Annotated in this window: 49 protein-coding genes and 1 riboswitch; of the genes, 21 read left to right on the forward strand and 28 right to left on the reverse strand. The window is 43.3% G+C overall.

All coding sequences use genetic code 11. The annotated features are described in order from the left end of the window. Nucleotides 1–211: 211 nt before the first annotated feature. The 4 genes from AC4OGX_RS01770 to AC4OGX_RS01785 all read right to left on the reverse strand — a co-directional run bounded on the left by AC4OGX_RS01770 (nucleotide 212) and on the right by AC4OGX_RS01785 (nucleotide 3,545). Nucleotides 212–1,171, reverse strand: a complete 960-nt coding sequence (locus AC4OGX_RS01770) for a sensor histidine kinase (RefSeq protein WP_493328104.1) — start codon at nucleotides 1,169–1,171, stop codon at nucleotides 212–214. Nucleotides 1,172–1,574: 403 nt separating this feature from the next. Continuing rightward, the gene (locus tag AC4OGX_RS01775; RefSeq protein ID WP_493328105.1) at nucleotides 1,575–2,234 is read right to left on the reverse strand and encodes a response regulator transcription factor; all 660 of its coding nucleotides are present in this window, start codon (nucleotides 2,232–2,234) and stop codon (nucleotides 1,575–1,577) included. Nucleotides 2,235–2,247: 13 nt separating this feature from the next. After that, entirely contained in the window at nucleotides 2,248–3,090 is an 843-nt protein-coding gene (locus AC4OGX_RS01780; RefSeq protein WP_493328106.1) for a metallophosphoesterase, read from the reverse strand. A gap of 308 nt (nucleotides 3,091–3,398) precedes the next feature. Next, entirely contained in the window at nucleotides 3,399–3,545 is a 147-nt protein-coding gene (locus tag AC4OGX_RS01785) for a hypothetical protein (RefSeq protein ID WP_493328107.1), read from the reverse strand. Between the two features lie 126 nt (nucleotides 3,546–3,671). Between AC4OGX_RS01785 and AC4OGX_RS01790 the strand changes: the two genes are divergently transcribed. Next, entirely contained in the window at nucleotides 3,672–4,373 is a 702-nt protein-coding gene (locus tag AC4OGX_RS01790; protein WP_493328108.1) for a hypothetical protein, read from the forward strand. Further along, complete coding sequence (locus AC4OGX_RS01795; RefSeq protein ID WP_493328109.1) at nucleotides 4,366–4,647, forward strand: hypothetical protein; 282 nt, start codon at nucleotides 4,366–4,368, stop codon at nucleotides 4,645–4,647. Before AC4OGX_RS01790 ends, AC4OGX_RS01795 begins: the two co-directional genes overlap by 8 nt. Here AC4OGX_RS01795 and AC4OGX_RS01800 read toward each other — a convergent pair. After that, nucleotides 4,644–5,117 (reverse strand): acyl-CoA thioesterase, encoded by a 474-nt coding sequence (locus AC4OGX_RS01800; protein ID WP_493328110.1) that lies wholly within the window; start codon nucleotides 5,115–5,117, stop codon nucleotides 4,644–4,646. The two genes, AC4OGX_RS01795 and AC4OGX_RS01800, sit on opposite strands and share 4 nt — an antisense overlap. Beyond that, nucleotides 5,114–5,632, reverse strand: coding sequence for a hypothetical protein (locus AC4OGX_RS01805; RefSeq protein ID WP_493328111.1), 519 nt, complete (start codon nucleotides 5,630–5,632; stop codon nucleotides 5,114–5,116). The genes AC4OGX_RS01800 and AC4OGX_RS01805 overlap by 4 nt, the downstream gene beginning before the upstream one ends. Nucleotides 5,633–5,893: 261 nt before the next feature. Between AC4OGX_RS01805 and truA the strand changes: the two genes are divergently transcribed. Next, complete coding sequence (truA, locus tag AC4OGX_RS01810; protein WP_493328112.1) at nucleotides 5,894–6,628, forward strand: tRNA pseudouridine(38-40) synthase TruA; 735 nt, start codon at nucleotides 5,894–5,896, stop codon at nucleotides 6,626–6,628. A gap of 15 nt (nucleotides 6,629–6,643) precedes the next feature. Here truA and feoB read toward each other — a convergent pair whose 3' ends face one another. Next, complete coding sequence (feoB, locus tag AC4OGX_RS01815) at nucleotides 6,644–8,689, reverse strand: ferrous iron transport protein B (RefSeq protein ID WP_493328113.1); 2,046 nt, start codon at nucleotides 8,687–8,689, stop codon at nucleotides 6,644–6,646. Continuing rightward, nucleotides 8,686–8,913, reverse strand: a complete 228-nt coding sequence (locus tag AC4OGX_RS01820) for a FeoA family protein (protein WP_493328114.1) — start codon at nucleotides 8,911–8,913, stop codon at nucleotides 8,686–8,688. Before AC4OGX_RS01820 ends, feoB begins: the two co-directional genes overlap by 4 nt. Before the next feature lie 157 nt (nucleotides 8,914–9,070). Here AC4OGX_RS01820 and AC4OGX_RS01825 point away from each other — a divergent pair, with 157 nt between their 5' ends. Together AC4OGX_RS01825 and AC4OGX_RS01830 are read left to right on the forward strand one after the other, a co-directional pair. Continuing rightward, nucleotides 9,071–10,057: a putative ABC transporter permease gene (locus AC4OGX_RS01825; protein WP_493328115.1), complete on the forward strand. Its 987-nt coding sequence runs from the start codon at nucleotides 9,071–9,073 to the stop codon at nucleotides 10,055–10,057. Nucleotides 10,058–10,101: 44 nt separating this feature from the next. Beyond that, complete coding sequence (locus AC4OGX_RS01830; RefSeq protein WP_493328116.1) at nucleotides 10,102–10,776, forward strand: MgtC/SapB family protein; 675 nt, start codon at nucleotides 10,102–10,104, stop codon at nucleotides 10,774–10,776. A gap of 12 nt (nucleotides 10,777–10,788) precedes the next feature. On the opposite strand, the gene AC4OGX_RS01835 is transcribed toward AC4OGX_RS01830, so the two are convergent. The 4 genes from AC4OGX_RS01835 to AC4OGX_RS01850 all read right to left on the reverse strand — a co-directional run bounded on the left by AC4OGX_RS01835 (nucleotide 10,789) and on the right by AC4OGX_RS01850 (nucleotide 16,469). Then, nucleotides 10,789–11,619, reverse strand: coding sequence for a PHP-associated domain-containing protein (locus AC4OGX_RS01835; protein ID WP_493328117.1), 831 nt, complete (start codon nucleotides 11,617–11,619; stop codon nucleotides 10,789–10,791). Nucleotides 11,620–11,781: 162 nt separating this feature from the next. Then, nucleotides 11,782–12,726, reverse strand: coding sequence for a hypothetical protein (locus tag AC4OGX_RS01840; RefSeq protein WP_493328118.1), 945 nt, complete (start codon nucleotides 12,724–12,726; stop codon nucleotides 11,782–11,784). A gap of 18 nt (nucleotides 12,727–12,744) precedes the next feature. Further along, the gene (locus AC4OGX_RS01845) at nucleotides 12,745–13,758 is read right to left on the reverse strand and encodes a helix-turn-helix transcriptional regulator (RefSeq protein WP_493328119.1); all 1,014 of its coding nucleotides are present in this window, start codon (nucleotides 13,756–13,758) and stop codon (nucleotides 12,745–12,747) included. A 722-nt stretch (nucleotides 13,759–14,480) separates the two neighbouring features. Next, nucleotides 14,481–16,469: an alpha-amylase family glycosyl hydrolase gene (locus AC4OGX_RS01850; protein WP_493328120.1), complete on the reverse strand. Its 1,989-nt coding sequence runs from the start codon at nucleotides 16,467–16,469 to the stop codon at nucleotides 14,481–14,483. A gap of 186 nt (nucleotides 16,470–16,655) precedes the next feature. Here AC4OGX_RS01850 and AC4OGX_RS01855 point away from each other — a divergent pair, with 186 nt between their 5' ends. Next, nucleotides 16,656–17,699, forward strand: coding sequence for a LacI family DNA-binding transcriptional regulator (locus AC4OGX_RS01855; protein ID WP_493328121.1), 1,044 nt, complete (start codon nucleotides 16,656–16,658; stop codon nucleotides 17,697–17,699). A gap of 61 nt (nucleotides 17,700–17,760) precedes the next feature. Here the strand turns inward: AC4OGX_RS01855 and AC4OGX_RS01860 are convergent, their stop codons facing one another. The 5 genes from AC4OGX_RS01860 to pdxR all read right to left on the reverse strand — a co-directional run bounded on the left by AC4OGX_RS01860 (nucleotide 17,761) and on the right by pdxR (nucleotide 24,169). Further along, entirely contained in the window at nucleotides 17,761–19,521 is a 1,761-nt protein-coding gene (locus AC4OGX_RS01860) for a glycoside hydrolase family 13 protein (RefSeq protein ID WP_493328122.1), read from the reverse strand. Beyond that, nucleotides 19,518–20,363, reverse strand: a complete 846-nt coding sequence (locus AC4OGX_RS01865; RefSeq protein ID WP_493328123.1) for a sugar ABC transporter permease — start codon at nucleotides 20,361–20,363, stop codon at nucleotides 19,518–19,520. The genes AC4OGX_RS01860 and AC4OGX_RS01865 overlap by 4 nt, the downstream gene beginning before the upstream one ends. Beyond that, the gene (locus tag AC4OGX_RS01870) at nucleotides 20,360–21,247 is read right to left on the reverse strand and encodes a carbohydrate ABC transporter permease (RefSeq protein ID WP_493328124.1); all 888 of its coding nucleotides are present in this window, start codon (nucleotides 21,245–21,247) and stop codon (nucleotides 20,360–20,362) included. Before AC4OGX_RS01870 ends, AC4OGX_RS01865 begins: the two co-directional genes overlap by 4 nt. Nucleotides 21,248–21,315: 68 nt before the next feature. Continuing rightward, complete coding sequence (locus AC4OGX_RS01875; protein WP_493328125.1) at nucleotides 21,316–22,572, reverse strand: extracellular solute-binding protein; 1,257 nt, start codon at nucleotides 22,570–22,572, stop codon at nucleotides 21,316–21,318. Between the two features lie 199 nt (nucleotides 22,573–22,771). Continuing rightward, the gene (gene pdxR / locus AC4OGX_RS01880) at nucleotides 22,772–24,169 is read right to left on the reverse strand and encodes a MocR-like pyridoxine biosynthesis transcription factor PdxR (protein ID WP_493328126.1); all 1,398 of its coding nucleotides are present in this window, start codon (nucleotides 24,167–24,169) and stop codon (nucleotides 22,772–22,774) included. 140 nt (nucleotides 24,170–24,309) lie between these two features. On the opposite strand from pdxR, the gene AC4OGX_RS01885 reads away from it, so the two are divergent. The 3 genes from AC4OGX_RS01885 to asnA all read left to right on the forward strand — a co-directional run bounded on the left by AC4OGX_RS01885 (nucleotide 24,310) and on the right by asnA (nucleotide 26,638). Beyond that, nucleotides 24,310–25,098, forward strand: coding sequence for an SDR family oxidoreductase (locus tag AC4OGX_RS01885; protein ID WP_493328127.1), 789 nt, complete (start codon nucleotides 24,310–24,312; stop codon nucleotides 25,096–25,098). A gap of 12 nt (nucleotides 25,099–25,110) precedes the next feature. Beyond that, entirely contained in the window at nucleotides 25,111–25,443 is a 333-nt protein-coding gene (locus AC4OGX_RS01890; RefSeq protein WP_493328128.1) for a nuclear transport factor 2 family protein, read from the forward strand. A gap of 184 nt (nucleotides 25,444–25,627) precedes the next feature. Then, nucleotides 25,628–26,638: an aspartate--ammonia ligase gene (asnA, locus tag AC4OGX_RS01895; RefSeq protein WP_493328129.1), complete on the forward strand. Its 1,011-nt coding sequence runs from the start codon at nucleotides 25,628–25,630 to the stop codon at nucleotides 26,636–26,638. Between the two features lie 106 nt (nucleotides 26,639–26,744). Here the strand turns inward: asnA and AC4OGX_RS01900 are convergent, their stop codons facing one another. Both AC4OGX_RS01900 and AC4OGX_RS01905 read right to left on the reverse strand, forming a co-directional pair. Beyond that, nucleotides 26,745–27,353 (reverse strand): C39 family peptidase, encoded by a 609-nt coding sequence (locus AC4OGX_RS01900; RefSeq protein WP_493328130.1) that lies wholly within the window; start codon nucleotides 27,351–27,353, stop codon nucleotides 26,745–26,747. Then, nucleotides 27,346–28,875, reverse strand: a complete 1,530-nt coding sequence (locus tag AC4OGX_RS01905) for a Na+/H+ antiporter NhaC family protein (RefSeq protein ID WP_493328132.1) — start codon at nucleotides 28,873–28,875, stop codon at nucleotides 27,346–27,348. The genes AC4OGX_RS01900 and AC4OGX_RS01905 overlap by 8 nt, the downstream gene beginning before the upstream one ends. A gap of 358 nt (nucleotides 28,876–29,233) precedes the next feature. On the opposite strand from AC4OGX_RS01905, the gene AC4OGX_RS01910 reads away from it, so the two are divergent. The 3 genes from AC4OGX_RS01910 (at nucleotide 29,234) to zwf (ending at nucleotide 33,133) form a co-directional block, all read left to right on the forward strand. Continuing rightward, nucleotides 29,234–30,253 (forward strand): beta-propeller fold lactonase family protein, encoded by a 1,020-nt coding sequence (locus AC4OGX_RS01910; protein ID WP_493328133.1) that lies wholly within the window; start codon nucleotides 29,234–29,236, stop codon nucleotides 30,251–30,253. 68 nt (nucleotides 30,254–30,321) lie between these two features. Next, complete coding sequence (gene gnd, locus AC4OGX_RS01915; RefSeq protein ID WP_493328134.1) at nucleotides 30,322–31,734, forward strand: NADP-dependent phosphogluconate dehydrogenase; 1,413 nt, start codon at nucleotides 30,322–30,324, stop codon at nucleotides 31,732–31,734. 1 nt (nucleotide 31,735) lies between these two features. Next, complete coding sequence (gene zwf / locus AC4OGX_RS01920; protein WP_493328149.1) at nucleotides 31,736–33,133, forward strand: glucose-6-phosphate dehydrogenase; 1,398 nt, start codon at nucleotides 31,736–31,738, stop codon at nucleotides 33,131–33,133. A gap of 45 nt (nucleotides 33,134–33,178) precedes the next feature. Here zwf and AC4OGX_RS01925 read toward each other — a convergent pair whose 3' ends face one another. From AC4OGX_RS01925 to AC4OGX_RS01940, 4 genes are all read right to left on the reverse strand, one after another. After that, on the reverse strand, nucleotides 33,179–33,913 hold the full coding sequence (locus AC4OGX_RS01925; protein ID WP_493328135.1) for an ABC transporter ATP-binding protein: 735 nt from the start codon (nucleotides 33,911–33,913) through the stop codon (nucleotides 33,179–33,181). Nucleotides 33,914–33,917: 4 nt separating this feature from the next. Beyond that, a complete protein-coding gene (locus AC4OGX_RS01930) occupies nucleotides 33,918–34,922 on the reverse strand; it encodes an ABC transporter substrate-binding protein (protein ID WP_493328136.1) in 1,005 nt (334 codons plus the stop codon). Between the two features lie 104 nt (nucleotides 34,923–35,026). Continuing rightward, nucleotides 35,027–35,815, reverse strand: a complete 789-nt coding sequence (locus tag AC4OGX_RS01935) for an ABC transporter permease (RefSeq protein ID WP_493328138.1) — start codon at nucleotides 35,813–35,815, stop codon at nucleotides 35,027–35,029. After that, a complete protein-coding gene (locus AC4OGX_RS01940) occupies nucleotides 35,784–36,080 on the reverse strand; it encodes a thiamine-binding protein (protein ID WP_287840072.1) in 297 nt (98 codons plus the stop codon). Before AC4OGX_RS01940 ends, AC4OGX_RS01935 begins: the two co-directional genes overlap by 32 nt. Before the next feature lie 218 nt (nucleotides 36,081–36,298). Then, a riboswitch (TPP riboswitch) is annotated at nucleotides 36,299–36,409 on the reverse strand. Nucleotides 36,410–36,607: 198 nt separating this feature from the next. On the opposite strand from AC4OGX_RS01940, the gene AC4OGX_RS01945 reads away from it, so the two are divergent. After that, the gene (locus AC4OGX_RS01945; RefSeq protein ID WP_493328139.1) at nucleotides 36,608–37,618 is read left to right on the forward strand and encodes an amidohydrolase family protein; all 1,011 of its coding nucleotides are present in this window, start codon (nucleotides 36,608–36,610) and stop codon (nucleotides 37,616–37,618) included. A gap of 231 nt (nucleotides 37,619–37,849) precedes the next feature. Here the strand turns inward: AC4OGX_RS01945 and AC4OGX_RS01950 are convergent, their stop codons facing one another. The 5 genes from AC4OGX_RS01950 to AC4OGX_RS01970 form a co-directional block, all read right to left on the reverse strand. Then, a complete protein-coding gene (locus AC4OGX_RS01950) occupies nucleotides 37,850–38,143 on the reverse strand; it encodes a hypothetical protein (protein ID WP_493328140.1) in 294 nt (97 codons plus the stop codon). A gap of 46 nt (nucleotides 38,144–38,189) precedes the next feature. Next, a complete protein-coding gene (locus AC4OGX_RS01955) occupies nucleotides 38,190–38,459 on the reverse strand; it encodes a helix-turn-helix domain-containing protein (protein WP_009904689.1) in 270 nt (89 codons plus the stop codon). 60 nt (nucleotides 38,460–38,519) lie between these two features. Continuing rightward, on the reverse strand, nucleotides 38,520–39,869 hold the full coding sequence (locus AC4OGX_RS01960; RefSeq protein ID WP_493328141.1) for a relaxase/mobilization nuclease domain-containing protein: 1,350 nt from the start codon (nucleotides 39,867–39,869) through the stop codon (nucleotides 38,520–38,522). Next, nucleotides 39,830–40,159 (reverse strand): plasmid mobilization protein, encoded by a 330-nt coding sequence (locus AC4OGX_RS01965; protein WP_347087255.1) that lies wholly within the window; start codon nucleotides 40,157–40,159, stop codon nucleotides 39,830–39,832. The genes AC4OGX_RS01960 and AC4OGX_RS01965 overlap by 40 nt, the downstream gene beginning before the upstream one ends. A 260-nt stretch (nucleotides 40,160–40,419) precedes the next feature. Then, a complete protein-coding gene (locus AC4OGX_RS01970) occupies nucleotides 40,420–40,773 on the reverse strand; it encodes a helix-turn-helix domain-containing protein (RefSeq protein ID WP_227248670.1) in 354 nt (117 codons plus the stop codon). A 226-nt stretch (nucleotides 40,774–40,999) separates the two neighbouring features. On the opposite strand from AC4OGX_RS01970, the gene AC4OGX_RS01975 reads away from it, so the two are divergent. The 8 genes from AC4OGX_RS01975 to AC4OGX_RS02010 all read left to right on the forward strand — a co-directional run. After that, complete coding sequence (locus AC4OGX_RS01975) at nucleotides 41,000–42,004, forward strand: helix-turn-helix domain-containing protein (RefSeq protein ID WP_493328144.1); 1,005 nt, start codon at nucleotides 41,000–41,002, stop codon at nucleotides 42,002–42,004. Continuing rightward, nucleotides 42,001–43,605 (forward strand): ABC transporter ATP-binding protein, encoded by a 1,605-nt coding sequence (locus AC4OGX_RS01980; RefSeq protein ID WP_493328145.1) that lies wholly within the window; start codon nucleotides 42,001–42,003, stop codon nucleotides 43,603–43,605. Before AC4OGX_RS01975 ends, AC4OGX_RS01980 begins: the two co-directional genes overlap by 4 nt. A 60-nt stretch (nucleotides 43,606–43,665) precedes the next feature. Then, nucleotides 43,666–43,842 (forward strand): hypothetical protein, encoded by a 177-nt coding sequence (locus tag AC4OGX_RS01985; protein WP_266156069.1) that lies wholly within the window; start codon nucleotides 43,666–43,668, stop codon nucleotides 43,840–43,842. Between the two features lie 58 nt (nucleotides 43,843–43,900). Continuing rightward, the gene (locus tag AC4OGX_RS01990; protein ID WP_493328146.1) at nucleotides 43,901–44,158 is read left to right on the forward strand and encodes a DUF3592 domain-containing protein; all 258 of its coding nucleotides are present in this window, start codon (nucleotides 43,901–43,903) and stop codon (nucleotides 44,156–44,158) included. Nucleotides 44,159–44,719: 561 nt separating this feature from the next. Beyond that, nucleotides 44,720–45,160, forward strand: a complete 441-nt coding sequence (locus AC4OGX_RS01995) for an RNA polymerase sigma factor (protein WP_493328147.1) — start codon at nucleotides 44,720–44,722, stop codon at nucleotides 45,158–45,160. Next, nucleotides 45,141–45,401 (forward strand): helix-turn-helix domain-containing protein, encoded by a 261-nt coding sequence (locus AC4OGX_RS02000; protein ID WP_493328148.1) that lies wholly within the window; start codon nucleotides 45,141–45,143, stop codon nucleotides 45,399–45,401. Before AC4OGX_RS01995 ends, AC4OGX_RS02000 begins: the two co-directional genes overlap by 20 nt. Before the next feature lie 464 nt (nucleotides 45,402–45,865). Further along, nucleotides 45,866–46,033, forward strand: a complete 168-nt coding sequence (locus AC4OGX_RS02005; protein WP_141662688.1) for a TnpW family protein — start codon at nucleotides 45,866–45,868, stop codon at nucleotides 46,031–46,033. 100 nt (nucleotides 46,034–46,133) lie between these two features. After that, nucleotides 46,134–46,960: recombinase family protein (locus AC4OGX_RS02010; protein ID WP_493328150.1), on the forward strand; the 827-nt coding region annotated here is incomplete at its 3' end.

The following is a 46,960-nucleotide window of genomic DNA, read 5'->3' on the forward strand; positions in this document are numbered from 1 at the left end:
GTATCAAAATATAAAAAGAGACCACTTCTTTTTTCTGGAAATGATCTCTTTTTTATTCGCTCTCTCTTTGCAATGCCTTAGCTTAATGACATTGGCCGTAAGACTTCAGCGATTTTTTATGGCAGTCCCAAGAATCCTCTCGTTCTATTACATTCAGCTCACTCTTTCAGAGAAAGAAAACCTGCTCTTTTCACAGACAAAATCGTGGGATTTAAACAGGAATTGTTACCGTAAACCGTATTTTATTTTCTTCTGCGCGGCAATCTATATCATAGCCTTGTGTTTCACAGATTTTTTTAACAATACTTAAGCCCAGTCCTGTTCCGGATAATTTTTTATTTCTTGATCTCTCGCCAACGTAATAAGGCGTCCATATTTTTTCAATGTCTAATGTCGCATTATCTGTATCATTTGAAATAGAAAATACTGCTTTATCGTCTTGTTTAAACAGATTTAGAACAATTTCTTTTCCGGCCGAATATTTTATTGCATTGGTAATCAGATTCAAAAACAGGGATTGTAGCAGTTCTTCATTCCCCGATATTATAACATTATCCTCTACTTTGGAATGAATTTCTGTCTGCCTTTCTTCTGCCAGAATCGTATATTTACTGATCAGACCGGACAGCAGCTCTGATAAATCAACCTTATTCAGCTTAGATTGATTTTTTTCTATTCCTGAAAGATATAATAGACGATTGATCATAGCAGACATTTGTTCATTTTCTTCTAGTATAGTATTCAGAAATGTACCGTCGTCTATCCCGTCTTTCATTCCATTTGCATATAATTGTATCAATGAGACCGGGGTTTTCAGATCGTGGGCTACATTTTCTAATAACTGCTTCATCTGCAGGTTTTTTTCCTGCAAAGACTGCTGGTACATTGATATTTGGCTGCCCATTAGGTTTAAACTCTCTGCGACCTCTTCCAGCTCATCGTTTGTGGATACGCTTACAGGAATAAACTGATTCTTTCTCATATGTTCAGCAAACTGTCCGAACAGGAGCAAAGGCTTTGTGATCTTGTTGATTAGAAAAATGATAAAAATAATCGCTGTCACGATAGTGAAAATATCCACAACAATCAGAAACGTATTGGCTATCTGAAATGCGTCTGATACATCGGGAACTATCATGGTTATGGCATATATGCCAGAATCGTGTTTCAAATACTCTATCAGCAGGCTGTAATTAAGCTTTTCCTGCCGGTACAGTTTGATCCGTCTCTCTCCCTCGAGGACCTTCTTATAATCCTCTTCCCAAAACCAGTACTTTTGAAAGCCGATACCTTTGTTTTGAAAAGCCGCCTGTATTTTTTCATTTACCTCATTATTGCCGGATGAAGGCATATCTTCTATCTCGGCAATAATTACTTTATATGCTGCTTCTGTCTGCTTAACGGCATTTTGCGGGGATATGTTTTGTTGAAGTAAGTCCGTAAATTCATCACATATTTTCGAAATGGACATTTTCTTCTGGTATAAATAAAAACGTTCCAGAAATTGTGTGTTGAATACTATGGAACAGAGGGAGGAAAGAGTCAATATACATACGATGCTGATGATAAATTTTTTAGATAATCTGTTCATTCATCTCCCCCATAACATAACCCGTGCCGATTCTGGTCTGTATATAAGATTCCCCGATCTTTTTTCTCAAACGCCGGATATGTGTATCTACAGTTCTTACCCCTCCAAAATAGTCCTTTCCCCACACATAGTTTAAAATCTGTTCTCTGGAAAGAACGATCTTCTGATTCATCAAAAAATATTTAAGGAGTTCATATTCCTTTTTTGTCAGTTCCAGTACATGATGGTTCTGGGACACTTCATGCGTTATGGGATTTAAAATAATGTCTTTATACTTCAATTCTTTTTCCAGGTTACAGAGTTTCTTGATTCTAAGAAGAAGGACATTCATATCAAATGGTTTTCTGATATAATCATCTGCGCCAACCATAAGACCCAATAATTCATTGTCCGCTGCCGTCTTTGCCGTAAGCATAACAATCTTAACAGGAAGATCCATCCTCCTTACTTCCCTGCAGACCTCAATCCCGTTTTTACACGGTAACATCCAGTCTAACAGCAAGAGATCAACTGCATTTTCCGTTAAATAAGAAAGCGCATCTTTACCGTTAAATACAGCAGTGACAGAGTATCCCTCTTTTTGAAGGTATAATTTGATAATTTTACTCATATTTTCATCGTCTTCAGCAATTAAAATTCTCATTAATGTTCTCCAATCATAAATAGATCATAAAAACAGAAATTTCAGGTACAACCCCGAATCTTACAGAGATATGTGTCGTTCCGATTCCTGTATTGACATACATATTCGTGTTTGAACCTAATTGATACATTCCCCCGGTATACTTCGCAGCTAAAGATGTAGATAAAACAGCTTTCCGGTTTATTTCCGGGAAAAAAGGGATCCGAATCTGACCGCCATGGCTATGGCCGCTTAATACTAAATCATAATCATATTCCAGAAAAGTATCCGCTGTATCAGGCTCATGCGTTAATAGGATCTCATAATCTGAATCATATATCTTAGTTGAGTCCGGCATAAATACATTTCCCAGCATACTATCATCTAATCCTGTAAACAATACTTTTTTATTGGTTTCTGTCGTGACATACCAGTTTTCATTTTTTAATACAGTAAATCCGGCCTGCATCATAATATTTTCATACTGCCGGACTGCTCCTCCGCCGTAATCACGGTTCCCCCATATTGCTATTTTATCATATTTCGCATGGATTTCTTTCAGTTTCTCAATGATATTTACATCATCATGATATTTCGCATAGTTATCATATAAATCACCGGTAAACACGACAACATCCGGATTCTGTTTATTGATCATATCTATCACTTTATCCAGATTCTTATAAGTGAAGTCTTCTTTTATATGGACATCAGAAAACTGTACTACTCTGACAGCTTCCGATGTTTCCTCACTAAGATGATACTCATTAGATGTAATGCGGTACGGCTCTATCTTAAAGCCGTAAAAGACACAGCCTCCGGCCAGCAGGAGAATCATTGATACGGATATCATAAGAATTTTTAAAAATTTCATCATTTATCTGTCCTTTCCTAAATTATGATTCCGCTTATTATAAAAGCCGGCTGTGACACTCATGTTACAAAACCAATATGAACGGAAAATCCTGATGTTTCTAAAAGCTATTGTATCTCATAGGATTGGAGGCACAAATTGTGCCGGGAAGTAAGAATTGCCATAGCGCTGCTTATTGGCCGCACTATGGCAATTCTTTGAGGCTGCTTTTTCACAGCCCCTCTATTCTGAAGATAGTATAAAGTAACCTCATCTTCTGAAAAGCTCCCTGTCCCGCAGTTTACCGCGGATCCACCCGAAGGTACTATTCCTTATGTCTCCGCCTGATTACTGTGCTTCTGGTTGTCCTTAGTCTTCTGCTGCTTCGATTCCTGCTCCTGATTCAGATGTTTTTTTATCATACAATCTTCATCTATCTCATATACTGCATTTCCGTCAATAATCAGTTTTCTTTTCATACAATACCGCCGCTTCCTTTCTCTTCTTTATTATAATATGAAAGAAGTCTGAGTTTAGTTTTCCAAATCCTCATATTTTTATACTTTCACACATATACATTTACAACGTTATAATAAGGAGTGCCCATGGAAAAACAACCAACCAGACCTATGACACCTTTTGATGAACTGGTGACCCCTCCTCAGCTGCATATGATGAAGCTCTTTCTTCCTTACACTCCTTCTTCCAATCAAAGATTTCTTGGAGTCTTTGTCAAATTTCTGGAGCTTAAGGAAGCAATTTCGTTCTTTCAGAGTGCTGGAAACGATCTTCATATGCAGGCATTTCAGAACAGCTCTCCACCGTCTTTCATGGAGATCATGCAGGAGATAAAGCCGTATTTGCCGCCCAAGGAATCAGAAATGATAGACACTTTTCTAAATATGATGAGTATAATGGAAATGGCCCAGATGTTCCAGGGAAACCCGGACTTCAACTTCGACACCTCTTCCGGCCAGGCAGGGGAAGGCAGCAGCCCCGGCGGCCTGTCAGGCTTGTTTTCCGGCGGTTTTAATCCGATGGATATGATGATGGGCATGCTCACCCCGGAACAGCAGAGCATGTTCCAGATGTATAACAATATGTTTGCAAATGATATGAATTCCGATAATATGAATCCCGATGATACAGATACCAATGACTCCTCTCCCGGGCATCCGGATGCAGAGAGCATGAATTATAAGCAAACAGAAGAAAATGACATCAATTTTAACGACACCATGCAAAATGAATGGAATCCTGAAAACAACACTAATTTAAACTGGAAAGGAAATGACGATTATGAATGAATGGATGAATCATCCCGCAATGAAAGATATCGATCCGGCAAAGCTGGAGCTGATCCATATGGCAGCCTCCCAGACCTCCGGCAAGAATGGCAAAGACTTAGCCCCGATCATGCTGGCCCTGATCACAAATGCGAATAAAAAGGGGATCCGTTTCTCCGGGGAGGAGATTTCACTGATCCTGGAAATCTTAAAAGACGGAAAATCAAAAGAAGAGCAGGCCCAGATCGATCAGACAATCAATATGGTCAGCTCTCTCTTAAAGAAGAAGGGTTAAAAGCCTTCTTCTTTCCTCTTAATCCGCATCTCTCTTCTCTTCTCGGCAGCCTGCCACTCCGCGCGCTCCTCCTCCGTTTCCAGGATCAGGCGGGGTGCTTTTCTGGGCTTGTCATTCTCGTCCAAAGCAACCATCGTAAAATATGCCCGGTTGATAGGACGGCGCATCCCATCCACATTCTCGACATACGTGTCGACCCGTACCTCCATCGATGTATTTCCGACATAGGTCACCTTTCCGATGATCACGATCACATCCTTCTGATAGGCGCCCTTGATAAAACGCAGGTTATCAACAGAAGCTGTGATCACATTGCTGCGCGTATGCCGTTTTGCCACCAGTCCTGCCACCTCATCCAGCCACTGCATCAGGATCCCGCCGAACAGACGTCCTGCGGCATTCAAATGGTTCGGCCTTACCATATGCACTGTCTCGACCCTGGACTCTGAAACTTTTCTCTCTTCGATCATACCAACAACTCCAATCCGCATTCTAATGCAATCTTTTTATAAAAATCTAAAGTCACGGTATCCCTGCAAAACAGAGGATACTCCAAATTATAATTTCCCCAGACGACCGCCGGATACCTGATAAAGAAAAAACTTGAGAATAACCAGTTTCTCGCTGTAATCTCTGCGAGGAATGAAAGATTTTCCTCCATAAGCGGATAGAATACCTGCCCATTTCTACTCTCAAACTCAGAAAGTATTTTCCTTCCGTCCTCGTCCAGACCTGTCAAAAATGCCTCCTTATGCTCCGGTGAAAGAACGGGATAATAAAAGTCGGCAAATGCTTCTTTTTTATTTTCCCTCAGGCACTTCTCAAGAAAGGACTGCATCGAGTTTTGATCCCCTTTCAGTATCACAGAGGAATACTCTCTAAATCCGTCCTCAACGTTTTTGATCAGGATTGCCTTCCTTCTTTTCATCTCATCTTCGCTTACAGAACGAAACATCGCTTCTCCTTCCCCCTGACCGCTTTTCATTCAGGCTTTTCATTCAGGTTTTCCGGTTCATAGTTTTAAACAGATCAAGCCGTCTTACAATGACACGTTTTTATTATAGTATCCTTCCCCCTCCAAAATCAACCATATCCCATAACAAAATCCGGGATTATGTTGCATTCTCTTTTTCTTTCCTGTAAGATTGATACATCAGAAGCAGCAGGTCGTTTGATATAGATAGTCCCCGGCATAGATCCAAAGGGGACGAAACTACAATCCTGCACCAAAAAGGAGAGAAAACACATGACACATAATATAAAATTAATCTTGGAATATGATGGTTCACGCTACCAGGGCTGGCAGAGAGGTAAAGGAGAGTCCACGAATACGATTTGCAATAAGCTTCTGGAGGTCATACATAAAATGACCGCAGAAGACGTGGAACTCTTCTGCGGAGCCCGGACTGAGGTCGGCGTACACGCTTATGCCCAGACAGTCAATTTTAAGACTACCTCTGACATGAAGCCATCGGAGATCATGCAGTACATGAACCGATACCTGCCTATGGATATTGCTGTTCTTTCAGCCGAGGAAATGCCGGAGCGCTTCCACGCCTCCTTAAATGCCAGATCCAGAACCTACCTGTACCGTATCGCTATCGGCACCGTTCCCAGCGTCTTTGACCGGAAATATACCTACTATGCCTTTAAAACACCGGATGTCACTGTCATGCAGCAGGCGGCCCTGCTGTTGATCGGCAGACACGACTTCAAGAACTTTTCTACCGTAAAAAAGAGTAAATCAACAGAAAAAGAAATGTATGATATCGAAATCTACGGCGATGCAGAGGAAATCCAGATCTCACTAAAAGCAAGGGATTTCCTGCATAACATGCCCAGGATGATCATCAGCACCCTGCTTGATATCGGCCTTGGAAAAAGGAAAAAAGAATGTATCGAGGCTATTTTTGCAGGAGATGAGGCCGCAAGTGCTCCCTGTGACCCCAAAGGACTATTCTTGCAGGAAGTTGAATACTAAGCTTTCCTCCTCTTCCTATAAGAAAAGTCCCACGATATGAAACGCTGCAAAGCTCACGATCCAGGCAACCGCCAGTTGGAACATCACAAATCCAAATGTCATTTTTCTGCTCCCCACTTCCCGTCTGATCGTTGCGATCGTAGCTGTGCACGGGATGTAGAGCAGACAGAATACCATCAGTGCATATGCATTTGCAGCACCAAATCCCATGGCACCCAGCGTTCCCACAAAGCTGGTCATGCCGTGTGCTGTCGTGATGTTCTGGATTCCAAACAGGACACTGCAGCTTGAGACGACCACTTCCTTTGCTGCGATCCCTGCGATCAAGGCCACCACGATCTGCCAATAGCCCAGTCCGATCGGTTTGAACAGCGGAACGATCGCTTTCCCGATCATAGAGCCGAAGCTCTGGGAAATATCCGTCACATACCCTGTGATTCCAAAGTTCAGGATGAACCACATGATAATAGAAGCAACAAAAATGACCGTTCCCGCTTTTGTCAGGTAGTCCTTTACCTTTTCCCATACATAGATGGCGATTGTCCTGGCATTTGGCGTTTTATACTCCGGCAGTTCGATCAGCAGCGCATGTTCCGCTTTGCTTCCATCGATCTTTGACAAGACAAAGGAGACCGTGATCGCCACCAGGATTCCTAATATGTACATGGAATAGCATGCCAGCATTGCATTCTTCCCAAAAAACATAGAGGAAAACAAAACGTAGATCGGCAGCCTCGCACTGCATGACATAAAGGGGGTCACCAGGATCGTCTTTAACCGGTCTTTTCTATGTTCCAGTGCACGGGATGCCATGATAGCAGGGACCGAACAGCCGAATCCAAGCAGCATCGGAAGGAATGCTCTTCCCGAGAGCCCCAGATGGCTCATAATATCATCCATGACAAACGCAACTCTGGCCATATATCCGCTGTCCTCCAGGAACGCCAGTGCCAGGAACAAAATAAAGATATTCGGCAGAAAGGTAAGAATCCCTCCCACACCGGAAATAATGCCGTCCACGATCAGCGACTGCAGCATAGGGCTTACATGCCACATATCAAGCAGGCCAAGCGCCCCGCCGGAAAACCACTCCAGCGCGATCTCAAAATACCCCTTCAGCCAGTCCCCCACCGTGAAAGTCAGGAAAAAGACCAGTGCCATGATTCCCAGAAAAATAGGGAGCCCCAGCCACCTGCTTGTCAGATAACGGTCGATCTTATCCGTCCGCTCTTCCTTCCGGCTCTTATTTACCAGTGTTTCCTGAATGATCTCTTCGATAAAATCATACTTCTGGTTAATGATATCTTTTTCATAACTCCGATCCATGACCTCTGGTATATTCAGCGGATATTTTTCTATCACCGCCTCGTCCTGTTCCAGCATCTTGATCGCATGCCACCTCATATTTTTTATATTTGGATATTTTTGTTTGAGCCTTCCAATGATCAGGTCGATCTTATCCTCGATATCATCATGATACACCATAGCATATTCATTGTGGTGATTATGAGCATGTCTTGTATTTTGGGGATGATGGTGTATGAACGGGCTTTGCTTCGCATAATCCTTATGGTGTGCCACTGCATGCATTAAGATCTCAAGCCCGGACTTCTTTCTGGCAGATACCGGGATCGCCGGAATTCCCAGCATCTCAGGAAGTCTGTGGAGGTCGATCTCCATCCCCCGCTCTTCAATAATGTCCATCATATTAAGCGCCAGAACAACCGGCTTCCCCAGCTCGATCAGCTGCAGTGTCAGGTAAAGATTCCTCTCGAGACAGGATGCATCCACCACATCCACGATAACATCCACATCATCGCTCATAATACATTCCCGGGATACCTTCTCCTCCATCGTATAGGAGGTCAGGCTGTAAATACCCGGCAGATCGATCAGCTTGAACTCCTGCTCTTTATAAAACGCCCTTCCTTCCTTTTTTTCAACCGTGACCCCCGGCCAGTTAGCTACCTTTAGATTTGCTCCCGTATAGGCATTAAACAGGGTTGTTTTCCCACAATTTGGATTTCCGATAAATCCAACATTGATGATCTCTCTGCTCATTCTTTTATCTCCTCCACTGCAATATGATCCGCGATCCTGCGTCCCATGGCAAATCTCGTTCCACGAAACCGCACTGTGACAGCGCCTTTCTTATCATTATTTAAAATGGTGATCTTAGAACCTGCAGTCAGCCCCAGGGCCTCGAGCCTCCGCTCCAGATTCAGCTCGATATCAATATCCTGAACCTGATAGGTATGATGATTTTTTCCCTCTTTTAATCTCATGGTATCTCCTGTGAATAACATCTGAATTTTGATTTTGTAATTGATAATTATTATCTATTAGCCATTATAGAACTTTTTTAACAATAAGTCAAACACATTGACAATTTTCAGCATAACATTTACTCTATAAAGTATAATAGAAAGAAGGGCATATATTATGGACGATATTTATTACATATTACTATACTTTTTTGTATATGGATTTCTGGGATGGTGTACCGAGGTTGGGTTTGCGGCAGTGAAAGAACATAAATTCGTCAACCGGGGATTCTTAAACGGTCCGATCTGTCCGATCTACGGAGTGGGTGTTACTGTAGTCATCGCGCTTTTGACACCTTATAAGGAAAATCTGATCCTGCTGTATGTTTCCTCTGTCATCCTTGTGACTCTCCTCGAGGGGATCACAGGATGGGCTATGGATAAGATCTTCCACAATAAATGGTGGGATTATTCCGAGCAGCCCCTCAACATCGGCGGGTATGTATGTCTCGTTTTTTCACTTGTGTGGGGTGTTGCCTGCGTCGCGATCATGGACTTTATCCATCCGCCTATTGCCAGGCTGCTCTCCCTGATCCCGCATACTTTGGGAATCCTCCTCATAGCAGTCCTGGGGATCGCTATGTTTGCCGATCTGTACGTGACTGCATCCGCGATCTTTAAATTTAATAAGCGGCTTGCAAGTATGCAGAAGATCGCCATAGAGCTTCACGAGATTTCCGACCAGCTCGGCGAAGATATCTACGAGAAAGTCATCGCTGCCATGGAAAAACAAGAAGTATCCAGACAGAAGCTGGATGAGGCCACAGCTGAGTTAAAGGAAAAGACACAGGCTGCCGCTGCCGGAATCAAAGAAAAGACGCAGGAAGCCGCTGCCGGATTACGGGACAGGACCCAGGAGACTACTGCCGGTCTGCTTGAGAAAACACAGGTCGCTGCATCTGGATTCATTGAAAAGAAACAAGAGGTCTCTGATGAAATGCGCAGCCGTATCGAAGGCTTAAAGGCACGCTATCAAGAACTGGGCAGCAAGACACCAAGAGTCAGCCGCCGCCTTGTAAAGGCATTCCCCAGAATGGAATCCCGGAATCATAAGCTGCAATTAGAAGAGCTCCGAAGAAAATTGAACGAAAAAAGGAGAAAATAACGAATCCACCTGTTCACACTGCACTCCTGAAAGGAGGATCCCATATGTGGTCTTATATTTTTATCCAGTTAGAATACCTGTTGAGAATCGTCGGCGCTGCCCTGTGCGGCCTGGCCGTAGGCTACGAGAGGGAGAACCATCTAAAGACAGCCGGGATACGGACCCATACGATCGTCGCACTGGCCTCCGCGGCAATGATGATCATTTCCAAGTATGGATTCCAGGATATCCTTGCACTGGATCACATCGGCCTTGATCCTTCCCGTGTGGCCGCAGGGGTCGTCACTGCAATAGGTTTCCTGGGCGCAGGAGTCATATTCACAAGAAACTTCAGTGTAAGCGGCCTGACGACCGCGGCAGGGATCTGGGCAACCGTAGGGATCGGAATGGCCTTTGGAGCGGGGATGTATCCTCTCGGCATTATGACCACACTTTGTATCCTCCTCTTCCAGATCATCCTGCACCGCAGATTCCGCTGGCTAAAGACCCCTACGATCCAGCAGATCACACTGGTCATAGACAATACTTCTGATCTGCAGTCCTTCCTGGCAGACTCCTTCTCGATCAAGGATCTTCGGATCATGACGATGAAGGTCACCCGGCTGGACAACTCAGACCTAAAGATAAAACTAAACGTCGCATTTCCAGAAAATTTTACTTATCAGGACGTTCTTGATCTGGTAAAAGAAAATCCCCAGATCAAGTCCGTAGACATCTGAGGATTTTTTCCATCAGGAGAGCCTCTGCTCTCCTGTATAATACATCTCAATCGGATCGATCGGATCGATCGGGTTCTCGACCTCCATCTTCTCGTTCCTTCCATGGCGTCTCAGCAATTCCCCGCCCTTATTATAAAACCAGAAGGAATATACCAACAGCTTATTGACCTTGCCGATCCGTTCCTTCGTCGTCTTCTCATACGCAGTCCCTCCGGTCTCGAACTTGGTCTTCTTATGGATCATAGAGATCAGTTCGGTCTCACAGGTAACAGGCTCCGGCAGTATCGTGTAGGCTCGTCCCACACAGCCCGGCTTATGGGAATCACTTCCTCCCACGGTCACCTTGCCATACTTCTGTGCAAGCTTCATAGCTCCGGCATTAGACGCCTCTGATTCACAGCAGTTATAAGCCTCAACAAAATCAAACCGCTTCATGATCTCCGGGTTCGTATAGAACCTCTTCGTATTCGTAATGCTCAGATACTTCTCTCCGCATGGATGGGCCGGACCTAAAACGCCGCCGTTCCTGTGGACCAGATCGATCAGGACAGATACCGGCATGCCGCGCATCTCAAGCAGCCGCATCTTAACCCCCTCTGGCATGATCACCAGGATATGGCCGGCATCCCTGGTATCATATTCGATCCCTTTAAGCACCACAAAATCCGTATGCTCTTTTCCCTTCATATGATACTTCCAGTGGCGGTATCCCTTATAAGTATTATGGTCGGTGATCACCATGCCCTGGAATCCCTTGCTTTTTAGAATCGTGATATATTCATCCAAGCTTACTTTACTGTCAATAGAACCTTCTTTTACGTGACAATGCATATCAATCTTCATAAGCAAGCCCCCTTTACTTCAACTAAATGATAAATCTATTATACAACTTTGTGAAGGGACTGGCAATCATCTTCTTCGTGTTCTATCCTGTTAACAATATCCACAACTGCCAAAAAACAGCCAATAGGTTGTGTTATAAAACGTAATTTCGTTTCATTCCTTTTACTCGTCGTCATCCAGATCCAGAATCTGAATATCGTCATCCTCCTCTATATCCACGGAGTCGTATTCGTCTGATTCTTCATCCATAAACTCATCTTCCTCATCCAGATCATCGAATTCAAGAGGCTCTCCGTCTTCATCCAGATCCTCAAGATCTGTAATCTCTTCCTCCTCGTCATTCAGATAAAGCAGCCCTTCTTCTGCAGCCTCTTCCATATCCGGCTTTGCCTGATCCAGATTTTCCATCATGGCTCTTGCCTTATCTACCTCGTTCGCAACAGAAGTGGATTTGCGGATCTCTTCCGCCTTTTTCAGGTGCTGCCTTTTACGTCTCTTAGATTCCAAAAGGAACTGAACAAGGATTCCCAAAACAGCCAGTACTGCTATCATAGCGGTCTGAATGATCCAATTCTTCACCGGAACCAGAATATACCCGGCCTGTCCTGCGAGGGCACCTCCAAATACTGCGGTAACCAGCATTGTGACAGGTTCTGTAAACTTCCATGTAATAAGTGCAATAACCAGACCGATTGCCACACATACCAGTGCGAATACCCAGTCCTGCGGCCGTAAGATATATGCACTGCCTGCGATTCCCAGCAGCCATACGACCAGGAAAGCTCCTGCACGGTATAGTACCCCCGCCAGCACCGCCAGGATCACCCCGGCCGCTGCCCCTGCAATCAAAGGGATATTCCCCTCCAGACCAAAATAGGATGCCAGATATGTTCCTCCTGCAAAACCGACCGTCAGACCGAAGACTGCCGCCCAAAGTCTTATCAGCTTTAAACCGAAGAAACAGAACAAAAGTCCAGCCGCTGCCACCGCCGCCAATATGACCATATCTGTTGTCGTAAGTTCCCTTCCCTTTTCTGTCAGCGCCAAAGCTCTTGATCGAAGCAAAAGCTGAATCTGCCCTAAAATATAATCCAAATTCATAACCATCTTATTCACCTTTGTCCCTTAATCATTATTTGAAGTTGCTCCCCCGCTGCTATACACACCGGTTATCTCTTTGAGATGCTCCACGTACATGTCTGCTACATGTTTTGGTGAAAGGATCTTTACATCCTTTCCCAATCCAGCCATCCATCCGAAAAACTGCTCACTGACCGCTACTTCCACGCGGGCTATAAAATGCTGTTCTCCGTCAGGCCTGATAGAAACATCTTTTCCGAACCTGTCTATAACAACGCCTATGTATTTATTATGAAATCTGATACGCAAGGTCTCTTCCTCCCCACCAAACATACCAAATGTTTTTTTCGCATAATGTGCCAGGTCGAATCTCCCAAATTCGTCCTTTCCTGTCCTTGGCTCCTCTAAAACCTCAATCCCAAGCATCTTATCTACCCGGAAATGCTTTAGAATGCCGGCATCCACATCAAACCCTATCAGATAATAATTCTCATCATCCCAGAGCAGTGCCCATGGACTGACCTGATAAGGCTCCCCATTTTTCTTTAATCGGGTTGTCTTCTCAACCGTCCATTCAAAATATTGAAACAATAGCTGCTGGTTTGAAGCGATCGCTAAGTGTATCTTATCTATATTATAGTAGATACTCTCATTCATCGCCTTGATCCTGTCAGCCACCACTACCTGACGCTGAAGCTGCTTTGCCTCATACCTGCTCGCCATTCCCTCGATCTTGCCGATCAAACTGTTAGACTTACGCTCCGTAATGAATCTGGATGACTGTACCGCATCCACTAAAAGCTTCAGTTCCGCAAGCTCAAATTTATGATTTGCCAGATAATACCCTTCCGGCCGTTCTTTCCTGTAAGCTATATCCATCCCGAACCGTTTCAGAGTTTCTATATCATTATACAAACTCTTGCGTTCCGAACGGATTCCATAGTCCAGAAGCTTCTCCTCCAGTTCCTTCCTTGAAAGTGGATGCATTGCATCTGTCTCCTCATGGAACAGCTTCATCAGGAACAGGATCTTTTCCTTCTGATTACATGATCTTGCCATACTGTTCTCCCCTGTATCATGTTCTTTCCCCTATATCAGGCCCTTATCCCCAATATCTTTTATATTTTAACAATTTTTTTCCAAATATACAACATAATAATTACGGACAACACAATTAAAGATGGATGCCAATCTATCAATGATTAACACCCATCTTTAATGTGATATCTCTATCATTCTTTTTTTACCTCTTTCTCTATCTTTTATTGATAGCGGTTTTGGTTTTTAAATTAAATGTGCTGGTGGTCCGTACCTCCTGTTCTTAGATTTTCTATCGGACTTAGATTTCTTTGATCTTCTTTTCTGATGGATTTTACTTCTCTCATAACTTTCTCGTCATTATGATACTTCTCCATCTCTTCCGTTCTGATCATTTACTTTGTCCGATAAATTAAAACTTTTTGAACTTTCATTTACGAAGAATTTTCTTCTCATTTATGAGATTACTTTTTCTTTTTAATTGATTGTTCATTCAGTTTTATTTGTTAAACTTATAATACTACTCATTTGTCGTTTTGTCAATAGTATTTTTAGTTTTTTTGTATTTTATTTTCTAATTATCTATTTATTTAGACTCATTTGTACATAGATCTAATATTAAGTAAATTAATTGATTTTTACAAAAAAATGCGGAGAACATTGCTTTTTGCATACTTCCCCGCATTTAATCCGGCAAAATAGGCATTGATTATACAAACAATCCACTTTACTTTAATAGTTGCCTACCAATTAATGCTTACTTCTCCTTCTCCCGTTTCGGGAACTGTATAAGTGTGGTTATTTCCTTCCTGCCAAACAACATTACCAGCTTCATCCTTTTTTATTGCCTTAAATTCAATGGTTGTTCCCGGCATGAGATATGCTGTCAAATTCCATGTTGGATAATTAGGACATACCGCTGGTCCCGCTGCAGCTTTTGTATCCCAATTACCAAGTTCAGCGCAATTTCCGGAAATATAAACGTTCTGCCCCCAATTTGTTGTTGCATTATTCACTGTAAATGTAACTGGTATCATAGCCTCTGCATCTTCATCTACTGCATATATTTTAGAGTTATTTCCTGTTAAGGAAATGGTTATCTTTCGATCAGAAGTTACCGTTATCCTGTCCTTTGGATCCATTACGTTTATCAGCGTAGTTCCCGGAGCTATACTGCTCTCGGCCCGTAATGACATAGTAGTACTCTCGGTACCTTCTGCATTATGAAATGCACAGATCAACTCCTGTCCTTCATTATCACCTGTATCCACCCTTCTCGAAAAAGCATATGTATGTAAGGAGGTCCACATTTCTCTTTGTGTTCCATCTGCCAGTGCCTCATACTGCCCCCTTAGACCATTCAAATCGGAAATGAGTTGATAAGTGTCCGTTGAGGTATCAAAATAATCATGGATTACGTTTCCATCCTTATCTTTTGTCACCATAGGCCAACGATTCCATGTATCTGCAATTCCATTAATGATTTGCCCATTTGCATTTCCTCTATTTTGCTCTGTTCCCTGGAAGACTACCGGAATCCCTCTTGCTGTAAAGATAAATGTCAATGCATTGTGAAGTTTATCTATATTTCCTCCTGCCTCTGTGAGGAAACGATTTCTATCATGGTTATCAATAAAAGTAACCATATCATTCACATGAGAGCCATATAATTCATCCTGATCGAATATCGACTGAATGGATATTTCAGAAGTATTATTAAAATTCTGCCCATAAGCGAAATCATTTACAATTGCCTGAAACAAGGGAAAATCCAACATTCCTGTTTCTGCATTATCACCAACCCAGTCTTTCACAAAATTGACATCCATATCAAAGTTTTCTCCAAATGTAGCTACCCCCAAATACTCCTGGAGCTCATGAATATCTGATGGTTTCATACATTTTGCTGCATCTACTCTTGCTGCATCCGCCCCTGTATAGGTGAACCAGCCTTTTATAGAATCAAACACTGCACTCTTAGCTGCTGCGTTGTCAAAATCTATATCATCTAATCCTCCCAGATCATGATCCTCTAACATCTGTGTACTTGATTCTGTATGTGGATGTTCTAAATTCCAATCGATATCACCTTTATTATGATACCACTGAATGTTATTAAACGGTGAGACAGGCTGTAACTGTGTTCCGATTTTCAAACCAGAGGCATCTGTTAAGTAGTGCGCATCGCTCCCTGTACCTTGAAGATAATCCCCAACATGGTTTGGAACAATATCGAAGATAACTTTAATACCATTTTCATGGCATACATCAACTAATTCTTTCAATTTTAATTTACTTTTATCTGGATCTTCTGCCCCAAAATACCGATTTGCCCGATTTGGGTCATATACATTATAGCCATGATAGGCTGTGGGCCATTGTGTGCCATTCGCATCCGGAACTCCCCATAGCTGTGGATCAGATACCGGTGAAATCCAGATGGCTGTATATCCCATATTTTTAATATATGCAATTTTATCAATAATTCCCTGCCAGTCACCACCATGCATATACCGAAAATCATCCTGTGTATTTTCGGTATATCGGAACGCTTCCCCTGTTGCATTATTCGATGCATTTCCATCATAAAAACGATCTACCATGATTTGATAAACGGATTCCCCTCGCAGACTGTCTGCTGCTGAAACGCTAACCGGTGGAAACGCTGACAGTGAGATAACTGCAGATAAAATGCCAGCGACTGTTCCTTTAAATAACTTTTTCCATTTCATGCATTTCCCCTTCTTTCTTATGAAACTTTTTCTAAACTTTACTGGTAACACAATTAAAATGTCGACATTTATACATTAATATTAACAAAATTATCCCAAAAGCAAAATTATTTTCATGCAATATGCTTGATTTTTTTAGGTAAACGTTATACCATTATTTGTAAATATATTACAGGAGCGTCCCTCATGTCCATCACAATTAAAGATGTTGCAAAAGAAGCCGGTGTCTCTATTGCAACAGTATCAAAAGTTATTAATAATAAACCTTCTATTTCAGAAGCCACAAGACAGCATGTTTTTAGTGTCATGGAGCAGATGAATTATCATCCCAACGCACAGGCAAGTAATTTTGCAAAAAAGCGGTCAGAAAATATTGTTTTCATCGCTGTCGTGGAAAAACATACTGCTTTCAATAACCCCCATATGTTTGAGATTCTATGTGGAGCACAGAAAAAAATCCGGGAAAAAAAGTATAATTTTAGTTTTATTGGTTCAACTGACAAAGAAGCTGCCCTTAAAGAGACTGAATATATTATCGGTCGAAAGGCTGCTGACGGTCTTATCGTCCATGGCTCGGCCACCTCACGCCCACTTGCTTCTCTTCTGACCCACACGCAGTTTCCACATGTGATTATTGGACGTCCCCCATTCCCAACCACAACTTGTTGGATCGATATTAATAATCATGTATCCGGCGAGATGGCAACAAAGTATCTAACTCACTGTGGTTACACCCAAATTGCTTTTATCGGCGGGCCTGAAACAGATGAAATCTCAAGACATAGGTTGAAGGGATTTATTTCCACAATGCATATAAACGGGCATTCCGTACCTGATTCATTTATCAAATACGGAACATACAGCAGGGAGAGTGGATATGATATGATGGAAGAACTGCTTCGCGGAAATGGATTACCAGATGCTGTTATATGTGAAAACAATCAGATTGCCATGGGTGTTGTTGATGCGGCAAGAAAGCACGGTATATCAATCCCAAAGGACATCGGAATCATTACTTTTGATGACTATCCGCTTTCACAGCTTATCGATCCGCCCTTAACAGTCATAGATATTGATGTTAATGAAATGGGACATCTGGCTGCTACACTCCTTTTAAAGAAGATTCAAAACCCTGCACTTATGGTCCAGTCCTTTGCTACACTCCCCACACTGATCATCCGGTCCTCTACACGTAATATTGCCTTTAATCAAGACAGTACAGATACTTAAATACAACTCAAAAAACCTCTCTGTAAGGAGAGGTTTTTTGAAGGATTTACTGATGTTTTTATCATCTGGATTGATAGATACAATAACCATTCTTCATGAGCCGCCCTGCTTCATATTTATCTGACAAGAGAATAGAATTGGGTTCTATTTCCTGAATCTCCTGCATTTCTCCGGTATTGACCATTATAGTAATCTCGGACTTCGGATTTTTTCGGCAAAATGCAAGAACCCCCTTATTGATCAATGTCCAGATTGGGCTATAAGTAGTATCCGTATTTACATAGTTTTTTCGGATTTGTATCAGTTCGCTGATAAATGCACAATCATTTTCCGTTTTCCATTCCATTCTGCTGCGATATGCATCTTCGGTTACCCCTTCGATCCACTGCTCATCTCCATAAAACAGACTGGGGACTCCTGGCATCATTACTAATAGAACACAGGCGAGACGCCAGCTTTCTTTGTTTCCCCTGCAAAGAGAAAGAAACCTCGGGACATCATGACTATCTATTAAATTTAGTTGACCATTTACAAGATTTTTAGGATATCTGAGCAGCATCTGACCAAATTGATAGGCCGCCGTTAAAGCATTCGATTCCATAGATGCTAAATATTCCCTGCAGATTCTCCGAAATTCATAGTTCATAGTAGAGTCAAACATGTCCCCCTTCAGCCAAATCTGTGCATTTTCCCAAACTTCACCTATTAGCACAGCTTCCGGATCTGCCTGTTTTACAGCCGCTCGAAACCGCCTCCAGAAATTCCGATCAATCTCGTTCGCCACATCCAGACGCCAGCCATCTACATGGTATTTTTTGATCCAATATGCTCCTACATCTGCAAAATACATTTGAACTTCCCGTTCTGATGTATTTAATTTAGGCATCTTCCTTTCATATGCAAAACAAGTGTATCCCGGTATTTCATTTTCATCCTGTGGCCTTACAACCGGAAATTCCAGCTTATAAAACCATTTGCAATAGCGGGAATCACGCCCTTTCTCTACCACGTCTGCAAAAGCGAAAAAATCCCAGCTGCAATGATTAAATACTCCGTCTATAATAATCTTCATACCACGAAGGTGTAATTCATCTACAAGTTCGAGGAAGTCGGCATCTGTCCCTAAACAGGGATCTATATGATAGTAATCCAGAACGTCATATTTATGATATTCACCAGCAATAAAAATGGGATTTAGGTAAATACAGGTAAATCCCATCTCCTGTATATAGTCAAGATTCTCCTTGATCCCTTTAAGCGTTCCCCCCAGCCTGGACCTGCAGACTCGCCCGTCGTTCATTCTTTTTACAGATTTTTCCTTCTTAAGGATTCTATGTCCATTGGCAAAACTATCCGGAAAAATGTTATATACAACTGCATCTTTAAACCACTTTGGCACATCTGGAATCTCATTCTTCATAATAAAAGGAAACTGATAATATTCACTTCTGCCATCAATAATCTTATCATCTATATAGGTATCAGGAAGCCTGCGAGTAAAACGGTCAGCATAATACAGCGTCCATTCCCTCCCCTTCACGAGTTTAAAATAGTAACAGATCCGATTAAAAACAGAATCAATCTTTGCTTCATAGTAATCAAAATATTCATCGGATGTACAGACCGTCATCTGTAGTTCCTCAAATTCAACAGGTGTCCTCCGACAAACACGATCTGCATAGTATAAAATACAGGCAGACAGATCATTTTTTTTCGTTCTAATCCGTATAATCAGAGTATTTTCTGATTCCGCAAAAGCATATTCTGACAATGGTATATGAAGAACCGCTGCCCGTTCTATTGTTTTTTCTTCTGAGATCAACCTTTTACCCCCCCTGCTGTCAATCCCGACACCATATATTTCTGGATAAAGAAAAATACGATCAGAATAGGGATTGAAACTAAAATTGCTGCTGCGGAAAACATAGGCCAGCTCCTGCTGTAATCGCTGGATTGCAGCATATATAACCCAGCTGCCAGTGTATAACGGTTTTCATTCATCATAAATGTCGTCGAAAACAGGTATTCATTCCATACAAATATCAGCACCATAACCGCCGTCACAATAATCGCGGGCCGCGCCAAGGGAAGAACAATCTTCATAAGAATCTGCTTACTGTCTGCCCCATCTATTCTGGCAGCCTCCTCAATTTCCACAGGTATGGTGTCAAAGTATCCTTTCATATTCCAAATACTAAAAATGCACATACTTCCTGCATAAACGATGATCAGCCCTACATATGAGTTAAGTAGATGAAACTTTTTAAAAAGACGGAATATGGCAAACATAGATAAAATCTGCGGGAATGCATTTAGGATCAAAAGTATCTGAAGCATTGCCTTTTTCCCTTTGAATCGATATCTTGAAAATGCATAAGCTGCTGTAACTGCTGTCCCCATAGCAAGTACCATTGTGCCAATACTCAAAACAGCAGAATTTTTTAGCCAAAGTACGAATGGTTCATCCAATATAATTGAAGCATAATTCTTCAATGTTGGTTCCTTAGGGAAAAAGTTCAAGCTGGAACTAAGTCCTGAACTGCCGCTGTTTAAAGAAAGTGAAACTGCATATAAAATCGGAATCAGAACGATCACACACATCACGATAAAGAGGATATTCAAAATTGCCAGTCCTGTAATATTTTTCGCCTTTTTAATACTCATACATCCTCCTTTACTCCCCGGTTTGTAAATAATGAAAACAGAATAATAAAACCAAAAATAACAATGGAAACCGCCGAGGATAGTCCATAGTTATTCGATACAAATGCATTTTGATGTGCATAAGTAATAATTGTCTGTAGTGTTGCCCCTGATAAAGCCCCTTTCTGCATTGTCAGCAGATAAATAATGTCGAATTGTTTAAATGTTGTAAATGTCGTCATAATAACAGCGGGGAGTAAAACAGGCCTGATCGCCGGAACTGTAATATACCAGTTTTGTTTCCAAAATCCGGCTCCATCCAGCTTAGCACTTTCATAATAACTCCTGTCTACGCTCTGCAGAGCACCATCCATCATCATAATCATAAACGGAAGAGCCATCCAAAGATTTAATACCATACACGAAATAAATGCCGGAACATTTTCTGACAGGAAATTTATCTTTCCATGTCCCATGGCTGACAGAATCTTATTCAAGAGTCCAAATTCCGTATTAAACATTCCAACTCTCCATAACAAAATAGAGACATATGCAGGCATTGCCCAGGGAAACATTAAAAATGTCTTATATACCCTTGCCATCTTAAGTTCTTTTACATTCAGCCCAAGTGCAATAAAAAAGGCAGCTGTAACCTGTATGACCATATTCAGCACAGTCCAGAGGATTGTTGTAGCCAATGCTTTTAAAAATCCTGAATCTACTTTAAGTAATGCCCTCTGGAAATTTTCTAATCCTATAAAATGATAATTATCCCAATGATACAGATTCATATTCGTAAAAGAAATATAACCTGTATATATAATGGGAAATACAACGATCACTCCTATCAAAATGATTGCTGGGGAACTGTATCTCCATGGGCGGTCTTTTCGTCTCTTCTTCATACTGCAACACTCCATTTTTTTCCAAAGAGGCAGCAGGCATCTCTGCCTGCTGCTTCTGCATTATCATTTTACTGCATATCAGCTATTGCAGTTTCTGCTTCCTTCTGATATTGTTCTGCTGCTGTGTCTAAATCAGCGCCTGACTTATTCACTGCTGCCAGAAGAGATTCTGCCGGTCCCCACATGACACTTATTTCTGGAATATTTGGCATAGGCTCTGCTGTTTCGGCTGTACGTTTCATTGCTGCGATCATCTCATTGCCTGAAACCTTTGCATCATCATATGACCTTTGATTCGCTGGTGCACAATTTGCTTCTTGGGCAAGTGCAATACCCACTTCTGGTTTCGCAAGTGCTTTAAGAACCTTAGCAATCGTATCCTTCTTACTTTCAGCAGCATGTTTCAAAATACCAACACCCTGAATTCCCGAATAAGGTGCCAGACTGTTGCCATTAGGCAGTGTAAAATCTGATAAAGACTTGATACCAAAATTAATTCCTGCATCCTTGATTCCTGGTATCAGCCATGGACCCCCAATAATCGCCGCTGCCTTTCCTTCATTAAACAGTGTTGTCACTGTATTATAGTCACCATCTGCCTCTAGAGCTGCAAATTTTTCATTATACTTTACCGCTTCCTTTGTTTTCTCATCTGTCAGTCCAGGCTTTGCATTGTCATCAATAATGTATCCGCCAAAACCATTGATAAAAGGTGATACATTATATGCTGTGGAATGCTGGTTCACTACGGCGTATTTTCCCTCTTCCGCATCTGTGTGTTCCTGCATATACTTATAGAGATCTTCTGTAGTAGACGGAATTTCACCTTCCCACAGGTCTTTATTGTACATAAAAAGAAGTGTTTCAAAATATACCGGAAGCAGATACTGCTCATCCTTATAATTTCCTGCTTTCAATGTCATTGGAAGCATATCCGCATAGACATCCTTATCTATCACATCTGTAAGTGGCGAAAGTACCCCCATTTCCACAAATGCACCGAGAGAATCATGAGCATACATATATAAATCAGGTCCATTCTCTGCATCATTTCCGTATAACTTAATCTGATCTGTCAGACCACTTTTCTTTTCAAATCTCACGGTAATATGATCACCACTAAGCTCCTGATTCACCTGTTTCTCGATAACGCCCATAATCGCCTCATCACCATCGTGCCAGATATCTATCTCCTCTGTCTGTGCAGTATTCTTTATCTTATCCTCAGCATTTTTATTGTCTGATTTTCCAGATCCTTTACCACACCCTGCAACAAGTGAAATAGTCATTGCAGCGCAAAGAATCACCGCTATTTTCTTTTTCATTCCACAGCCTCCTTAAATTTTACGAAAACCTTTTTTCTTTTCCACTTTGTTTTATCAGATATATATCAGATATTTAAGTAATTTTTACCATATTAAATATCCATTTTCAATGTTTTTTGTTAATTATGTTCTTTTAAACTTAGGTAAACGTTTTCGTCATTTTTTCTTTCAATTCTTGAATCCGCCCAAATTCCCTGGCCTAAGGAATCACACTTTTTACAAGCCGGGAAACGGTCTCCTGGATCGCCTCTATACGGATTCCAGAATAATTGATAATCAGGATGTGTTCCCTGTTTTTCCGGGGATTTCGACAGTATTCCGAAAAACAGGCCAGATCGATCCCATTCTTTCTCGCTCTGGAAACAAGAGCATCATCCGTAAGATCTGTCTTTAATTTCAACAGAAAATAAGTTCCGGCCTCCGCTTCTGTGATCTCTGATATTCCGCTTAAAGCAGACGCCTGGATCTCCTGGATCAGCTGTGCCTTTAGCTTTCTGTAAAAATTCCTTGTCCGGTTCAGATGACGTTCAAAATATCCTTCTGAGATAAAACGTGCCAGAGTATGCTGTTCGAAACAAGATACTGTACAGGAGGAATAACACATTTTTTCCACATACCTTTTCATCAACTCCTCTGGCAGCACCATATAGCTGATGCGCATGGAAGGCACAATGCTCTTGGAAAAGGTGTTCATGTAGATCACACGTCCCGATTTATCCATGGAAAACAGGGCCGGACTTAATTTATTCACATACCGGAATTCGCTGTCGAAGTTATCCTCTATGATATAACCGCCCTTCTCCTGCGCCCAGTTCAGAAGTTCCTGGCGCCTGCCTATGGGCGTGATGATACCGGTGGGGAAATGGTGTTCAGGAGTCACATGCATGACATTGCAGCCGCTTTCATTCAGTGAATGGATGGAGATCCCATCCTCATCCATCTGGATCTGTCTCCAATTCACCCTGCTGCGCTCCAGCAGTTCGTATGTATAGGAATATCCGATTTCCTCCAGACCATAGCAGGCTTCTTCTCCCAGGATCTGAAACAGCTCATGATATAAGAATTCTGTCCCTGCCCCTATGACGATCTGAGAAGGTGAAACGTTCATCCCCCGGAAACGATGCAGATTCCCGGCAATGGCTTCCCGCAGCTCGAAGACGCCCCTGCACGGAACCGCCTTTAGAAGCCGCTCATCTCTGGCTGTGATCACTTCCCGGATCAGCTTTGACCAGATGGAAAAGGGGAAATGCTGCATCCCGATCCGATTGCACCTTAGATCTGCATAATAGGGATTTACCTCCTCTTCCTGATACAGTCTGGGGGCATCCTCATCACCGCAGGCCGGGTTCTGGATCCTTAACCGGCTGACATAGTAACCACTGCATTCCACAGAGTAGATATAGCCTTCCAGTAAAAGCTGGGAATATGCATTTTCCACAGTCACTACGCTGATGTCCAGATGTGCCGCCAGGGAACGCTTAGACGGCAGCTTTTCCCCTGCCTTTAGTTCTCCGCTTAAAATATCACGGCGGATACATTGATACAAATATTCATAAATCGGAGTCCTGCCTCTCATACTGATCTCATAGGTTAACATTCCTGTTTTCCTCCCTTTCTTATGCTTTTATATACAAGATACCAAAACTGACCTTATTTTTTATTATCAAATTGAGCATTTTAATCATATCAATTTCTATTATAATGAGAACTATCACAACTGTAAAGGAGGAAACTATTATGGGGACATATGCAATCACCGGCGGCTCAGGAGGGATCGGAGGCCAGACGGTTAAGCTCTTAAAAGAAGCGGGACACGAGGTGATCAACATCGACTTAAAGGACGGAGATATTTCCGCAAATCTTGCCTCACCGGAGGGACGGCGTGAGGCTATCGAGGAGCTGCACCAAAAATGCCCGGACGGACTGGACGGACTGATCTGTAATGCCGGGGTATCCGGGGCTGTACCTAACCTGCAGCTTATTGTTTCCCTGAATTATTTTGGAACCATCGAGCTTGCAAAGGGAACCTTTGAACTGCTGCGAAAGAAGAGAGGATGCTGTGTCGTCACTTCCTCCAATACGATCTCACAGGGAGCCGGAAGAATGGATCTGGTCGACCTTTTGAATAATTCAGGAAATGAACAGATGATCCTGAACCTGATCAGTAAATGGGACTCCAAAAATCTCAGTGTCGGAAATAGTATCTATGTAGCTACCAAGTATGCGCTCGCCCGCTGGGTCCGCAGGATTTCTTCTTCCTGGGCAGCACGCGGCGTCCGTGTCAATGCGGTCGCACCCGGAAACGTGCAGACCCCGATGACCGCCGCACTGCAGGGAAGTGCCCGGGATGCACTCAATGCACTGCCGATTCCTGCACGTTTCGGCCAGGAGGCATTGATGGTGCCGGAAGAGATTGCCGGCGCGATCGTATTTCTAACCTCTAAATACGCAGCAGGGATCAACGGAAATATCCTGTTCGTAGACGGCGGTACCGATGCACTTTTGAATTCTGAGAAAGTTTACTAGGAGGGGCCTAAAATGAGTATGATCCAAAAATATATCGAGACGATGGAAAATAAAGATTATGAGGGGCTGGCCGAGCTTTTTGACTGTGACGGTACTTTGGTCGACCACTGCCCGAAAGGAACACTGCAGCCTGAATATCATGTATATGGAAAGGAAGCCATCAATATGTTTTTCCGCAATAAGTTTACATTCGGGAAATTCAGTATCTCCGAGGCAGAGATCATTGATGAGAGGCATGCAAAATTCGTAGCAAACTATTCCGGGTACATGGTCATGGCGATCGCAACGATCCGGTATACCAATGAGGATGGCCTGATCCAAAAGCTGTCTGTCAGACCAAAATAAATGTCTTTGCATGTCTGGAAGCTTGGCTTAAGGCAGTTTTACTGACAGAGCCTGGGACAGGATCGATTTTAACGTTTTTTTAGTTCGCATTGACTTCTTTATCTTAAGACGGTAGAATAGGAATATCTGATTTTTTCAGATACTATGTTTACAGCATAAATAATAAGGCAAAGGAGTATGTATTATGGAACAATTGACAATCCCCCAGGGATACCGCTCTCCTCTTACGATCCGTGAGACAGAGGTGGCAATCAAGGAAATTAAAGACCACTTTGAGCGTTCACTGGCTAAGTCCCTGCATTTAACCCGCGTTTCAGCACCATTTTTCGTCCGTCCGGAGTCCGGAATGAATGATAATTTGAATGGAACAGAGCGCCCGGTTACCTTTGGAATCAAGGAGCAGGACGATGCACCGGCAGAGATCGTTCATTCCCTTGCCAAATGGAAGCGTTATGCACTAAAAAACTATGATTTTCATTCAGGCGAAGGTCTTTATACAGATATGAGTGCCATCCGCAGGGATGAAGATACCGATAATATCCACTCCCTGTATGTGGATCAGTGGGACTGGGAGAAGATCATTTCCAAAGAGGAACGCAACATGGAGACTCTGGAGTATACCGTACGCAAGGTCTACAGTGCTTTGAAGGAGACGGAGGAATACATATCCAGACGTTATAACTATATTGAACCGCTGCTTCCTGACGATATTTTCTTTATCACATCCCAGGAACTGGAGGATATGTTCCCTGACAATACTCCAAAGGAACGGGAATACCGTATCGCCAGAGCGAAGGGTGCCGTCTTTATCTCTCAGATCGGTAAGGTCCTGGCTTCCGGGGAAAAGCATGACGGAAGGGCACCGGACTATGACGACTGGGAATTAAACGGTGATATCATTGTGTACTATCCGGTTCTTGATATCGCACTGGAGCTGACCTCCATGGGAATCCGTGTGGATGAGGAGGCTTTAAAGAGACAGTTAAAGCTGTCCGGCTGCGAAGACCGCGCTGAATTGATGTTCCAGAAGGCTCTTTTGAACGGGGAGCTTCCGTATACGGTAGGAGGCGGTATCGGGCAGTCCCGTATCTGTATGTACTATCTGAGAAAAGCACATATCGGGGAGGTCCAGTCTTCCATCTGGCCTGATGAGATCCAAAACCGTGCCCTTGAGAACGGGATACATCTTCTATAAAAGATAAGAAAAACGCTGCAGACGATATTTCTTCCTCTGCAGCGTTTTTCTTCTTTATACTCTTTCAGGCGGCTCATACTATGATTCGTCTTACCACTCTTTCAGTCTATTTCCGGATTTTTCTTACTCCCACGGCCTGTGAATGCTGTGCGGCATGTCTGTCCTCCACGATATCCTTAGGATAACGGATAACTCCATTATTTTCATAAGGATCGTTGAAATAATAACCCTCTTCGTCGTATCCGACCAGCAGCATGCAGTGCTCGTTGGAGATCCAGGTAAAGGTCTCCCCGCAGCCGTGCAGCTTCCAGGATGGACCTGTGATCGGCATCCGCATATTTATGCAGGCCCAGAAGATGACAGGCATCCCCTGGTCTATATAGTTTTCCAACAGCTGCTTAATAGGAGTCTTCGTTTCATCTATGATCTCATATTCATCTCCGATCGCTTTTCTGAGTGCTTTACAGATAACAGGTGCGTAGCAGCCGAAGGAATCCTCATCGTAGGGACTCCCGCAGAAACACTCATAAGGATTTGGGCCGTGGAGTTCGCCGTTCTTTTCTTCGAAATCCTTAAGCTCCAGATAATTTTCTATGAACTCATCCACTGTCATCTCATAGCCGAGATAATGAAGCAGCATGACCGTGGAGACACTCTCGCATCCGGTCGGATATTTGACACTCTGGTCTATGTAAGGTACCTCAATCTTAATCATCTAATTTCACCGTATCGTTTCTCTGTGTAAATTGTTTCATAAAGGTCAGCACGATCAGAAGGATCGCAAGGCTTAAGCCTAATGTGATCCACCATACCTTCACGAATCCGGCAATGATGTAACCGATGATACAGACGACTGCGACTACCATCGCATACTGCATCTGGGTGGACACATGGTTGATATGGTTGCTCTGCGCCCCTGCCGAGGACATGACCGTCGTATCTGAGATCGGTGATACATGGTCTCCGCACACAGCCCCTGCCAGAACTGCTGATACTGCAATGATCATCATTTCCAGGTTGTCGGAACTGGAGAACATTCCCACAACGATCGGTACGAGGATGGCGAATGTCCCCCAGCTCGTTCCGGTTGAAAATGCAAGGAAGATGGCGATCACAAACATGATGGCCGGGATCGCAATGCTCGCAGATGCATTATCCCCCACAACACCGCCTACAAACTCGGCAATTCCAAGGGCGTCTCCCATTCCTTTGAGTGACCAGGCAAAAATCAGGATCGCCACTGCCGGGATCATCAGCTTAAATCCATCCACAAAGCTTTCCATAAAGCCTTTGAACGTGATGACTTTACGCGGAAGGTATAAAACCAGCATAAACAAAACAGTGATCATTGTTGCGAAAATCAGGCTCGTCTCCGCATCGCATCCTGCAAAAGCGGATACAATATCAGATGCACCACCCTGGAACCCGGTATAGATCATGGCTCCGATCGCAGATACGATCAGGACTGCCACAGGAAGCACAAGGTCGATCACGCGTCCCTTTGAGGAGGTAGCCTCCTCCTTAATCTGCTCGAATTCCTCTGCACCTGTCGTAAACAGATCACCTTTTGCGGCATTTTCTTCATGTTTTTTCATCAGGCCGAAATCAAAACCTGTGACGATAACATACAGCACCATCGCGATCGTCAGCAGCGCGTACAGATTATAGGGGATCGTCCTCAAAAATAACTGAAACCCCGTGATTCCCGCATCCTTTGGCACATAAGAATTCACTGCCGCAGCCCAGCTTGATATGGGAGCGATGATACAGATCGGAGCTGCCGTTGCATCGATGATATATGCAAGCTTTGCTCTGGACACCTTATATCTGTCCGTGACAGGCCTCATAACTGAGCCAACTGTCAGGCAGTTAAAATAATCATCCACAAAGATCAGAATCCCAAGTCCAGTCGTTGCCAGAAGCGCACTCTTCTTTGTCTTAATCTTCCTTCCGGCCCAGTTTCCGTAGGCGGAGGAACCTCCCGATTTGGACATTAATACGATGATCATTCCCAGAAGAACATCAAAGATCAGAATATTTAGATTCATGCTGCTTTTCATAATATCAAAAAATGCAACAAAGGAATCCCACGGGTGAAATCCCGTATACAGCAGCGCTCCCACTGCAACACCGATAAATAGGGAGCTGTACACCTCTTTCGTGATAAAAGCCAGTATAATGGCCAAGAGCGGCGGTACAAGCGACCACCAAGTTCCGATAAACATTGAACCATCCATAAAGTAACCTCACTCTCTTCCTTAAGTTCTTAGACCGCATAGCAGCGGCACTATATACATTTTAGCGAATTAACGCGTAATATACAATCCCTTTTTGTGGAAATTTGCAAAGGGGTCAGACCCTTTTGCTCACCGTTTTCAGAATTTTCTCAAATTAACCCATACTCACGTTTGAAAACCCGTTTTTTTGGGAAACTATATCCTAAATTGTATGAATTGCAAAGGGGTCAGACCCCTTTGAATTTTCTCCCCCCAGTACTTGACAGTTCTTTCTGTAACGTCTATAATTACAGTTAATAACTGTAATATTTTTCATTACAAAATGTTTTATAGTTTTGTGATTTAGAAAGGAGAATCTATGAAATTATCTGATCCTAATATACTTACTGGTTATCTGGGGACTTATGCTTCTTCTAAAAGCCTGGGGATCTATCGGTTTACGCTGGATACCCGGACTGGAGAGCTTTCTGTACCGGAATTGTATTATGAAGCCCCGGACTGCAAATATTTATCACTTTACAGAGGTCTTCTGGCAGCGCCATTCCAGAAAAACGGGGATGCCGGCATCTGTCTTCTAGATACGAAATCCCAAAATCCGCTGCTTTTAGACCGGCTTTACGGTGAGAAGACCACCTCCTGCTTTCTGGCACAGGATGATGAGTTTGTCTACACTGCCAATTATCATGAAGGGCATGTGCTCATTTACCAGAAGGCCAGACAGGGGCTTTCACTATACAAAAGAATTGAGATCGCGCCGAAAGCTGGATGTCACCAGGTTCTTTTCCATAAGGGCCTCTTATTAGTCCCTTGCCTTTTATTAGATGAGATCCGCATTTTTGACATTGAAAATGATTTCCGCCAGACAGGGACGATCTCCTTCCCCAAAGGCACCGGCCCCCGTCATGGAATCTTCACGAAAGACCACCGTTATCTTTTTGTGGTCAGTGAACTGAGCAACGAGCTTTCTATGTTCGCCGTTGAAACGGAAACGGCTCTCAACTTCCGGCTGCTCTGCGTGAAACCGCTTCTTTCCCCTTCTGTCAGTTATACAACCGCGCCTACCTCCGCAGCGATCCGTCTTTCACCAGATGAACGGTACCTGTACGTCTCGACAAGGTATGCCGACGTCATTTCTGTCTTTGCGGTAGAAAACGACAGCGTCACCATGATACAACAGACAGGCAGCGGAGGAGTCCATCCCAGAGATATCCTCCTCACTCCCAGTGCAGATTTCCTGCTCTCGGTAAACCGGACAGAGGGAGGCCTTGTATGTTTTCCCTTAAATCCAACAGACGGAAAACTTGGCCCCATCTGCTCAAGGGTCCCGGTCTGCGAAGCAGTCAGCATTGCACTGAGTGAAACTGCTCACAGCATCTAACTAACATCACAGGGCAGATGCCTTCCCCGGGAAGCAGCCCGCCAATTAAGAAAAGGAGAATCTAGCATATGAAAAATTCATTTGATATCGGACTGATCGGTTTATCCGTCATGGGCCGCAGCCTTGCCCAAAACATGGCTGACCATGGTTTTCAGACTGCCGTATATAACCGCAGTCCCGAGGTAACAAAGCAGGTGATGAAAGAACATCACCATGAAAATATCACCGCATTCTATAACCTGGCTGAATTGATCTATTCCCTGAAGCGCCCCCGTAAGGTCTTTCTGATGATCCAGGCCGGAAAACCCGTGGATGCGGTCATCGACCAGCTGCTCCCCATCCTGGAGGAAGGAGACATCATTATGGATGGAGGGAATTCCTACTTTGAAGATACCAACCGTCGTTTTTCCAAATTGGAAGACCTGGGGATCCGCTATCTGGGTGTCGGTGTTTCCGGCGGAGAAGAAGGCGCCAGACGAGGTCCTTCTATCATGCCCGGAGGGACCCGCACTGCCTATGACGAAGTCGGCCCCATCCTGGAAGCGATCTCTGCAAAAGCAATGGGAGAGCCCTGCTGCACTTACATCGGCCCCGCAGGAGCCGGGCATTATGTGAAAATGGTCCACAACGGCATCGAATACGCCGATATGCAGCTCATCGCAGAGGCATACCTGCTGTTGAAACACGCAGGGGGCTTTACCAATGAAGAACTGGCGCAGACATTTGAAGAGTGGAACCAGGGGGAGCTTCAAAGCTATCTGATCGGGATCACCGCAGACATTTTCCGTGAAAAGGACGACCTTGCTGCGGGATATCTCATTGATCATATACTGGACAGCGCAAAACAGAAAGGCACCGGACGCTGGGCCAGCATTGAATCCTTGCATCAGGGGGTAGATATTTCCATGATCACTGCTGCCTGCAATGCCCGTGTCATGTCAAACAAGCTAAAGGAGCGGGAACTTGCATCCTCCCGCATCCATGAGCCATCCTACACCTATGCATCTACAACGAAAAAGGAATTTGCCGAAACAGTAAAGGATGCACTCTATGCTGGAAAGATCATTGCCTATGCACAGGGCTTTTCATTGATGAAGGATGCTTCCGCTCAGTTTAACTGGAATCTGGACCTTGGCAGCATTGCTTCTATTTTCCGCGCAGGCTGCATCATCCAGGCCGTATTCCTGAATGATATCACCAAAGCATATCGAAGGGATCCCGACCTCGACAGCCTGATCCTGGACGATTATTTCCTTGCCTGCATCAATGAAAACCAGGGCAGCCTCCGGGAAGTCGTTTCCACAGCAGTTTTAAGCGGCCTGCCTGCCCCTGCATTTGCAAATGCAGTCTCTTATCTGGATGAATTCAGCTCTGTGGCAAACGGGGCGAACCTGATCCAGGCACAGCGCGATTGTTTCGGTGCCCATACCTTTGAACGAACGGACAGAGAAGGCACCTTTCACCATGAATGGAGGAAATAAGATGAAGATCCATACCAATATCACAATCTTCGGCGGCACAGGAGATTTGACCTTTCGTAAACTCCTGCCCGCCCTTTACACCATGTTCCTCACAAAGAAGCTTTCGAAAGACAGCAGGATCGTAATCATCGGCCGCCGGGATTATGACAGCCTCTCCTACCGCACTCTGGCAGAAGACTGGGTAAAAAAATTTACCCGTCTTCCTTATACAGAGCAGGACTTCTTCGCATTTGCACAGCTGATCTCCTACTTTCGCATGGATCTGTCCAATCAGCAGGATTACCTGAAGCTGAACGAATATTTTTCCCAGGATGAGATTACGTCCCACATCTTCTATCTGGCAGTAGCCCCGAAATTCTTCACGGTCATCGCAGACGGATTGGAAACGGTGTGCGGTGCCTGCCATGGAAAAGTGATCATCGAAAAACCTTTCGGAGAAAATCTGCAGGCCGCTGAAAAGCTGAACCAACAGCTGGAACGCCATTTTGGGGCAGAACAGATCTACCGCATCGACCATTATCTGGGAAAAGAAATGGTCCGCAATATCCAGGCGATCCGCTTTACGAATCCGATCTTTACAGACGTCTGGAATTCACGGTATATCGAATGTGTACAGATTTCCGCACTGGAGGATGTAGGGGTGGAAACAAGGGGCGGTTATTATGATGCCAGCGGTGCCCTAAAGGATATGGTTCAGAACCATCTCTTCCAAATCCTCTCCATCGTTGCCATGGAACAGCCCGAGGTATTTAACAGCACCCAGATGCACCAGGAACAGTTGAGAGTCCTGCGTGCTCTGCGTCCTTTAGACGAAGCAGATGTGGGATCCACTCTCATCCTGGGACAATACGAAGGATATCGCAGGGAGCCTCTGGTCGCCCCGGATTCCACTACGGAAACCTTTGCAGCCCTTCGTCTGTTCATCGAGAATGAACGCTGGAAGAACACCCCCTTTTACATCCGCACCGGAAAAAGGACCGGGGTAAGACAGATGGAGGTCTCCATAGTATTTAAGCGGTCCATGCCTGAGGTTGAGCCCGATATCCTGACCATCAAGATACAGCCCACCGAAGGAGTCTATCTACAGTTTAATATTAAACGCCCCGGAGATACCGAGGAGATCATCCCGACCAAAATGGATTTTTGCCAGAACTGCAATATCGTACATCAGTTAAATACTCCTGAGGCTTATGAACGACTTCTGACCGCATGTATCAACGGGGAACGCTCCTGGTTCTCCCAATGGGACCAGATTGAGATCAGCTGGAATTATATTGAGCAGTTAAAACAGCGTTTTAAGGAAAAGAAGCTTCCTGTTTATCCTTATGAACAGGGAAGTCCAGGCCCGAAAGAAGCCGGCGAGTTCTTGAAAGCCACCGGACACAGCTGGATCGAATGATCTAAAAAGGAGACATAAGGGAATTTTCCCCTTACGTCTCCTTTTTTACAATTTTTCTATAATCATCCTCTTGTACTCTAAAAACTCCTCTGACAAATTGAAATCCTTCCGCCTTGGTTTCGGTTCCCGAATCACAATCTCCTCCGTGATCCGCCCAGGCACTCCGGTCAGCAGATAAATCCGATCAGACAGAAGCAGCGCTTCGTCAATATCATGTGTGATGAATAATGTTGACATCTTGATCTTGTCCATGACATCCAGGTACCATCTATGCATATCACTCTTGGTCAGCGTATCTAATGCGCTGAACGGTTCATCCAATAGAGCTACATCCCTGGAGAACATATAGGTCCGCAGAAGAGCTGCACGCTGTCTCATACCGCCGGAAAGCTGATGGGGATATTTTTTCTGTGTCCCTTCCAATCCAAATTCCTCAAAGAAGGGGCGAACCCTCTCCCTTGCAGCCTTTTTTTTCTCTCCCTTGATCAAAAGCGGAAGTGCCACATTATCCTCAATGGTCCGATAAGGAAGAAGCAGATCCTTCTGGAGCATATAGCTGATATGCCCGGGCTGTCCCGTTATCTCTTCCCCATTGAGTATGACATTTCCCTTATCCGGTATGTTCAACCCGGAAATCACATTGAACAAGGTCGTCTTCCCTCCACCGCTGGCCCCCAGCAGACAGACAAGCTCATTTTCATGCAGTTCCAGGGAGATATCCTCTATGACATGCTGCCCTTCATAGGACATCGTCACGTCTGTTACAATCAGTTCTGCCATTTCATCACTCCAAATAATCGTTATTAAAGCCTGTATTTTCAGGGATTTCTGTCTCTGACAGACCATTTTCGTTGATCCAATTATAGAAGGCATTCCATCTGGACGGATCAATATACCCCCATTGTTCTACCTCTGCCTTATACTGGTCTTTCATGTACTCCTGGCTTGCCTGTACCATCTTCTGATCCAGTTCAGGTGCTGCTTTGCACAAAATATCTGCTGCCCCCTTTGGATCGTCGATCGCGAACTCGTACCCTTTTTTTACCGCAGAAAGGAAGGACTTTGTTGTATCTTCATTTTCCTTCATCCATTCACTATTCCCAATGATGACCGGAGTATAGAAGTCAAAATCACTGTTGATGTCCTTGAATGCGAAATAATCTGTCTCAAGTCCTGCAACCTCTGTAGCGATTCCACCCCAGCCATAGAAGACCCATATCGCATCTACTGACTTGCTCTCTAATGCGGAGACCTCGTCTGTAATTGTACTCGGTATCAGCTCGACTTTGCTGAAATCACCGCCGTCAGCCTCAACTACATTCTTCAAAGTCGCCTTCTCTAAATCCAGATTCCATGTGACATATTTCTTGCCCTCCATTCCCTTTGGACGGTCCATGCCCTCTCCCTTCCGGGAAATAATTCCTGATGTATTATGCTGTAGTACAGCGGCTACTGCTTCGATCGGAAGTGCATCGTCTCCGATCAGGGCCGGCATCATGCTGTCCTGGAAAGAAATTCCGAACTGTGCCTTCCCGGAAGCGACCAGAACCTCAGCACCATCCTCCGGCGGCTGTACAATCTCCACTTCCAGACCTGCATCTTCAAAATATCCCTTCTCCTGTGCAACATACAGCCCCGTATGGTTTGTATTTGGCGTCCAGTCCAATACGAAAGTCAGCTTTGTCAGATCCTTCTTGTCCGTTTCTTTTTTATCTGTATCCGAGCCGCATCCTGCCAGGCTTACAACCATAGCCGCAGCTAAAAGTACCGCTAATATTCTCCTTTTCATATTCCGCTTCTCCTCCTGCTGTTCATTCTGTCTATCACGTACATTCTGTATTTTCACTGTCATTCAACGCATTTCCTACAATAATAACTTCACTTTCACCACGCCTATTTCCGTTCTTCCCAGGGCATGCACTTCTTCTGAAGCAGATTCACCGCTTTCATCAAAAGCAGGCTGATTGCAGAAATCAAAAAGATGACTGCAAACATCTTATCAAAGGAAAATGCCTTCTTCACGCGAATCATATAAACGCCCAGTCCATTGAATCCTCCCAGCCATTCAGAAATCACGGCGCCCACTACGGCATAGGACGCAGAGATGCGCAGGCTTGCAAAGAACTGGCTCAATGAGCCAGGAAACTTCACGAACCAAAAAATCTGCATCTTGGAAGCCCCCATGGAACGCATCAGACTGATCGTATCCCGGTCTGCGGCGCGAAAACCATCCAACAGGCTGACCGTAATTGGAAAAAAGGTCACAATCACGATCAGTATGACCTTCGGTGTCATCTCGTACCCAAACCACAGCACTAAAAGCGGTGCGATTGCCACGGTAGGAACCGTTTGGGTCAATACGATCAGAGGATAAAAGGCCTGATATACCTTCTCGAACCGATCCATGACCACCGCCATCAAAAAGCCGATCAGAACACCCATAGCCAGTCCTACGAACGCCTCGATAAGAGTCACCTTCGCATTGCTCATCAAAAGCGGAAAATCATCGATAAATGATTTTACCACATCGATGGGGGACGGCAGCATAAATTTTGAAATCAGTCCCGTTCCACTTGCTGTCTGCCAGGCTCCAAGGATTACAAGGATCGCGAACACCGGCCAGAAGAATGCTGCCCGGTCCTGTTTCTTCTTATTGATGGTGTTTTGTGACTTTCTTTTCAATGGTAAGCACGTCTCCTTCCGGCTTGTATGATACCTTAATATAAGCCGCTACTGATGGTGCACCTGCACGAATCGCAATATGCTGGCACTCTTTTACGATATCCATCAGTTCATCATAATCTCCCTCAATTGCTGTCTCAAATGGTCCTACATAACAGTTCAGCCCCGTACTCTTAATATACGCGATCACCTCATCTACAATACGGATCAGTTCCTCATCATTTGCCGCCTCCGGCAGTGTCTGGATTGCTACACTTGCATTCATTCTTACTTCCTCCTGTTTTTACTTTTTTATTTTCAACTTTTTTCTTTCGTGGGAGATGTATCATCTGCCCGGGGAATTAATTCGTCCTGATTTTCCTGAAAGATAACATGAAGCTTTTCTATATAATAAACCCCGCCAGATAAATCTGGCGGGGTCCGCATTCTTCATATTCTTACCGAAGCTCCTCTCAAAGGTTACTTCTTTACATCCGGTTCGGCAAGTATTTTTATCTGCTTTCCTACGCTGGCATTATCCAGATCAGGTATACGGGTTAAAGGCCTAACAGCCTTACTCTCAGCCGGCTTGCGCCAGCACCCCTGCCTCTATTTAATTCCTTTTCTTAGTTTAGCCTCACTTATAAGAAATGTCAAGAACAATCTGATTGAATGGCGCGTGTGAACTGTAACTGTAGGATTGACCTGAGGGTAACTCTGCCCGCTGACATCCACCCGGATTGGTGCTATAATAGACCGTAACAGGGATCATAAATATCCCCCTACATTTTACAGTCCAAAGGAGACTTCATCATGAAATACGCCTATACAAACGGTATCCTCCTGGATGGTTCCAGGGACATGTCACCACAGACCGGCAGGGTCATCCTGACCGAAAGTGAGAGCATTGAAAAAATTGTATCAGAGGGTTCTGACTTAAGCGGCTATGAAATCATAGACCTAAAAGGCCAGTACATCATGCCCGGACTGATCAACATGCATGTTCATCTGCCTGCCAGCGGAAAACCGCAGAAAAAGCAGCAGGATAATACAAAACTGGTAAAACTAATGACTAGCAACGCACTGATGCGCAGGATCCTCATCAGCATGTGCGAGGGCTATGCACGGACCCAGTTAATGAGCGGTGTCACCACGATCCGTACAATGGGAGGTGTCCAGAATTGTGACAGCCTGATTCGCGACCGTATCCAGTCTGGCAGGATCACCGGTCCCCGCATCCTGGCTTCTAACATGGCAGTCTCCGTTCCAGGAGGCCACATGGCGGGCTCCCTCGCTTACATAGCCCACAATGCAGAGGAAGCAAAAGCTTATGTACAACAGATTGCTAAAGACAAGCCAGATATCATTAAGCTCATGATTACCGGTGGAGTCCTTGATGCAAAGGGAAAGGGAGAACCCGGTGAATTGAAGATGCCGCCGGAATCTGTGAAAGCCGCCTGTGAAGAAGCCCATCGGCTGGGGATGAAGGTCGCTGCCCATGTGGAGAGTCCAGAAGGCGTCAGGGTCGCTTTGGAAAACGGGGTCGATACAATCGAACATGGTGCCAAACCAGACGATACGATTATCAGACTGTTCAAAGAACGCAATGCCTGCCATATTGCCACCCTTTCTCCTGCACTCCCCTACGCCTTGTTCGATCGTTCCATCAGCAATGTGACCGAAACCGAGCAGTATAATGGTGAGGTCGTCTTTAAAGGGATTGTGGAATGTGCAAAGATAGGGTTAGATAACGATACTTTTGAAAACACAAGAAAATCAATGTTTTTCGAGCAACAGACAAGCAGGTATTGTACTAAAAACTGAATAATGTACCGCATAAGGCGGCGTTTCTCACTCCTACACAGGAGAACAGGAACGCTGCTTTTTTTATGCCCTCATGTTACGCAGTAAAGGCAAATAAAGCCTTGATTTACAGGGCATAACAGACACGAAACTTACATAGGCGATACAGAATACCTTTTCCTTTAAAATCGGGGTTCTACTGCGTAACATTCTAAAATCAGTACCTATGAAAAAACAGGGTGCGGGAGGTCATTACTGGCTTCCTGCGCCCTGTTCATTTTGTGTCTGACTGTCTTTATCCTGCATTTCCGGCTTCGGCTGTAATTCTTTTTCTATCCGGTTCCGGTAATGGGTTTTCCTGCGGTAAAAATATTTTGTTACTTCCTGTTCCGGCAGCCATATCCCCGCAGCTTCTATCCGTTCCATAACAGCGGCAACGATTTTCCAGTTGTTGCGCTTATGCGGCTCATATCCCTTTTCTATCCAAAGACGGCGGTATTCCTCATAAAGCCATGTACTGACAGTTTCTTTCTGCCGTTGCTTCAAATGTCGGAACTGCTTATCTGTCCGCAGAAGCTTCCCGTTTACCTTTTTATGATTTTTTGTTCCGATTTCTTTTTTCCTCTCTTTCCATTTCTTCAAGGGGAAATTGGGGGAGGGCTTCTATCAGCTTCATTGTGATATACTGGCGCATATCTTCATCAATTTCCATTTTGAATGTTCCGTCCGGCTGGCGTTTCTTTACAGTTGCCTGCCTGTCAATTTCGCCCTTGTAGCACATAAGCACCTTTTCCACAGCCCATGTTTCCCCGGCAACGGCGGCGCGTATGGTTTCATAATCGGGTATCGTTTGGTCTGCCATGTTTTCACACTCCTGTCTGTATTGGAATACCTTTATCCTACCACGCTTTTATGAATATTTCTACTGTAAGCGTTCGGTTTCCCTGCCCCGTTCCGGCTCTTTTTCCAGTCTTAAAATACTGTCTATGTTCTGCTTAATAACGTCGTATTCCTTGACCTGTTTTTTCAGCTTGCCATAATCGGCGTAAAGGGCTTCTTTCTGCGCTTGGAGCTTCCCGTATTCTTCCTGCATGGCGGCGAGATTGGGGAGCTTGGTAATGCCCGACGCTTTCAGTGCCTTTGCCGCCGCTTCATGGAGTATCAGACTGCTTTCCTGCTTTGCCCGGTATGCGTCCTTATCCTTTGCCCTGCGGTATGCTTCATAGACGGGTTTTGTCTTTTGGTAAGTGGTAACGTGCTTCATCAGCACTGCCATGTCTGCAAGACGCTTTTCCACGCTCTTTAATGCGTCTGCTGTCTTTACATTTTCCGCATTTATTTCCTCAATCCGGCTGACTAAATCCGCGTACTGCTCAATCTTATGTTCCGTCAAGAAATTCATAGTCTTTGCTGCCAGTTTCAGATTATGGATTTTTGCCCACTGTTCATAGCCCCGGCTCTGCGCTGCCTTGATATTGTTTTCAATGTTGATAAGCAGCGATACGCCGCGCTGCTCTTTGGGAGCTTTCGCCGCCTTTGTGCGCTTGCCCGCAATCCGTTCTTTGATTGCTTCCTCTGTATAATCTGCACCGAGAGTTTTTAAGCGGGTAAATCGTTCCTGTCCGGGAGCGCGGCAGGAGATATATTTTCCCGGCTTTACCTCATAACCCGCTGCCTGTAACCGCTGCAACAATTCTTCAAAACTTGCTACTTGGGGGATAAGCGTATCGACGGTAATTTTCAGCTTGCCTTTCCAACTTGTACCGACCTTTTCCGCTTGATATTCTGCATAGCTTTTTCCCTTGCTGCCTTTGCCCGGAACGACAACAGACAGCCCGTTTTCCCGGCACAGCCTGTCACTCATATTCCGTATGCCGTAGTAGCTACGCTTATTGGAATTGTACTTATGGTAGTCAACAAAATTGACCGCACAAAAAATGATATGGTTATGGATATGCCCTTTGTCTATGTGGGTAGTTAGGACGTATTCATGCTGTCCTTTTGTTACCGCGTCGGCAAGCTGCTTTCCGATTTCGTGGGCTTTCTCATAGTCCACTTCTCCCGGCTCAAAGGACTGTATCAAATGGTGGGCGAGATTGTTCCCCTTATCTATGGCTTGTGCAAGTGTAAATCCGAACTCAATGTCTGCTGTTTCATAGCTGCACCCAAAAGAGGACACATGCATTTTTCCGTCTGTTTTATCCGGGTTTTGGATATAGTCAAGGGCTTTGCTTAACGTGCTTTTAATAGGTTTAATCTTTGTAACCGCCATATTTCCGCAAGCACCCCCTTTATTTCCTCTATGTCCTCTTGGTAGACGCTGCCTGTCGTATTGACACGCTTTGCAATCTGATTGATGTTGACCCCGATTTTCTGTATCTCCGCTGTCATGGCTTTTATGTCGCTATGGTCTGTCTGAATGATATACCCGTCAATGGCAATCTTGCGAAGATACGCCGCCATGTTCCGGGTGGGGACGAGCTTCATTTTCTGTTCAATCAATGCCCGTTCTTCCTCTGTTACATAGAATTTGATTTGTACTTTTCTTTTTCGTCCGTTCATGCAATCGCTCCTTTCCATTCCGAGGGTTTGGGACACTTCCCAACAAGCAATTTTCAACCGACGAACCGCAGGACGGGAGGGCGAAAATACGGAAAATGGTACTCTTTTCCTATGCTTGCTACGAAAGTTTTTTATCTTTTATGCCCTTATTTCCCTCTACGGAGAAAAAGTCGTTTTGCCAAATCAATGCAAAAGAAAAACGCTGCAATCTGCAAAGATTACAACGCTTCCTAAATCCTATTCAGTTTTGCCGGACACATTTATTTGTCCTCTTTTTCGACTTCTGAAATTTCTTTTGCAGTTGCCGTTACAATCCGTATGCCGTTATCACTCATATCATCAAGGAGAGCGTCGAGCTGCCGCCGCTTTGTATCTTTTACGGCGGGCGTATCTAAAAGAAACTGGTCTACGGATATATTGTAACGGAGCATAAGCTCAAAAAAGATTTGCAGACTGGGGTGCTGTCCTTTATTTTCAATATTCGCAAGGTAACGAGGGGAAATATACATTTCATCACTTACCTGTTTGCGGCTTTCCTTGCGCCCCGTCCGCGCAGCTTTTATCGCTTCTCCAAATGCTTTGAAGTCATATTTTTCTACTGGTCTTTTTGCCATATTTATTCACCTAGTTACATTTTACTGTTCCCCTTTCTGCTTGGATATGTCTACATAGTTCTAACTATTAGCTTAAATATTTCCACTATTTGTTCTTCAAGTGTTGATTGCTTTGTTAAAACACATTATATTAACAATAGGTTATAAAAATATATATCACAAGTTAACCACTTGTACATGGGACAAGTAAAACAATTAGGGTACAATATATATGGAGGGATTACTTATGCAAAAATTAGCGGTAGGAAAAATATTGCAAGGTTTGAGAAAAGCAAAAGGTATTACACAAGAACAATTAAGTGAAATATTAGGAGTGTCATGTGCTGCAATTTCAAAGTGGGAAAATGAACAAATGTATCCCGATATAAGTTTTTTCCCTATTCTTGCACGCTACTTCAATGTTTCAATAGATTGCTTGTTTGGATTTTCAAATGAATTAACAGAAAAAGAATACAAAGATTTCAAAGAGGAATGTACGGAATTATTCGCACAAAAACAGTATCTTACTGGAATGGAAAAAATAAAAGCATTATGCTATCTGTTTCCCACGAACGATAGGTTGAAACTGGATTTAATAATTGCTGTTATTCCATATATTGCATTGGCTCAAGAAGTGGAGATACGAGAAAAAGTAGTATATCAGATGATAGCTCTTTGTCAAAATTGCGCGTCTAAAAATGTGCAGGCACAAAAACATTTTGTTTTAGGGCATTTGTTTATGCTGATAGGACAGTATAAACATTTTCCATTTTCTTTTTCTGATAGTGAAGTAAAAAATTTTGCGGCTGTCGATATGACAAACAGCTTATTATTGCGAACTGATGAAAATGCTATAAATAAGATTGAAACCGCAATAATTTCTTTAGGGGTACAGCTATTACATGAGTTACGAAATAAAATTTCATATTTGCAAAAAGAAAATGATTTGCAAGGAGCTTTATCTGTTACTAAAAATCAGATTGCTCTTGCTGAACTATTGGAATTAGACCATAGTGTTTATTTTATGCTCTATATGAATGTTTCGCATTTATATTGTCTGTTAAAGGAAAAGGAAAATGCAGAACAGGCAGTTGAAAAATTTGTTAAGTTACTTAGGGAAAAGTCGATTGATGATAGTGTTCTTCTTCAAGTATATAAAACTGGATTTTCAGCTAAGCCATTTGATTTGATAAGAAATACGTTGATTTTTGCACAGTTAATAACCATGCTGAACGAGGAGGTTACCAAATGAAAAAATATTCTTTTCTATTTTCTTATTTCAAAAAAGCAAAAATACTTTCACTATTTTTTTTGATGATTATTTCATCAGTATTGACACTTTTACCCCCATATCTTGTTAGTTATATTTTAGATGAGGGAGTCATTAAAACTTCAATAGAAACAATCGTATATTGCAGTATATTCTTAGTATTTATATATATTTGCAGTTTTGCGGTCAATTATTTTATAAGTCAAAATTTAACAAAGACAAGCAGTTATTTTATTGCCGATTTGAAAAACGACTTATTTACTAAAATATTGAAGTTGCCTATGGAATTTTTTGATAAGCAACAAACGGGATATATTTTTGAACGAATAAAAGAAACTGAGTCATTAAATGTATTTTTCTCCCCTGTATTTTTGAAATTTGTAACAAGTATAGTTTCGTTTGTTGGCGCATTGGTTCTTGTATGTTCAATTCGGTGGGAATTATCTTTGATTTTACTGCTGTTTTTGCCTGTTATATATTATTTCACTAATTATTCAAGCATTAAGATAAAAAAAGCGTCAAAGGCTTTACTTGAAACAACAGCCCAAACATCGGGAAAAGTACAAGAAAATATAGGCGGTATTTCAGCAGTTAAAGAATTAAAAATGGAAAATCAACGCTCATCTGAAATATCCCGTCAACTTAAACAAGTTGCAGATAAATCCGTTAAGCGCGGTAAGATGATGAATTTTGCTTCCGAGGGTATAGTAGGAATTACAAATATTGCTTCCGTTCTGCTTATTGTTTTTTCCGGTATCTTTATTATTAAAGGGAAAATGTCTTTAGGAAACTATTGGGCAGTATCTCAATATGCTTTATTGATTTTTGCACCTATGCAACTTTTAGCAAGTATTAGTATTATGGTACAACCCGGTATTGCAGCTTTAACAAGAATTAACGAATTGCTAAAATTAAAAACCGAAGATGAAATATGTGGAAATAGGCAGGTTGGAAAGATAGAAAATATTATATTTTCAGATGTTTCGTTTGGCTATAATGAAAAAACAGTTATTGATAATTTCAATATGGCAATTAGTAGAAATGAAAAAGTTGCACTATTAGGGAAAAATGGAAGTGGGAAAACAACGATTGCAAAATTGCTTTTAGGATTTTATAAAGATTATTCCGGTTCTATTCGCATTAACGATATTGAAATCAAAAATGTTTCTTTATCAGATTTGAGAAATCGAGTTGGGATTGTAGCACAAAATATTGTTCTTTTTTCGGGTACTTTATTAGACAACATTAGATTTATTGCACCACAGTTAGATGAACATGAAATTACAGTAGCATTAAGTAAAGCAGGATTGGATATTTCTGAATTTACAGGCGGACTTCAAGCAGTGATAAGTGAAAATGGTAAAAACCTGTCGGGAGGACAAAAACAGAAAATTGCACTTGCAAGAATGATTATAAAAAACCCGGACGTAATGATTTTTGATGAAGCTACGTCAAACTTGGATATAGAAACAAGTAATTTGGTAAAACAATCAATACATACAATTTTTGCAGATAAGACTTGTATTATTATTACGCATGACTCTGATATGGCTTCTCTTGCGGATGCTATTATTAAACTATAAACACAAAAAAGAATGAACAGAAAATATGTATTATCCATTTAATAATTTGGAGGTAAAGATATGATGTATCGGACAGAATTAGTAGAAGAAATTACTGTTGAAAATGCCACAGTGAAAATCAATGCCAAAATAGAGGAAATGGAAAAGGAAAGCTATCGTCTTGTCACAATGTCATTTTGGGGAACTGAAAGAGCCGTATTAGTTTTCAAAAAGGGATTAAAGGGTAGTTTGCTTTAATATGGAATTATCTAAATAGAAAATTGTTCATCTTAAATTATCATTGGAGGTATGGATTATGGAAAAAGAAACAATGGGAACTGTAATTTCCGTTACAAAACAATGGTGGTTAAAAGTGAATCGTAAACCTGTCCGCGCCCACGCTATGGATGGCGTAGCCTTTCCGCATACTATCAAGGTTGAATATACGATAGGCGGCAAAGATTACACTTGCAAAAAATGGATTGGTGCAGGACATAAAGTTCCTGACAAGGGAACAACGATTAAAGTTATCTATTATGAAGATAAACCATCAAAAGCAAGAATAGAACTCTGATTCAATTAGATTGATATGGTAGGTTTTATTCGTTGTGGAGTGAAAAGTTTTGGTAATTCGGATTACTCATTACGGAAACAATAGTGTCTTTAAAATACACTTCCTAATTCTGCTTTACGACAGTAAAAAAAAAGCCGTCGCAACGCAGACAAATTTTCACGCGCCTATTCTATTTCGGCGGCTTTGATTTTCAGAGCCGCCGTTTCTTTTTGCCTATCAGAAACTTACGACGACCCTTAACCATGCAGACATGGCGGCTTTAGGAGGTAGCCGCCATGAATTATAAACCATATCGACAAATTCTTACATTCTTTGACTTATCAAAAAAAGCCCGACCGCCACCGGGTATCTTTCTATCTATCAGTATGAACTATCAAATCATCTAAATACCTTTTATAATACTTTTGCGCCTGTCCGAGCTTTTCAGACGGGCGCATTTTGTATGCTCAAAAAATTTTTTGAAAAAATTTCCGAAAATGTTCGGCGTTTTTTCAAAACGCAGTATTGCCCCGCGAAAAGGGGGAAGCACCACCAACTTTCAACGAGAAAGGAGGTGAGAATGTGGAACCTGAACGTAGGGAATTTTATAAACAATGCTCTTTTCAGAAGTATTGTAATACGGTGCTGCACAATGAAGCCTGCGACGCTCACAAAGAGCTTCGTAAACATAAGGCAAAGGTAGTAACCTTTTCTGACTTGACATTAGAAGAAGCGCGGCAGCTTCATACGTTTGATGAATATTTCAAACAGGAAACCGCCGAGGAAGTCTTTGAAAAAGCAGGGAAGAAAATCACACCGAAGCTGCTTCTTGAAGCAATCCGTACTTTACCGGAAGAAAAGCGCAAAGCCGTACTGCTGTACTACTTTGAGGGAATGAATGACAGCGAGATTGCAAGGTTATTCAATACGTCGAGAAGTACAATACAGTACAGGCGGACAAGCTCTTTTGAGCTGTTGAGAAAATACTTGGAGGAAAATGCTGATGAATGGGACGAATGGTAATCAACCCGGCTACCCGGAAAATGCCCTTGTTCCTTATCCTGTCATTGTGGCAGCGACAAAGGGCGACCCGGACGCTATGAAAATGGTCTTGCAGCATTTCAGCGGCTACATAGCCCGTTTATCCATGCGGAAACTGTATGACGAGCGCGAGAATGTCTACTTTGGCATAGACCACGACATTCGGGAACGGCTGCAAGCCAAACTGATGATGGCTGTCCTCAATTTCAGAACAGAGGAATAACCGCAATTGGCGGTGGAACGTCTTTACTCCCCCCTTTTCCGTTCCGCTGCTAATGCGGCAGCATAGCCATTTTGAACCTTGAAAAAGAAAGCGACGCAAGAAAACGGCGCGCAGTATAGGGCAAATCGGATACGTTCCTTTTGTGCCGAGCCATACGGCGGGTGCGCCATGACCTTTTCCCTACTGGAAAAGCGAGCGAGAACCACCACGCCGCAAAGCAGATATAGCAGACTGCGGGCGATAACGCACAGAATACATAATGATACTTCCTTATAGCCATAGTCCGAGCGTTAAAAGCGTCGCAGGCAATGGGTAGGGCTTCGGCAGACCGCCGGAGGGGTGCAAGTCCCATGAGGTTACGCTAATAGCCGTCCGATTAAAGTCCACTTATGAAGTTACTTGAATATCGGACAAACCGTTATTCATAAGTTGTATTAGCCATGATTGAAAGGGGGCTAATCTATATGAATGGAAATCATGCTGCCGTTGTTACGACGGAGCATAAAATAGGAAAGACAACTTACTTTGTATGTTCTTCGTCCAGTGAACGGGCTACGGACACACTTGATAAAAAGATAAAGAAACTTATCCGAAAAGACCTTGAAAACAATGCCGGAAACGCCCGGAAATAGGGCGTTTTCTTTTATTTATTCACAGACAAAAGCAGCGGTCTATGGTATAATGTACTTAGTACAAATACCATGCTTGTCTGCTGTCGGAAAGGAGGACAAAATGTTACAGGCAGACAAGATTACCGCTTTATATTGCAGATTAAGTCAAGAAGATATGCAGGCAGGAGAAAGCGAAAGCATACAGAACCAAAAGCTGATTTTACAGAAATACGCCGACGAGCACCATTTTTTCAATACCCGTTTTTTCGTTGACGACGGATTTTCGGGCGTTAGTTTTGAGCGCGAGGGACTTCAAGCCATGCTTCGGGAAGTCGAAGCCGGAAATGTGGCGACCGTTATTACCAAAGACCTTTCCCGTTTGGGACGTAACTATCTAAAAACCGGGGAACTGATAGAAATTGTATTCCCTGAATATGAGGTACGTTATATCGCTATTAACGACGGTGTAGATACCGCAAGGGAAGATAACGAATTTACCCCGCTGCGGAACTGGTTTAACGAGTTTTACGCCCGCGACACTTCAAAGAAAATCCGGGCTGTCAAACAGGCAAAGGCGCAGAGAGGCGAGCGTGTCAACGGCGAAGCCCCTTACGGCTACCTTATCGACCCTAATAACCGCAATCATCTGATACCCGACCCGGAAACGGCACACGTCGTAAAACAGATTTTTGCAATGTATGTACGGGGCGACCGTATGTGTGAAATCCAGAACTGGCTGCGGGACAATGAGATATTGACCGTCGGGGAACTGCGCTACCGCAGGACAGGGAGCAAACGCCACCCCCGCCCACAGCTCAACGCATGGTACAACTGGCCGGATAAGACACTGTACGACATTCTGACAAGGAAAGAGTATTTAGGGCATACCATAACCGGGAAAACCTACAAGGTATCTTATAAGTCGAAAAAGACGAAAAAGAACCCGGA

The sequence above is a fragment of the Faecalicatena sp. genome, assembly GCF_058819085.1.

Excerpts from the sequence above, each read along its gene's own strand:
- AC4OGX_RS01775 (WP_493328105.1), bottom strand. The coding sequence starts at position 2,234 with ATGAGAATTTTAATTGCTGAAGACGATGAAAATATGAGTAAAATTATC.
- AC4OGX_RS01780 (WP_493328106.1), bottom strand. The coding sequence starts at position 3,090 with ATGATGAAATTTTTAAAAATTCTTATGATATCCGTATCAATGATTCTC.
- AC4OGX_RS01785 (WP_493328107.1), bottom strand. The coding sequence starts at position 3,545 with ATGAAAAGAAAACTGATTATTGACGGAAATGCAGTATATGAGATAGAT.
- AC4OGX_RS01790 (WP_493328108.1), top strand. The coding sequence starts at position 3,672 with ATGGAAAAACAACCAACCAGACCTATGACACCTTTTGATGAACTGGTG.
- AC4OGX_RS01795 (WP_493328109.1), top strand. The coding sequence starts at position 4,366 with ATGAATGAATGGATGAATCATCCCGCAATGAAAGATATCGATCCGGCA.
- AC4OGX_RS01800 (WP_493328110.1), bottom strand. The coding sequence starts at position 5,117 with ATGATCGAAGAGAGAAAAGTTTCAGAGTCCAGGGTCGAGACAGTGCAT.
- AC4OGX_RS01805 (WP_493328111.1), bottom strand. The coding sequence starts at position 5,632 with ATGAAAAGCGGTCAGGGGGAAGGAGAAGCGATGTTTCGTTCTGTAAGC.
- truA (WP_493328112.1), top strand. The coding sequence starts at position 5,894 with ATGACACATAATATAAAATTAATCTTGGAATATGATGGTTCACGCTAC.
- feoB (WP_493328113.1), bottom strand. The coding sequence starts at position 8,689 with ATGAGCAGAGAGATCATCAATGTTGGATTTATCGGAAATCCAAATTGT.
- AC4OGX_RS01820 (WP_493328114.1), bottom strand. The coding sequence starts at position 8,913 with ATGAGATTAAAAGAGGGAAAAAATCATCATACCTATCAGGTTCAGGAT.
- AC4OGX_RS01825 (WP_493328115.1), top strand. The coding sequence starts at position 9,071 with ATGGACGATATTTATTACATATTACTATACTTTTTTGTATATGGATTT.
- AC4OGX_RS01830 (WP_493328116.1), top strand. The coding sequence starts at position 10,102 with ATGTGGTCTTATATTTTTATCCAGTTAGAATACCTGTTGAGAATCGTC.
- AC4OGX_RS01835 (WP_493328117.1), bottom strand. The coding sequence starts at position 11,619 with ATGAAGATTGATATGCATTGTCACGTAAAAGAAGGTTCTATTGACAGT.
- AC4OGX_RS01840 (WP_493328118.1), bottom strand. The coding sequence starts at position 12,726 with ATGGTTATGAATTTGGATTATATTTTAGGGCAGATTCAGCTTTTGCTT.
- AC4OGX_RS01845 (WP_493328119.1), bottom strand. The coding sequence starts at position 13,758 with ATGGCAAGATCATGTAATCAGAAGGAAAAGATCCTGTTCCTGATGAAG.
- AC4OGX_RS01850 (WP_493328120.1), bottom strand. The coding sequence starts at position 16,469 with ATGAAATGGAAAAAGTTATTTAAAGGAACAGTCGCTGGCATTTTATCT.
- AC4OGX_RS01855 (WP_493328121.1), top strand. The coding sequence starts at position 16,656 with ATGTCCATCACAATTAAAGATGTTGCAAAAGAAGCCGGTGTCTCTATT.
- AC4OGX_RS01865 (WP_493328123.1), bottom strand. The coding sequence starts at position 20,363 with ATGAGTATTAAAAAGGCGAAAAATATTACAGGACTGGCAATTTTGAAT.
- AC4OGX_RS01870 (WP_493328124.1), bottom strand. The coding sequence starts at position 21,247 with ATGAAGAAGAGACGAAAAGACCGCCCATGGAGATACAGTTCCCCAGCA.
- AC4OGX_RS01875 (WP_493328125.1), bottom strand. The coding sequence starts at position 22,572 with ATGAAAAAGAAAATAGCGGTGATTCTTTGCGCTGCAATGACTATTTCA.
- pdxR (WP_493328126.1), bottom strand. The coding sequence starts at position 24,169 with ATGTTAACCTATGAGATCAGTATGAGAGGCAGGACTCCGATTTATGAA.
- AC4OGX_RS01885 (WP_493328127.1), top strand. The coding sequence starts at position 24,310 with ATGGGGACATATGCAATCACCGGCGGCTCAGGAGGGATCGGAGGCCAG.
- AC4OGX_RS01890 (WP_493328128.1), top strand. The coding sequence starts at position 25,111 with ATGAGTATGATCCAAAAATATATCGAGACGATGGAAAATAAAGATTAT.
- asnA (WP_493328129.1), top strand. The coding sequence starts at position 25,628 with ATGGAACAATTGACAATCCCCCAGGGATACCGCTCTCCTCTTACGATC.
- AC4OGX_RS01900 (WP_493328130.1), bottom strand. The coding sequence starts at position 27,353 with ATGATTAAGATTGAGGTACCTTACATAGACCAGAGTGTCAAATATCCG.
- AC4OGX_RS01905 (WP_493328132.1), bottom strand. The coding sequence starts at position 28,875 with ATGGATGGTTCAATGTTTATCGGAACTTGGTGGTCGCTTGTACCGCCG.
- AC4OGX_RS01910 (WP_493328133.1), top strand. The coding sequence starts at position 29,234 with ATGAAATTATCTGATCCTAATATACTTACTGGTTATCTGGGGACTTAT.
- gnd (WP_493328134.1), top strand. The coding sequence starts at position 30,322 with ATGAAAAATTCATTTGATATCGGACTGATCGGTTTATCCGTCATGGGC.
- zwf (WP_493328149.1), top strand. The coding sequence starts at position 31,736 with ATGAAGATCCATACCAATATCACAATCTTCGGCGGCACAGGAGATTTG.
- AC4OGX_RS01925 (WP_493328135.1), bottom strand. The coding sequence starts at position 33,913 with ATGGCAGAACTGATTGTAACAGACGTGACGATGTCCTATGAAGGGCAG.
- AC4OGX_RS01930 (WP_493328136.1), bottom strand. The coding sequence starts at position 34,922 with ATGAAAAGGAGAATATTAGCGGTACTTTTAGCTGCGGCTATGGTTGTA.
- AC4OGX_RS01940 (WP_287840072.1), bottom strand. The coding sequence starts at position 36,080 with ATGAATGCAAGTGTAGCAATCCAGACACTGCCGGAGGCGGCAAATGAT.
- AC4OGX_RS01945 (WP_493328139.1), top strand. The coding sequence starts at position 36,608 with ATGAAATACGCCTATACAAACGGTATCCTCCTGGATGGTTCCAGGGAC.
- AC4OGX_RS01955 (WP_009904689.1), bottom strand. The coding sequence starts at position 38,459 with ATGGCAGACCAAACGATACCCGATTATGAAACCATACGCGCCGCCGTT.
- AC4OGX_RS01960 (WP_493328141.1), bottom strand. The coding sequence starts at position 39,869 with ATGGCGGTTACAAAGATTAAACCTATTAAAAGCACGTTAAGCAAAGCC.
- AC4OGX_RS01965 (WP_347087255.1), bottom strand. The coding sequence starts at position 40,159 with ATGAACGGACGAAAAAGAAAAGTACAAATCAAATTCTATGTAACAGAG.
- AC4OGX_RS01970 (WP_227248670.1), bottom strand. The coding sequence starts at position 40,773 with ATGGCAAAAAGACCAGTAGAAAAATATGACTTCAAAGCATTTGGAGAA.
- AC4OGX_RS01975 (WP_493328144.1), top strand. The coding sequence starts at position 41,000 with ATGCAAAAATTAGCGGTAGGAAAAATATTGCAAGGTTTGAGAAAAGCA.
- AC4OGX_RS01980 (WP_493328145.1), top strand. The coding sequence starts at position 42,001 with ATGAAAAAATATTCTTTTCTATTTTCTTATTTCAAAAAAGCAAAAATA.
- AC4OGX_RS01985 (WP_266156069.1), top strand. The coding sequence starts at position 43,666 with ATGATGTATCGGACAGAATTAGTAGAAGAAATTACTGTTGAAAATGCC.
- AC4OGX_RS01990 (WP_493328146.1), top strand. The coding sequence starts at position 43,901 with ATGGAAAAAGAAACAATGGGAACTGTAATTTCCGTTACAAAACAATGG.
- AC4OGX_RS02000 (WP_493328148.1), top strand. The coding sequence starts at position 45,141 with ATGAATGGGACGAATGGTAATCAACCCGGCTACCCGGAAAATGCCCTT.
- AC4OGX_RS02005 (WP_141662688.1), top strand. The coding sequence starts at position 45,866 with ATGAATGGAAATCATGCTGCCGTTGTTACGACGGAGCATAAAATAGGA.